At 59.3% G+C, this 55,712-nt stretch carries 52 protein-coding genes, 2 tRNA genes and 1 pseudogene; 15 read left to right on the forward strand and 40 right to left on the reverse strand.

The annotated features are described in order from the left end of the window. Window positions 1–246 precede the first annotated feature (246 nt). Together ACIOVD_RS24000 and ACIOVD_RS24005 are read right to left on the reverse strand one after the other, a co-directional pair. A complete protein-coding gene (locus ACIOVD_RS24000) occupies window positions 247–777 on the reverse strand; it encodes a glyoxalase superfamily protein (RefSeq protein WP_095169738.1) in 531 nt (176 codons plus the stop codon). A 248-nt stretch (window positions 778–1,025) separates the two neighbouring features. Continuing rightward, window positions 1,026–4,073 carry an aminotransferase class III-fold pyridoxal phosphate-dependent enzyme gene (locus ACIOVD_RS24005; RefSeq protein WP_401130596.1) on the reverse strand — a complete coding sequence of 1,016 codons (3,048 nt, stop codon included), beginning with the start codon at window positions 4,071–4,073 and terminating at the stop codon, window positions 1,026–1,028. A gap of 139 nt (window positions 4,074–4,212) precedes the next feature. On the opposite strand from ACIOVD_RS24005, the gene ACIOVD_RS24010 reads away from it, so the two are divergent. Continuing rightward, complete coding sequence (locus tag ACIOVD_RS24010; protein WP_095169736.1) at window positions 4,213–4,647, forward strand: Lrp/AsnC family transcriptional regulator; 435 nt, start codon at window positions 4,213–4,215, stop codon at window positions 4,645–4,647. 7 nt (window positions 4,648–4,654) lie between these two features. Here ACIOVD_RS24010 and ACIOVD_RS24015 read toward each other — a convergent pair whose 3' ends face one another. From ACIOVD_RS24015 to ACIOVD_RS24030, 4 genes are all read right to left on the reverse strand, one after another. Beyond that, window positions 4,655–5,155 (reverse strand): DUF2867 domain-containing protein, encoded by a 501-nt coding sequence (locus ACIOVD_RS24015; protein WP_401130598.1) that lies wholly within the window; start codon window positions 5,153–5,155, stop codon window positions 4,655–4,657. A 171-nt stretch (window positions 5,156–5,326) separates the two neighbouring features. After that, entirely contained in the window at window positions 5,327–5,758 is a 432-nt protein-coding gene (locus ACIOVD_RS24020; RefSeq protein WP_095169734.1) for a carboxymuconolactone decarboxylase family protein, read from the reverse strand. Between the two features lie 28 nt (window positions 5,759–5,786). After that, window positions 5,787–6,407, reverse strand: coding sequence for an FMN-dependent NADH-azoreductase (locus ACIOVD_RS24025; RefSeq protein WP_401130600.1), 621 nt, complete (start codon window positions 6,405–6,407; stop codon window positions 5,787–5,789). Beyond that, window positions 6,404–6,850, reverse strand: coding sequence for a GNAT family N-acetyltransferase (locus ACIOVD_RS24030; protein ID WP_401130602.1), 447 nt, complete (start codon window positions 6,848–6,850; stop codon window positions 6,404–6,406). The genes ACIOVD_RS24025 and ACIOVD_RS24030 overlap by 4 nt, the downstream gene beginning before the upstream one ends. An 87-nt stretch (window positions 6,851–6,937) precedes the next feature. Between ACIOVD_RS24030 and ACIOVD_RS24035 the strand changes: the two genes are divergently transcribed. Further along, the gene (locus ACIOVD_RS24035; protein ID WP_401130604.1) at window positions 6,938–8,338 is read left to right on the forward strand and encodes a PLP-dependent aminotransferase family protein; all 1,401 of its coding nucleotides are present in this window, start codon (window positions 6,938–6,940) and stop codon (window positions 8,336–8,338) included. Between the two features lie 58 nt (window positions 8,339–8,396). Here ACIOVD_RS24035 and ACIOVD_RS24040 read toward each other — a convergent pair whose 3' ends face one another. Continuing rightward, window positions 8,397–8,621 (reverse strand): hypothetical protein, encoded by a 225-nt coding sequence (locus tag ACIOVD_RS24040; protein ID WP_095169730.1) that lies wholly within the window; start codon window positions 8,619–8,621, stop codon window positions 8,397–8,399. 104 nt (window positions 8,622–8,725) lie between these two features. Then, window positions 8,726–9,442, reverse strand: coding sequence for a class I SAM-dependent methyltransferase (locus ACIOVD_RS24045; protein WP_401130606.1), 717 nt, complete (start codon window positions 9,440–9,442; stop codon window positions 8,726–8,728). Window positions 9,443–9,665: 223 nt separating this feature from the next. On the opposite strand from ACIOVD_RS24045, the gene ACIOVD_RS24050 reads away from it, so the two are divergent. After that, window positions 9,666–10,214 (forward strand): YdeI/OmpD-associated family protein, encoded by a 549-nt coding sequence (locus ACIOVD_RS24050; RefSeq protein WP_401130608.1) that lies wholly within the window; start codon window positions 9,666–9,668, stop codon window positions 10,212–10,214. Window positions 10,215–10,240: 26 nt separating this feature from the next. Here the strand turns inward: ACIOVD_RS24050 and ACIOVD_RS24055 are convergent, their stop codons facing one another. Then, window positions 10,241–11,455, reverse strand: a complete 1,215-nt coding sequence (locus ACIOVD_RS24055) for an aldose 1-epimerase family protein (RefSeq protein WP_401130610.1) — start codon at window positions 11,453–11,455, stop codon at window positions 10,241–10,243. Window positions 11,456–11,561: 106 nt separating this feature from the next. After that, entirely contained in the window at window positions 11,562–12,461 is a 900-nt protein-coding gene (locus tag ACIOVD_RS24060; RefSeq protein WP_401130612.1) for an alpha/beta fold hydrolase, read from the reverse strand. Window positions 12,462–12,753: 292 nt separating this feature from the next. On the opposite strand from ACIOVD_RS24060, the gene ACIOVD_RS24065 reads away from it, so the two are divergent. Beyond that, window positions 12,754–13,377, forward strand: coding sequence for a glutathione S-transferase family protein (locus ACIOVD_RS24065; protein ID WP_027618193.1), 624 nt, complete (start codon window positions 12,754–12,756; stop codon window positions 13,375–13,377). Window positions 13,378–13,772: 395 nt separating this feature from the next. Here ACIOVD_RS24065 and ACIOVD_RS24070 read toward each other — a convergent pair whose 3' ends face one another. Together ACIOVD_RS24070 and ACIOVD_RS24075 are read right to left on the reverse strand one after the other, a co-directional pair. After that, on the reverse strand, window positions 13,773–14,627 hold the full coding sequence (locus tag ACIOVD_RS24070) for an MBL fold metallo-hydrolase (RefSeq protein ID WP_401130614.1): 855 nt from the start codon (window positions 14,625–14,627) through the stop codon (window positions 13,773–13,775). After that, entirely contained in the window at window positions 14,624–15,133 is a 510-nt protein-coding gene (locus ACIOVD_RS24075; protein ID WP_401130666.1) for a sugar ABC transporter, read from the reverse strand. The genes ACIOVD_RS24070 and ACIOVD_RS24075 overlap by 4 nt, the downstream gene beginning before the upstream one ends. Before the next feature lie 126 nt (window positions 15,134–15,259). Between ACIOVD_RS24075 and ACIOVD_RS24080 the strand changes: the two genes are divergently transcribed. After that, entirely contained in the window at window positions 15,260–16,147 is an 888-nt protein-coding gene (locus ACIOVD_RS24080; protein ID WP_401130616.1) for a LysR substrate-binding domain-containing protein, read from the forward strand. Window positions 16,148–16,593: 446 nt separating this feature from the next. On the opposite strand, the gene ACIOVD_RS24085 is transcribed toward ACIOVD_RS24080, so the two are convergent. Together ACIOVD_RS24085 and ACIOVD_RS24090 are read right to left on the reverse strand one after the other, a co-directional pair. Continuing rightward, window positions 16,594–17,493: a DMT family transporter gene (locus tag ACIOVD_RS24085; protein ID WP_401130618.1), complete on the reverse strand. Its 900-nt coding sequence runs from the start codon at window positions 17,491–17,493 to the stop codon at window positions 16,594–16,596. Window positions 17,494–17,592: 99 nt separating this feature from the next. Further along, window positions 17,593–18,663, reverse strand: coding sequence for an SDR family oxidoreductase (locus tag ACIOVD_RS24090; protein WP_401130620.1), 1,071 nt, complete (start codon window positions 18,661–18,663; stop codon window positions 17,593–17,595). Window positions 18,664–18,737: 74 nt separating this feature from the next. Between ACIOVD_RS24090 and ACIOVD_RS24095 the strand changes: the two genes are divergently transcribed. Next, complete coding sequence (locus ACIOVD_RS24095) at window positions 18,738–19,142, forward strand: MerR family transcriptional regulator (protein WP_159995442.1); 405 nt, start codon at window positions 18,738–18,740, stop codon at window positions 19,140–19,142. A gap of 73 nt (window positions 19,143–19,215) precedes the next feature. On the opposite strand, the gene ACIOVD_RS24100 is transcribed toward ACIOVD_RS24095, so the two are convergent. The 11 genes from ACIOVD_RS24100 to ACIOVD_RS24150 form a co-directional block, all read right to left on the reverse strand. After that, window positions 19,216–19,947, reverse strand: a complete 732-nt coding sequence (locus tag ACIOVD_RS24100; RefSeq protein ID WP_401130623.1) for a type II CAAX prenyl endopeptidase Rce1 family protein — start codon at window positions 19,945–19,947, stop codon at window positions 19,216–19,218. A 130-nt stretch (window positions 19,948–20,077) separates the two neighbouring features. Further along, window positions 20,078–20,458 (reverse strand): hypothetical protein, encoded by a 381-nt coding sequence (locus ACIOVD_RS24105; protein ID WP_401130625.1) that lies wholly within the window; start codon window positions 20,456–20,458, stop codon window positions 20,078–20,080. Window positions 20,459–20,580: 122 nt separating this feature from the next. Next, the gene (locus ACIOVD_RS24110; protein WP_401130627.1) at window positions 20,581–21,999 is read right to left on the reverse strand and encodes an aldehyde dehydrogenase family protein; all 1,419 of its coding nucleotides are present in this window, start codon (window positions 21,997–21,999) and stop codon (window positions 20,581–20,583) included. A 14-nt stretch (window positions 22,000–22,013) separates the two neighbouring features. Beyond that, window positions 22,014–23,339, reverse strand: coding sequence for an aminotransferase class III-fold pyridoxal phosphate-dependent enzyme (locus tag ACIOVD_RS24115; protein WP_401130629.1), 1,326 nt, complete (start codon window positions 23,337–23,339; stop codon window positions 22,014–22,016). After that, window positions 23,336–24,853 carry a serine hydrolase domain-containing protein gene (locus tag ACIOVD_RS24120; protein ID WP_401130631.1) on the reverse strand — a complete coding sequence of 506 codons (1,518 nt, stop codon included), beginning with the start codon at window positions 24,851–24,853 and terminating at the stop codon, window positions 23,336–23,338. The genes ACIOVD_RS24115 and ACIOVD_RS24120 overlap by 4 nt, the downstream gene beginning before the upstream one ends. Window positions 24,854–24,920: 67 nt before the next feature. After that, a complete protein-coding gene (locus ACIOVD_RS24125) occupies window positions 24,921–26,201 on the reverse strand; it encodes an OprD family porin (RefSeq protein WP_401130633.1) in 1,281 nt (426 codons plus the stop codon). Window positions 26,202–26,331: 130 nt separating this feature from the next. Further along, window positions 26,332–27,963: an ABC transporter ATP-binding protein gene (locus tag ACIOVD_RS24130; RefSeq protein ID WP_159995432.1), complete on the reverse strand. Its 1,632-nt coding sequence runs from the start codon at window positions 27,961–27,963 to the stop codon at window positions 26,332–26,334. A 2-nt stretch (window positions 27,964–27,965) separates the two neighbouring features. Beyond that, window positions 27,966–28,835, reverse strand: coding sequence for an ABC transporter permease (locus tag ACIOVD_RS24135; protein WP_095169718.1), 870 nt, complete (start codon window positions 28,833–28,835; stop codon window positions 27,966–27,968). Then, window positions 28,832–29,773, reverse strand: a complete 942-nt coding sequence (locus ACIOVD_RS24140) for an ABC transporter permease (RefSeq protein WP_159995430.1) — start codon at window positions 29,771–29,773, stop codon at window positions 28,832–28,834. Before ACIOVD_RS24140 ends, ACIOVD_RS24135 begins: the two co-directional genes overlap by 4 nt. Before the next feature lie 11 nt (window positions 29,774–29,784). Further along, window positions 29,785–31,353, reverse strand: a complete 1,569-nt coding sequence (locus tag ACIOVD_RS24145; protein ID WP_401130636.1) for an ABC transporter substrate-binding protein — start codon at window positions 31,351–31,353, stop codon at window positions 29,785–29,787. Between the two features lie 126 nt (window positions 31,354–31,479). Next, window positions 31,480–32,358 carry an alpha/beta hydrolase gene (locus tag ACIOVD_RS24150; protein WP_401130638.1) on the reverse strand — a complete coding sequence of 293 codons (879 nt, stop codon included), beginning with the start codon at window positions 32,356–32,358 and terminating at the stop codon, window positions 31,480–31,482. Window positions 32,359–32,490: 132 nt separating this feature from the next. Between ACIOVD_RS24150 and ACIOVD_RS24155 the strand changes: the two genes are divergently transcribed. After that, on the forward strand, window positions 32,491–33,369 hold the full coding sequence (locus ACIOVD_RS24155) for a LysR family transcriptional regulator (protein ID WP_095169714.1): 879 nt from the start codon (window positions 32,491–32,493) through the stop codon (window positions 33,367–33,369). Window positions 33,370–33,689: 320 nt separating this feature from the next. On the opposite strand, the gene ACIOVD_RS24160 is transcribed toward ACIOVD_RS24155, so the two are convergent. Further along, complete coding sequence (locus tag ACIOVD_RS24160) at window positions 33,690–34,607, reverse strand: LysR family transcriptional regulator (RefSeq protein WP_401130640.1); 918 nt, start codon at window positions 34,605–34,607, stop codon at window positions 33,690–33,692. Window positions 34,608–34,744: 137 nt separating this feature from the next. Here ACIOVD_RS24160 and ACIOVD_RS24165 point away from each other — a divergent pair, with 137 nt between their 5' ends. Then, window positions 34,745–35,935 (forward strand): MFS transporter, encoded by a 1,191-nt coding sequence (locus ACIOVD_RS24165; protein WP_401130642.1) that lies wholly within the window; start codon window positions 34,745–34,747, stop codon window positions 35,933–35,935. A gap of 34 nt (window positions 35,936–35,969) precedes the next feature. Here the strand turns inward: ACIOVD_RS24165 and ACIOVD_RS24170 are convergent, their stop codons facing one another. Beyond that, window positions 35,970–38,096 (reverse strand): TonB-dependent siderophore receptor, encoded by a 2,127-nt coding sequence (locus ACIOVD_RS24170; RefSeq protein ID WP_401130644.1) that lies wholly within the window; start codon window positions 38,094–38,096, stop codon window positions 35,970–35,972. A 638-nt stretch (window positions 38,097–38,734) separates the two neighbouring features. Further along, window positions 38,735–38,819 (reverse strand) — tRNA-Leu (locus ACIOVD_RS24175). 79 nt (window positions 38,820–38,898) lie between these two features. On the opposite strand from ACIOVD_RS24175, the gene ACIOVD_RS24180 reads away from it, so the two are divergent. Next, entirely contained in the window at window positions 38,899–39,174 is a 276-nt protein-coding gene (locus ACIOVD_RS24180) for a hypothetical protein (protein ID WP_401130646.1), read from the forward strand. Between the two features lie 5 nt (window positions 39,175–39,179). On the opposite strand, the gene ACIOVD_RS24185 is transcribed toward ACIOVD_RS24180, so the two are convergent. The 5 genes and pseudogenes from ACIOVD_RS24185 to ACIOVD_RS24205 form a co-directional block, all read right to left on the reverse strand. Further along, entirely contained in the window at window positions 39,180–39,533 is a 354-nt protein-coding gene (locus ACIOVD_RS24185; protein ID WP_166589362.1) for a gamma-glutamylcyclotransferase family protein, read from the reverse strand. Window positions 39,534–39,580: 47 nt separating this feature from the next. Beyond that, window positions 39,581–40,538: pseudogene (gene tnpC / locus ACIOVD_RS24190) on the reverse strand (IS66 family transposase); the annotation flags it as partial. Further along, window positions 40,505–40,657 carry an IS66 family insertion sequence element accessory protein TnpB gene (tnpB, locus tag ACIOVD_RS24195; RefSeq protein ID WP_401130668.1) on the reverse strand — a complete coding sequence of 51 codons (153 nt, stop codon included), beginning with the start codon at window positions 40,655–40,657 and terminating at the stop codon, window positions 40,505–40,507. The pseudogene tnpC and the gene tnpB, both read right to left, overlap by 34 nt. A gap of 230 nt (window positions 40,658–40,887) precedes the next feature. Then, window positions 40,888–41,049: a transposase gene (locus ACIOVD_RS24200; RefSeq protein ID WP_401130648.1), complete on the reverse strand. Its 162-nt coding sequence runs from the start codon at window positions 41,047–41,049 to the stop codon at window positions 40,888–40,890. 90 nt (window positions 41,050–41,139) lie between these two features. Continuing rightward, the gene (locus ACIOVD_RS24205) at window positions 41,140–41,757 is read right to left on the reverse strand and encodes a TetR/AcrR family transcriptional regulator (RefSeq protein WP_401130650.1); all 618 of its coding nucleotides are present in this window, start codon (window positions 41,755–41,757) and stop codon (window positions 41,140–41,142) included. Between the two features lie 134 nt (window positions 41,758–41,891). On the opposite strand from ACIOVD_RS24205, the gene ACIOVD_RS24210 reads away from it, so the two are divergent. The 3 genes from ACIOVD_RS24210 (at window position 41,892) to ACIOVD_RS24220 (ending at window position 43,751) form a co-directional block, all read left to right on the forward strand. Continuing rightward, a complete protein-coding gene (locus ACIOVD_RS24210) occupies window positions 41,892–42,332 on the forward strand; it encodes a hotdog fold domain-containing protein (protein ID WP_401130652.1) in 441 nt (146 codons plus the stop codon). 172 nt (window positions 42,333–42,504) lie between these two features. Next, window positions 42,505–42,681: a DUF4224 domain-containing protein gene (locus ACIOVD_RS24215; RefSeq protein WP_401130670.1), complete on the forward strand. Its 177-nt coding sequence runs from the start codon at window positions 42,505–42,507 to the stop codon at window positions 42,679–42,681. A 2-nt stretch (window positions 42,682–42,683) separates the two neighbouring features. Further along, window positions 42,684–43,751 carry a tyrosine-type recombinase/integrase gene (locus ACIOVD_RS24220; protein WP_401130654.1) on the forward strand — a complete coding sequence of 356 codons (1,068 nt, stop codon included), beginning with the start codon at window positions 42,684–42,686 and terminating at the stop codon, window positions 43,749–43,751. A gap of 95 nt (window positions 43,752–43,846) precedes the next feature. On the opposite strand, the gene ACIOVD_RS24225 is transcribed toward ACIOVD_RS24220, so the two are convergent. The 7 genes from ACIOVD_RS24225 to ACIOVD_RS24255 form a co-directional block, all read right to left on the reverse strand. Then, window positions 43,847–45,538, reverse strand: coding sequence for a trypsin-like peptidase domain-containing protein (locus tag ACIOVD_RS24225; RefSeq protein WP_401130656.1), 1,692 nt, complete (start codon window positions 45,536–45,538; stop codon window positions 43,847–43,849). Window positions 45,539–45,920: 382 nt separating this feature from the next. Then, window positions 45,921–45,994: transfer RNA gene (locus ACIOVD_RS24230), tRNA-Cys, on the reverse strand. 225 nt (window positions 45,995–46,219) lie between these two features. Next, window positions 46,220–47,566 carry a glutamine synthetase family protein gene (locus tag ACIOVD_RS24235; protein ID WP_401130658.1) on the reverse strand — a complete coding sequence of 449 codons (1,347 nt, stop codon included), beginning with the start codon at window positions 47,564–47,566 and terminating at the stop codon, window positions 46,220–46,222. Window positions 47,567–47,589: 23 nt separating this feature from the next. Next, a complete protein-coding gene (locus ACIOVD_RS24240) occupies window positions 47,590–48,147 on the reverse strand; it encodes a helix-turn-helix domain-containing protein (RefSeq protein ID WP_095169638.1) in 558 nt (185 codons plus the stop codon). Window positions 48,148–48,172: 25 nt separating this feature from the next. Then, window positions 48,173–49,462, reverse strand: coding sequence for an NAD(P)/FAD-dependent oxidoreductase (locus ACIOVD_RS24245; RefSeq protein ID WP_401130661.1), 1,290 nt, complete (start codon window positions 49,460–49,462; stop codon window positions 48,173–48,175). An 82-nt stretch (window positions 49,463–49,544) separates the two neighbouring features. Then, a complete protein-coding gene (locus ACIOVD_RS24250) occupies window positions 49,545–51,383 on the reverse strand; it encodes an amidohydrolase (protein ID WP_401130672.1) in 1,839 nt (612 codons plus the stop codon). A gap of 90 nt (window positions 51,384–51,473) precedes the next feature. After that, on the reverse strand, window positions 51,474–52,517 hold the full coding sequence (locus ACIOVD_RS24255) for an AraC family transcriptional regulator (protein WP_401130663.1): 1,044 nt from the start codon (window positions 52,515–52,517) through the stop codon (window positions 51,474–51,476). 176 nt (window positions 52,518–52,693) lie between these two features. Between ACIOVD_RS24255 and ACIOVD_RS24260 the strand changes: the two genes are divergently transcribed. From ACIOVD_RS24260 to ACIOVD_RS24270, 3 genes are read left to right on the forward strand one after another with little or no spacing between them, the layout of a single operon-like run. Continuing rightward, entirely contained in the window at window positions 52,694–53,878 is a 1,185-nt protein-coding gene (locus ACIOVD_RS24260) for an acetyl-CoA C-acyltransferase family protein (RefSeq protein ID WP_159995322.1), read from the forward strand. Between the two features lie 14 nt (window positions 53,879–53,892). Further along, complete coding sequence (locus ACIOVD_RS24265; RefSeq protein ID WP_095169739.1) at window positions 53,893–54,744, forward strand: 3-hydroxybutyryl-CoA dehydrogenase; 852 nt, start codon at window positions 53,893–53,895, stop codon at window positions 54,742–54,744. Next, entirely contained in the window at window positions 54,731–55,339 is a 609-nt protein-coding gene (locus tag ACIOVD_RS24270; protein ID WP_095169634.1) for a TetR/AcrR family transcriptional regulator, read from the forward strand. Before ACIOVD_RS24265 ends, ACIOVD_RS24270 begins: the two co-directional genes overlap by 14 nt. Window positions 55,340–55,712 lie beyond the last annotated feature (373 nt).

The raw sequence follows: 55,712 nt of genomic DNA on the forward strand, positions 1-55,712 counted from the left end.
GTGCCAAGTGGTGGGGCAAGAGCCTTTTGCTTACTTTTGGGCTCCTCCAAAAGTGAGCCGCTGTAAAAGCGGAACCATAGGAGGCCGTTACCGCAGAAATGGATATGTACTCCGCCTAATCCAACACCCCAGAGGCCGCCACGGGAGCAAGCTCCCTCGCCACAGGCCGCTACAAAGTTGTGTAGAAACCTATGCTGGGCCCTGGCTAAAGCGCCGTGCCCATCACCCCATCACCCCATCACCCCATCAGCTTTGGCAGAAGCGAATCCGGTTGCCGAACGGGTCGTACACTTCCAGAACCTTGCCCCAGCCCTGCTCGACTATCTCCGGACGTCCGTAACCGTAGCGTTTGCCCTGCAACTCATCGCGGAGCATGTCGATGTTGTGCATCGGCACGAATATCGTCGCCCCGGGGCTCGCATCGCCATGGTGTTCGGACAGGTGCAGTTGCAGGCCGTTACGGCTGATGCCCAGGTACAGCGGCAGATCCGCTTCGAAGCGATGTTCGAATTCGACGCTGAACCCCAGGAAATCCAGATAAAACTCCCGCGCCTTGGCTTCGTCGAACATTCGCAGGATCGGAATGGCTTTGTCGAAGGTCACAGCGGGCTGGGGATTTTCTTCTGGCAGCAGTGCCGAGGCGGTGTTCCAGTCCTTGTAGCCCAACTGCTGGGCGACCAGTTCAAGCGCGGTGGAGTGGGACACTGGTTGATGGTGCTGCTCGAGCGAAGCACGCAGGTGCTTGGCCATTTGCTTGGCTTTGAGGATAGACAGCATTGTGACTCCCGGAGTCGAAGCATTCTGGTGCTCGCGTTGCCAAACCTCGACTATCAAGAGTGATACAGGAGAGTTTGAAAAAAACCTGCTTTCACCTTTCCCAACGGGAGCGAGCGGCGGGCAGCAGCGGCCAGCGCCGATAGTACACAACCGCTCGTGAAGCTGCCAATCGCTTGATCACCCCCAGGCTTTGCGCCAGCCGCAAACGGCGTACGACACCCTGGTTGTCGCACGCCGTTTGCGGGGATTTACTGGAGTGCTGCCCGGAAGCTGTCGTCCAGCACTTCCAGCAGGAAGTCCGCATTGGCCTGGCTGAAAATCATCGAGGGACGCATTTTCAGCACGTTGTCATACGGCCCTTCGGTACCGATCAGAATCCCGCGCTCGCGGGCACCATCGGCCACCCGCTTGGCCATGTGCGTGGCGGGCACCTTGGTCTTGCGGTCGGTGACCAGTTCAATCCCAAGGAACAGGCCCTGTCCGCGCACGTCGCCGATCACCTCGTAGCGCTGCTGCAGCTTGCGGAAACCGTCGAGCAGATAGTTACCCATGGTCAACGCATTGAGCTTGAGGTTATCGCGCTCAATCACCTCCAGTACCGAAAGCCCCACCGCACAAGACACCGGACTGCCGGCAAAGGTATTGAAGTACTCCATGCCGTTGTTGAAGCTGTCGGCGATCTCCCGGGTGGTCACCACCGCCGACATCGGATGGCCGTTGCCAATTGGTTTGCCCATGGTCACTGCGTCGGGCACCACGCCCTGGGTTTCAAACGCCCACCAGTGACTGCCGACCCGACCAAAGCCGACCTGGACCTCGTCAGCCAGGCACAGACCGCCCTCCGCGCGAACCATGGCATAGACTTCCTTGAGGTAGTTTTCGGGGAAGAACAATTGCCCGGCGACGCTGGGAATCGACTCTGCCAAGAAAAATGCCGGGGCCCTGCCCTGCTTGCGCATGCAGTCAATCTGCTCCGCCACGCTTTGCGCAAAACGCTTGCCCAACTCCTCGAACGGCCAATCGTCCGGCGCACGGTAGGCATCCGGCACGGTCGCTTCAAACACGTGTTCGGCCCGGCCCTTGCCGGCCTTGCGCTTGTACTTGTAGGGGCTGAGGTCAATCAGTTCCTGAGTGGTGCCGTGGTAAGCCCAATCCAGCACGATGGCATCGTTGCGCCCGGTGTGGTTGCGCGCCATGCGCAGCATGAGGCTGTTGGCTTCACTGCCGGAACAGCCAAAGGACGCCACCGCCAAGCCTTCCGGCAAGGTCGCGGTGAGCCGCTCGGCATACTCCACGATATTGTCGTGCAGGTAGCGGGTGTTGGTGTTCAGGCGTCCTGCCTGGCGCGCCAGTGCTTGCACCACATCCGGATGGGAGTGGCCAAGGTGGCAAACGTTATTGAAGCAGTCCAGATAGGCCCGGCCGAAGTTATCGATCAACCAGACCCCATCGCCGCGCACGAACTTGATCGGGTCCGAATAGGAAATCGACAGGTTGGGCAGCAACAGCTCCTTGCGCTTGGCGACAATCTCAGCCTTGGTGCGGCCATCCTGGCTGTAGGTTTCTGGCGGGATCCCGGCCAGCGTCGAGGTGTCGGGGAACACATCGGCCCAGACCTCACGATAGGCCCGTTCACCGACCCCGATGAACTCGCTCGCTTTCAGGCCGATGTCCGTGGACATCTGGAAATGCACGTGGGGAATCCACCCGCCGTTTTCCTGATCCGCCCCCATGTGCCCGACCAGCGCCCCCGCTTCCAACTGGTCACCGGGTTTCAGGCGATTTAGCGCTTCATGGGCCATGTGGCCCCACAGGGTCAGGAATGGCGGGCACCCTTCAGGGGAGTGCTTGAGCATGATCAGGCCGCCGTAGCCCAACGGCTCCCACTCGACCTCGACGCTCTGCACCACCCCGGCGACCGGCGTATAGAGCGGCGTGCCAGCGGGCATGATCAGGTCGACACCGACGTGCACGATGCGCCGTTGCCCCTGGATGAAGCGCGACTCGAACGCAGCGTCGGTGTAGATGGTTCTTTCCTCGCCCCACGGCCCGATGCCCAGCGGCACCTTGTGCTCGGCCGCAAAGTCTTCCCACCACTGGGTGGCCTCTGCCGGACGCTGCTCGGCGGAAGCGACAGTCATCACATGGGCGGCATCGCCGAACGGCGCAATGGCCTTGTTCATGCTCGCCGCCGAAGGCCGCACGATATCCGCGAAGGACTGGCTGTTCTGCGCCACCCAGCGGCGAATCGCCCCCGCACCTTCGACCGCGTCAAACCCACAGGCCTTGCGCAGGATTGCTGTCGCCAGGCGCGGGTTCATCGCGTCCATCCGCTCCAGCAGGCGCCAGGCCGGTGCTTCGCTGATGGCAAGGTAAGGGTTGTCTTGCGTCTGGTCGTGGCGCGAGGCCGACAAGGTCACGCTGGTTACCAGGCGCATGGCGATCAGGTTGAACAGGACGTCCAGTTCCTCCGGCTGCAGCGGGTACTTCTCATGGAACCCGGCAGCCAGGGCGGCGGCCGCGCCGATGGGGTCCTGCATGTCGAGAATCGAATAGGCGCAGGTGATGGCTACTTCGGCGATCAGAATCGTGTGCACCGCATCGCCAAAATCGATGATGCCCGAGACTTTTTGGTGATTGCCGGAATCGACGAGGATGTTCCAATCGTTGCCGTCATTGTGAATGACCTGGGCACGCAGGCGCGCAAGCCGGGGCTGGACCTGTTGTTCGAAGGTCTCGATGAAGCGCTGCAGAATCGCCCTTTTGGCCGGGTCCTTGACGAAGTGCAGGCGTGCCCGCGAACGGGCGGCGTGGCGCAGATCCCAGTCCAGATCGCGCACCGCGCCGGGGTGCATGAAGCCCTGCAGCGCCCGATCGATCTCACCGAAGGACTGGCCAAGGCTGCGCATCAATTCGAAGGTACGCTCGACCTCGGCCATCGGCGTGCCGTGCAGCCAGCTGACCAGGCGCACCGCATGGGTCTCGCCGGAGGCCGCCACTGCCGTGGCGAGGAAATCGCCGGCCAGGCTCTTCTTTAAAAACGGCACGGTCAGCTCGGGATTGTGCCTGGCGAGGTGGCTGAGAATGGCCGTCTGGAACTCGCTTTCAACCCGTGGCTCGGTGGAGTTGACGACTTTCAGGATCCACCCCGCATCGCTTTGGGTCTGCAACCGATAGTTGCGATCTCGTTCACCGTCCAGCGGCGTGGCGGTACCGATTACGTTGAAAAGCTGCGCGCCCAGCTTTTCGGCATCGCCTGTCGAGAACTGCGGAGCAGGATGCGAAAGATTAGTCATAGTAATTGTTTTCCAAGCCATTTTTTTCAGATAGCTTGGCACGCGAAACCAGGGAAGGCAGTAAGTATACGGTCGGCTTTGGCCTGCATATTGTCGGAATCGACCGGCACAAAATCGGCAGCAAAAATGGGGAGTTGATATGCGCGACCTGGACACCAAAGACCGCGAAATCCTGGAAATCCTGTCGAAAGAAGCACGCATCGCCCTGAAGGCCCTGGCCGCGAGGATTGGCCTCTCACGCAGTGCTACCAGCGAGCGCGTGATCAACCTGGAACGCAACGGCGTGATCCGCGGCTACCGCGCCGACATCGGCGAAATCGACGCCCACGTGATTCGCGCCATCTTGCTGGTCAGCCTGAAACGCACCCCCGCCATCGGCCTGCTCGACCTGCTGGCCCAGAACTCCCAGGTACGCCGCGTCTCCTCGGTCAGTGGCCAGCTCGACCTGGTGATCGAGGTTGAATCGCGCACCATCGATGACCTCAATCGAGTCAGGGACGCCGTCGCGATTCACGAATCCGTTGAAGACATCACCACCGCAGTGGTCCTGCGGCGCGACATTGATCGGCAGTGATCCGCTGCTAGTCCGTGAGCGCTGATGCGCGCTCTGCCAGCGTGCGCTGCAGTTGCCGCAGATTGCGCTTGATGATCACCTTGTGCGCTGGACCGACCGGCACCATGTAGGCGCGGCCGAAGGCGTTGTGGGTGATCACCGATGAGGTGATCGTCATCACTCGAGCGCTTATCGACAGGCAAATCATCACATCCAGGTGCCGGTCCCGCTCGGTCAGAACCAGCACGTCGGGGGCACAATGCTCCACCCGGAAAAAATCCAGGTAGTCGCCCACACTGACTGTCTCGCGCTGGGTACCGGAAAAACCGCCGATGCGCTTCACCCCGAACAGCGAGGAAATCCGGTCCCTCACCCGGAACGCCAGGCGCATGAACCACCCGGTTTGTGCGGTAATGATGTTCCATGCCTCAAGCACACTGATATCCGCAGCCAGCGCGGCCGAGCGACAGTCGTAGTAATCCAGTTCGGACAGCGGACGCAGGGTGTGAACAGCTAATGTGCTAACCAAGGATAATCCCTCAACCTGGGTGAAAACGGCGGGTTGACCCGCCGTAAGGATTGCTAGAACAGCTCATCCAGCTGTTCGAAAAACTCACGCTTGCGCGCAATGCTGCGGCGCTTCGCACGTTTGCGCGGATTATCAGGCTCGCCCAGGGTTTTGAGAATAGGATTTTTGCCCTTAGAGCTTCATCCCCACCGCCAGCCGGTTAAACGCATTCATCAAGGCCGCAGCCAACGTCAGGTCGCTAATCTCGACATCGCTGAAGTGCGCTTTCAATGGCTCGTACAATTCGTCTGGCGCGCCCTTCTCACTGACGTAGGTGAGTGTCTCGGCCCAGGCCAGTGCGGCGCGTTCGCGGGCGTTGAACAGCTCGCTGATGCGCCAGCCCGCCAGGCAATCCAGCTTCTCTTGCGCCACCTCACTGTCGCGCAAGGTCTGCGCATGTTTGCCCAGGCAGAACGCGCAGCCGTTGATCTGCGAGATGCGCAAGTACACCAGCTCCAGCAGCGGCAAGCCGAGGGAGCTGGTAGCCAGCGCCGTGTTGGTGGCGAGCAGGCCCTGATAGGCGGCAGGCGACAGGGAAGGAAACGGCAGTCTGAGTTGGCTCATGGTGAAACTCCTCGGTAGAAAAAATCGCTCAGGCACAAACGAGATGATTGAACAGTGGCTCCAGTGCCAGGCGGGCGCGGCTATCGTCGAGCGTTGCGCGGACGGCCTCCTCACCCAACACCAAGCCCTGAAGATAAGAAAAGTGCAGGTCGAACAGCCCGAGAGTGTTCAGCACATGGCGCAGGTACGAGGTCAGGAAATCCGCTTGCCGGGCCCGCTCGCCCTGGTGAAAACCACCGGAACCGACAATCACGTACACCGGGCGATCGCGCAGCAGACCGGTCTTGCCCTCCGGGCCCGAGCTGAATGTGCGGTGAATGCGCAGGACGTAGTCGATCCACAGCTTGAGCGCGGCCGGCAGGGTAAAGTTGTGCATCGGCGTGGCTATCAGCAGCATATCGCTGCGCTCCAATTCGCTGATCAACGCCTCGGATACGGCGAACGTTGGCGAGTCGAACGGCGTGGCCGTGGTTAGCGCACGGGCATAGTCCATATCCAGCGGGGGCAACGGCTGCGCGCCGAGGTCGCGCTCGACCAGTTCGAGCTGCGGATAGCGGTTGCGCAGGGAGGCCACCAGTTCCAGTGCCAACTGGTTGGCGTGGGACACCTGCCCCTGCGGGCTGGCATTGAGCAACAACAGATTGTTCATGCCGGACTTCCTGCCCGCAGGCTCTGGGTGAAATGCATGCCACGGGCCAACAGCCCCTGGCGAAAATAGAAGCGTTGGGCCAACGGCATATGCAGGCCGGTATCCAGCACCAGGTGATCACAATCGCGCTGCACGGCCCGCTCGCGAACCGCGTTCAACAGTTGCGCGCCTACGCCGCTGCGCTGCAACTGGGGACTGACCACCAGATCATCAACGTAGATGAAACGCCCGTAGAGCAGGTTTTCCAACTCGCGGTAACCGGCCAGGCCGACCAGGCGTTCGCCCTCCTGCGCGGCCAGCAAACGGTAGCCCTGCTCCGCCTGCCGAACCAGTTGCGCCACATAGCGGTCCTGGTCATTGAGGTGCGGGCGCAACACGCCCATCAGCGCAAAGCTGGCCGCCAAAGCCTGCGGGTCGTCGAGGTGTTGAAAGGTGTAAGGCATGTGCGTTGTCCGCCGTGAAGAGATGGCTCACTTTAGGGCGGTAATGGCTTAAGCTACAGGGCCGAAAAATGCATAAATGACTAGGCCATGATTCCGCCCTTCCAACTGGATCGCTGCCAACCAGCCCCCATCTATCGCCAGCTGTATCAGCGATTTCGTGAATCGATCGCCGACGGTCGCCTGCGCCCGGGAGACCGGGTGCCTGCCGTTCGCGCACTGGCGGCGGAGCTGAACCTGGCGCGCGGCACCGTCGAAGCGGCGTACCAGTTACTGATTGGCGAGGGTTACCTGAGAGCTCGCGGGGCCGCAGGGACGGTGGTCACCCCTCACCTGGCAGCCGTTTCCTCGCCCATCCATCAGCCCCCGCTGACTTCAACCGCATACCAGGCCACCCACAGCGGGACGCAGCCGCTCGCCCTGCAGATGGGCCTGCCCGCGCTGGATGCCTTTCCGCGCAAGCTCTGGACTCGGCTGGCGGGCCGCCAGTTGCGCCAGGCCGGCCTCGAGGGGCTGGTCTACCCGGACCCACGCGGCCATGCGCCGTTGCGCGCGGCCATCGCCACCTACCTGGGCATCTCCCGCGGCATCACCTGCCGCCCAGAGCAGATATTCGTCTGCGCCGGCTATCGCGCGTGCCTGGACCTGATCAGCCACACCCTCATGCAGCCTGGCGATAGCTGCTGGCTGGAAGAACCCGGCTACTTCATGGCCCGCAACGCCCTGCTGGAAGCCGGCGCACAGTTGGTGCCGGTGCCCGTGGATGACCAGGGACTTGACGTCGCACAGGGCATCCGCCGCGCCCCGGATGCCCGCTTCGCCGTGGTCACGCCGACCCACCAGAGCCCGCTGGGAGTGTCGCTGTCACTGCCACGGCGCCTGGCCCTGCTGGACTGGGCCAACCGCCGGGGCAGCTGGATCATCGAGGACGATTACGACAGCGAATACCGCTACCAGGGCAAACCCCTGCCCGCCCTCAAGAGCCTCGACCAACAGGGTCGCGTGCTCTACACCGGGACCTTCAGCAAAGTGCTGTTTCCAGGCCTGCGCCTGGCCTACCTGGTGGTACCGGCCGACCAGAGCGAAGCGTTCGCCCGCCAGGCAGACCGACTGCATAACCACTGCCCGCACCTCCTGCAGGCAACCGTCACGGCATTCCTCAACGAGGGGCACTTCGCCCGGCACCTGAAAAAAATGCGCAGCCTCTACGCCCACCGCCGCCAATGGCTGGTGGAGGCGCTGCAACAACAAATGGGAGACCGCCTGCTGATCAACCCCCAGGCCGGCGGCATGCACCTGGTGGTGGGCCTTCGCGAAGGTGATGACAACCAGTTGGCACAGCGTGCCCGGTCCGTTGGCATCGCCGTCGAGCCGCTATCGCAGTGGTACCTGGAAGTCGAGCCGAGGCATGGCCTGGTACTCGGCTTCACCAACATCACCAGTGCCGAACAGGCAACAGCGGTGGCGCGGCGCCTGGCGCAAATTATCTAGAAGGATGGAGTCAAAAGCAGCGGCGTCGCCGACGTTGAGCGCGCGCAGTGCCAGCCATTCATGACTCGCTCTCGGCGCTCTTGGCAGAATGAAATCCCGCGAAAATCATGCCGAACAACCAGCCACCGATCATGGCTAGATAGATGGACCTGTACCCTGGGACGGTATAGGCCAGCAAATAATTGAGTGCCGTCACCGCAATCGCGGCAAAGAGAAACTGCTTGCGCGTAAACCTGCTTAGAAAACGCTCTGCGGCGGCGTTCAGGGCCTTGAGGTACTTCATTGGCTTCATCCTTGAAAAACCCGGCAATCCTAACCCAAGCCCTACTGACACACCAAGGCGCAAGCTCCGTCGATTGGCAAGAAACGACAACCTATCGCTGCCGTTCAAATGGTTTTACGCGTTAGCCAGGCCCCCCAGAACAGGCTACTGAAGAAGCGCGTAGCGTCTGCGAATCCGGCGTCAAACATCAATTGTTGAACCGCCGCCTCGGAATGGGGTGGGTCGGCACCCTGAAGGATTCTCCCCAGCTTGGCCTTCACTTCATCCGCGCTGGCGCCATGTTGTCGCCACCGTTGCCCCCAGGCCGCAAGCAATAACGGTTGGCTGGCATAAGCATATTGATTGCCGGCGACAATCAACGGCGCACCCGGCTTTAGATGAGCCCGAATGGAGCGTAAAATCTGTCGCTTCGCAGCATCCCCCTCGAGATGATGGAGCACCCCGATCAAGGTCGCTGCGTCGTATGACTCATCCGCAACCAGGTCTTCAACATGGCCGAGATGCAGGCTGGTTCGCTCAAGCAGATTGTTTGCCTGCAACTGCTGCGCCGCAGCCTCGAGCATCGGCTCAGATGGATCAACGGCAGTGAAGCGCCAGGTCGGCTCCAGCGCTGCCATCGCAATAATCTCCTGAGCCGTACCACCCGCGCCAACCACCAGCACTTTCGCCGAGCGCGCATCGCCCAGGCTTGCCGCCAGCATGCACGCAGCAAGATCCTGGCAGGCGTCATACCCGGCTAATGCGATACGGCTCTGGCGTGCGTACTCATTAGCCCGTGAAGTATCGAATTTTTCAGCTGAGTTCAGAGGGGATGATTTCAAGGCGGTTCTCCGTGTCCTTGAATCAAGCTACGCCAGATAATTTGATAAGAAAAATTCATTAATTTTATAAGAGGCATTCCTCAAAGGAATGTTCGGGGCGGGTTCTTGTGAGGCGTTAGTTGCACGATGCGAAGGACAACCAGCGGCCACCAGCAGCCGCTGGACAGCCTCGTGGCGAGTCGGTAGCGTCGACCTTCCAGGCGTATCAATTGGAGGCGTGGCAATGACAACAGTCGATGTGAAATCCCGATTCGAAGCAACGCTTCTTCGTCCGGCGAAGCCTGGCAATGATACGTCGTGGGCGTTCTTGGTACTGCCAAGAGACGCGAGTGAACAGTTGCCGAGGCGAGGAAGGACGACAGTTGAAGGCACAATCAATGGGCACCCTTTCCAGGCAACCCTTGAGCCGGATGGTCAACTGAGCCATTGGCTGCAGGTCAGTAGAGCGTTACTCAAAGCCGCAGGCGCGGCCGTTGGGGATGTCGTTGCACTCGAACTCACTCCTGTGAAGGAGGAACCCGAACCTGAGATCCCGCCAGATCTTCAGGAGGCACTGGCAGCCGCTCCAGAGGCTCATAAAGTCTGGAGGGATACGACGACCATCGCCCGAGTCGACTGGATACACTGGATCACTTCAGCCAAGCAACTCAAGACGCGCGCAAAACGAATCAGTGATGCCTGCGACATGCTCGCGTCCGGCAAGAAGCACGTTTGCTGTTTCGACCAGTCCGGCTATTACAGTAAGGCCTTCCGCGCGCCCGAGGCCGTCTAAAGGGGACGGATTTATTATCCCTGGCGTCAGCCCTTGGTCAGATCAACCAACGGCGTCTGCCGCACCTCAGTCTCCCGCCCACCCTGGATCTCGCTCACTTGCTTCAAGGTCTTGTCCACTGCTGCCTTATCCGCCAACAAGCTGTAGCTGATGCGGAACAGCTTGTGCTCCTTCGGCGCAATTGTCGGGACCAGGTTCAGTGGCCGCTGATAACGACGGTTGTAGGAAAAACTTGTCCCCGGCTCCAGCCCCGTGACATAGCCCTGGCCCTGGGTATCGGTGTTTTTCCACAGGGAAAACACCGGCAGTGTCTGAGTATTGAAGCCGACCGCAACGCCCAGGCTACCGGCCTTGTTATGCAACACAGTCAACGTATCGCCCTTGGCATCGGCATACGGCACCACGTTGTAAACCGTTTCGTCGTAGTCCTTGGTTGGTGCGCGGTAGGTTTGCCAATCGGGCAGATCGCCCTTGGCCTTGTCGTTGAACGGCGACACCTGTTTTACCGGCGCGGCGAAACGAGCGCCCTGCTCCAGGAACGGCGTACTGAAGTTACTGTGATACAGCGCTTGGTATTCCTTCGGATAGTCGCCGTTGTTGGTCAGGGTGTCGTTGAGGGCGAACACCACGCTGGCGGGTTCGGTGACCAGTTCGGTCGCGACCGAGAAGTCGACCTTCTTGAACGCCTGCTCTTTCAGTTCACCGCGCAGGGTGATGGCGTACGGTGGTTTCTCATCGATGTGCAGGGTGACTTTGTTCGCAGGAATGTTCGCGGCCCGACCGTGCAGGGTCAGCAGCTCGCCGTTGTCGACGCCGGGGTGGCCGACCCATTCATATCCGCAGCGGGTAACCAGCTCATTGAAACCTTCCAGCCAGCCCAGGCCACCGCGGCCATTGAGTTCGATGAAGGACGGATTGACCACTTCCTTGACCGGCGAATCCCAGCCCATGCGCACATCACCGACCGAGGCCTGCAACACGTTCATGCCGCGAGTCGGCACTACCGAGAGTTTCATCGTGCCGTTATCGATGTCGACGATGCTGACACCCTCCTGCCGACCGCCGTGCAAGGTGCGCAGGATAACGCTGAAGGGTTTGTCGGTTTTTATGCCGAGCTGCTGGCTGGTGATCTGCCAGTTCTGGGCGGCTTTGTCGGTGTCGAGCAGAACGTAATCCCAGGCCATGGCGTGGGAGGCAGCGGACAGTGCGCTGAGGGCAACAACGAGTTTGAGCGGGGTCATGGCGGCAGCCTTTCTTGGAGTTGTGCCTTTTTATAAACTTGATGAATCGTTTCAGCAAGCTTAAAAAGGGACAGATTTATTATCCCTGACAACCCACTGCCGCCGCTTACTGGTCCAGGAACTTGATGACAGCACTGGCGAACAGTTCTGGCTGGTCCAGCATGACGAAGTGAAAGCTGCCATCAATGCGCCTGAAACTGATGTTTGGGGTCGACACATAGGCGTTACGGAACATTGCATCAACCTGGGTCGCATCTATGCCGTAAAGCAAATCGTAGGCATAGACGACCTCGACCGGCACCCTGATGCGTCCAAGCTCAGGCCGCAGGTCGGTGACCATCAGCTCATGCATGGCATCGGCCACGGTCTTGCGGTCCGAGCTTGTTCCCGCCGCGGCCAAGCCAGGCCTGACCGCTTCAGTTTTGGCGAGACGGGCGATGGATGCATGCTGCATGACTTCCGCCTGTTCAGCCGTTGCCGCTAACATTGCATCGCGCATCGCAGCAGCCTGCGGGGTCGCCACTTCACTGGTCGCCGAAGGGTCAAACAGCAACGCATAAAAGGGCAGCGCATCGACAATCATCAGGCGTCCAACTTGGTCGGGATGACGAGCACCTAGCATCAGTGCCACCTCACCGCCCAACGAATGGCCAATGATGGCCGGGGCCTCGATGCGCTGGCTGCGGATATATTCAGCGATCGCCTCGGCCGTGGGCGCTACTACTTTCCCGCCTGGATCGGATACGGCAGGCGAGCCGGCAAAGCCAGCTACCTGTACCAGATGAAGACGGTGGCTCTGCTGTAGTCTGGAGGCCAAATCAGCCCACACTTCGTAAGACGACGCCAATCCCGGAATCAATATGATGTCTGGTCCCGAGCCTTGGACCAGCACCGAAATACCACCCTGTTTGATCGCTCCTGGCGGCAGGGGCGCAGCCTGGGCTGGCGATGCAGACACCAGCGCCAACGTTGTGCCGATCCCGGCAAGGATCATTCTCAAACGCATGGCGTTGCCCTTTTAGCGCAATGCGAAAAATAAGCGATATCACAGTCGCCAATCACACCGACGAGTAGGCAGCTTGAGGGGTACATAGCCATTCCTTTGACCGACAAAATATCGCCACTATACGGTGCACGAAGGCGCCGGGAAACTATCCTCTCATGCAATCCTTAGCGTCCGTTTTGGGTCGACAGCTGCCGGTCGCGATCGGCAGAAATCGGCTAAAAACGGTCGCTGGACACCCGACTCTACTAGGCGATATTGTCGACACGACCAGCCATCACTGTAAGGACAAGGAATGTTGCGCGTACTGGGTAAGGCATCATCGATCAATGTACGAAAAGTACTCTGGGCCTGCGCTGAGATTGGAATCCCCTTTGAGCGGGAGGATTGGGGTTCTGGATTCAGGTCGACGCAAACGCCCGAATTCATGGCGTTGAATCCCAATGCCATGGTGCCGGTCATCCAGGATGACGATTTCATCCTCTGGGAGTCAAACTCGATTATTCGCTACCTGGCGTCTCGCTACGACGACACCGGTTTGTACCCGATCGAAGCAAGGGCCAAAGCGCGTGTGGATCAATGGATCGATTGGCAAGCGTCGGATCTCAACAAATCGTGGAGTTATGCCTTTATGTCGCTGGTCAGGCATTCGCATGGGCATCAAGACAGCCATGCATTAGCAACCTCATGCGATGACTGGTCGAGGCACATGGAGATTCTCGATAGACAGCTCGACTCAACCGGGGCCTACGTCATTGGTGACAAGTTTTCTCTTGCAGACATACCGATTGGACTCTCGGTTAATCGATGGTTTGAAACACCCTTCGCTCATCCGAACTTTCCTGCAGTGAGCGACTATTACGAACGTCTGAGTCGGCGACAAAGCTACCGGCTGTACGGAAGGAATGGAACGCCATAACGCTGTAGCAGAGTTGTTTGATCGCAGTTCAGGCAGATCGGTTACTACTCATTCCAGATGTCCGCATTGGGTCGATTGCTGCAGTTCACGACCGGCCGCTTTCGGCCGATTGTATTGAAAAAGTCGACCCGGCCTGGCTACCCATGCATCAAGCGGTGAGAGCGGCTTTTTTGCACGCCGACACTTCAAATCTGAGTCCTCAACCCTCTGCTCTAAACACAAATTTCAATCTCAGACGCGCACTTTTCTGCCGTGGAAACCGAAGCCGACTTTTTTAACACAATCGTCCAAAAGCGGACGTCAAAAGCAATTAAACAAATATGCCCCTTTAGTGCTCCAAGTAAGTTTCGGAGTGAAAAAAGTTGCCGAAAGGCGGCTTGCTATCCTTAATTGGCTCACGTTTCGTAAGCAATGACGTAGCTGTTACCGGAGCGCTTGATATGAGCAAAGCCAAGCGAGCCCAAGTGCATGCCAGCAACCATCAAGTTGTCTGAACTAGCTACATCCAGCAATCTCGTTCGCGTGGCCGCCGATAGCAGCGGGTCCTGGTCGAATGCAATCGTGACATCGGGGCGTGCAATCTGAATCTGAGGAAAGTGAACGATATCGCCCCACACCAGCAGGCTGCCCAACCCGGACTCGAAGCAGTATCCGCAGTGCCCGACGGTATGCCCAGGCAACGGCATCGCGCTGATGCCTGACAATACGTCATTGGTGGTGAACGGGCGGAGATTTTTCCGGTACCGCTCGAACACCCTTCGTGCAAACAGAAAGTTTCCGCGTGCGCGTTCACTGGCCTGGCCAAGATGGCCATCGTCCTCCCAGAACATTAGCTCTCGCTCGTGCACAACCAACTCAGCATTGACGAATGCCATTTCTCCCACTGCGTTTAACAAGCCACCGATATGGTCGGGGTGCGCGTGGGTCAGCAGAATCGTGTCTATTTCACCGGGTTTCACGCCAGCCAATGCAAGATTGGCCGGTAACTCGCCGCCCCATTGTTTGAAGCCACCAGCCCCGGCGTCGATCAGAATCGTGCGGCCACGCCCACGTACCAGATAACAATTGATATGGATTGAGGCTGGATTGCTGATCCCGGCAGCTGACTGAAGTCGGGCCGCCTCCGTTGGCGTGATGTTGGCTAGAAAATCCAGGCTAGCACCCAAGTAGCCGTCGCTGATGGCTGTGATTGAATAATCGCCAATTTGCTGGCTGGGGAGTCTCCCACGATGTATGTCCACGTTACTCATGACTGTAACTGCACAGTCATTGCACGATACACATTCAGTCCCGGCAGATCGATGGCCCTGGCCTGAGCGCAATCCAGTTTGGCCAGCCAGCGGTGCGCAGGGGTACTGTCCAAAGCAACGGCGTGTAGCGCTATAGGTGTAAGGCCTAACTCAATCAGTACTTGAGGGCCTTGTTCACTGACCAACAGGAATTCGTCCGCGCCCACGGCAACTGCTCGGTCCGGGCCGGCGTAGAGGTTGCGTCTCCAATCAGTGATGTGCGACTGCCAACGGGAAAAGTTGCCGCCCCCTTTTTGGCGGTACTGATCGCTCTGCAATACGGCAAGCGTGTCGACTGAATGTAGGGCCAAGTAGGCCGGGTAATCGCCGCTCAAGGCTTTGAATCGCTGCGAGGAGCTAAATCCACTCACCGAGATCAACGCGGGCAGTTTTTCCAAGCTGTAAAACGCATTCCACTCGGCTTCGCTGGCGGGATCAGCGTAGTTGCATTCGACTGTGTAAATCATCATGGCACTTCATTTGTTGATGTTTCATCATGCTAGCGGCACGCCAAGCAGCCATAAAACGACTTTTCGGCACCAATCAGTGACTAAAAATCAAGGTCGGTGCTGTGACTTGAACCAGGAAAGCCCATGCGTCGAAAGCTCCCTAGTAACGCTGCCCTGATAGCCTTTGAAACAGCAGCCCGCCATGGCAGTTTTGCCCGTGCCGCAAACGAATTGGCCTTAACCGAAGGTGCCATCAGTCGGCAGATAGGCCGCCTGGAGGCCTTTCTTGGCGTCACCCTATTCGAGCGCGTTGGCAACCGTGTGCGGCTCTTACCTAATGGTGAGCGCTACGCTGCCCAAGTGCGCGAACTACTCGACCGACTCGACAGGGACAGCCAGTATTTGATGGGGCAGCCCAGCGACGGCGCAAGTCTTGATATCGCCGTCAGCCCAACCTTTGCCCTGCGCTGGCTAATTCCTAGGCTGTCTGGCTTTGGCGAGCAACACCCGAATATCTGCGTGCACCTCTCGGAGCGTATGGAGCCATTCGTGCTTGCCGGTAGTGGCTTTGATGCCGCCATCCATTTTGAGCACCCGGCCTGGACAGGTATGCACACGCACTGTCTGTTGAACGAAGTGTTAATTCCGGTTTGCCACCCTTCCCTCCTGAATCCCGGCAAGCAGGTAACTGCTCTGGATTCACTGCCGCGATTACACCGACGACAGAACCCGGATGCGTGGCAGCGCTATGCCCAGGAAACCGGAATTGTCCTGAGCAACGCAGCGATGGGCGCGCGCTACGATTTGCACGCGATGTTGATCGAGGCTGCACTGGCGGGGCTCGGCGTGGCACTCGTCCCGCGCCTGTACGTGGAAGCAGAGTTGGCGCAAGGTCGGCTGGTTGCGCCATGGCCCCAGGAGAAGAATATCGCCAAGACGTTTTGCCTCGTGTTACCCGAACCCCTTGAGCTAAGCCGCGCTCCCATCCAGGCATTTGCGCATTGGCTGTTGGAGGAAGCGCACGCGAAGTAGGGGCATGCAGTGGTGCCCGTACCGGATCGGTTTCGTAGGCCACACGAATGCTAATCCCCAGGGTAAACGTGTCGGTGCGCGACCGGTTATTCAGTAGGTAAGTGATGAAAATGTTGCGGCTGCTTTTGGCCGATTTTCGCCTTCCACCGTCAGCTTTGGGTCGATTCTGTTGAAAAGTCGGTCATGGTTTCCACGGTAGAAAAGTACGCGTTTGAGATTGAAATCTTTACTTCGAGCAGAGGGTTCGGGGCTCAGATTTCGCGTAGCTATGCGCAATAAAGACGTTTTCAGCGGTCAGTATTGGGGCAATCTGGGCGAAACGACTTTTTCAACAGAATCGGTCGTTTTCAGCCGGTGACGACAGACAGAAATCGGCTAGAAGCGGCAAATCGCTCAAAACTCTCAAAAACCACAGATTGCTGAAATCATCAGGATCCGAAACTAGCTCACTCGGTCGAAGAGACGGACGCTTTGCTGCCCAAGCGGATTAGTTCATTGGAGAAACACAGGCCGACGATAATCAGTGCTGCTCCCGCATACAGGCTTTCGCGCGGCACTTCATTGAGCGCCACAAACGCCAGCAGCGCGGCGAACAATGGCTCGGTCAGCTCCAGCGCTTGCACTTGGGATGGCTTGAGATACTCGATGGCCTTGGTGGTGCAGAAGAAGCCCAGGATTGTCGGCAGCGTGGCCAGCGCCAGCAGCGCAGCGATCGCCAGCGGCGACAGCTCGCCCATCGCAAAACCATCGGCCGCAGCCGGCATCAGCAGGTACAGGCTGCCAAAGAACAACAATTGCCGGGTGAAGTGCAGCCCTCCCGAAACACCCATACGCTTCATGGCAACTGAAAAGGCCCCATAGCCGCAGCCGGCCATGCAGGCGAGCGCAGCGCCTTGCAGGTTAAAACCCTGCTGCAGGTCGCCGCCGAAGATCACCGAGATCCCAGCGATAGCCAGTGCGGCGCCAACGGTTGCGTTGGCGGTGATGGCATCCTTGAGGAAAATGCGCCCCAGAATGATCGAGGATATTGAGGCGCTGGCCATCAACACCACCACCACACCTGCCGCAGCGTAATGTCGATAAGCGGACGTTTCGAAATGGAACAGCACGAAGATGCCAAGGAATGCGCAGATAGCCGCTTGAGTCCATTTGGTCGACACCGCCGGGCGCTTGAGGAGAAACAGTAAGATCGAGAGAAGCACGCAACCAAGTACGGTCTTGATGGCAGCGACACTGCTAGCGGTGAAACCATTACTCATGAGCACTTTACTGAGCACACCGATCGTTGCGTTCAGTGCCGCAGCGCAGAGTGCAAACATGACGCCTTTGCTGAAAGTAGATTGCATTGTTGACGATCCCTGTCGCTGAATTGTCGTTCGATAGAGTGCCGTCCTACATCGACGGCGAAAAGTTTGAGGATGCCCGCAAGGGAGAAGTCAGAGGGCCTAGCCCTTGGCTATGCAATATGAGTTGACGAACCTTGCAGTGTGCTGCAAAGACTGTCGTATATCCGGCTTGGCTATTCCATGCCTGTTGGCAAACTGCTCGACCGCCGCGGTATCAAAACGAGTGGTCTGGATGAAGTCCAAGGCTTCGGGTTTTGAATTCAAAAACCGCGCAACGGGAGGAATACTCAGTAGCAACTTCAGCAATCGGAGTGAAATGTAATGCTTGGGAGACTTTAAGCCCAAAGGTTGTGCCGCCTGTACCAGCAGTTCTCGCAAGTTGGGCGTTTGGTCATCGAGCGCCAGCAGTTCCTGACCCACCATGGCAGGATCAAAAGCACACACCGCCACCAGTTCAACCAGGTAATCCACGGTAACCAGTGGCAGCCAGTGCTCGGCGGTACCAGGCACTGCAGTCAGCTTTCCCTGCACAAGGTTGCGTATCAGCTCCACCAGCGGCTGACCGTCAAGGATATGCCCCGTACGGCTGTGGCCACAAACCGTCGCGGGATGGACAACGGTAATCTCCCCGCCCTTGGCGGACATGACCTCCAGGGTCGCAAAATGCGCCTCCAGCTTGCTCCCCTCGTAACCACCGACACGTCGGTAGACAGCAGGCCAATTCGTCAGCTGCGGATAACGAGGATCAATTCCGATGCGCTGCAGATGTTCATGATTTTTCAGCATGTAGCCGCCGATCATCACTAACCGGCTCTTTTGCTCAGCCGCCAACAGCGCCACGCGCTTTGCCCCTTCCACATTCACCGCACGAGAATGCTCCACTGAAAGCCCCCATGCGAAGTGGGCGCCCAGATGGAATATGACGCTGGCGCGCCTTAGCACTTCTCGGTCAGCAAGACTCAGCCCGAGATTGTCCCGTTCCAGATCGCCAGCAACGGCAAATACCCGGGCTGCGCAGCCTCTCAAATTGTCGACTTGCTCGCGCAGTGCAACCAGTCGATCCGGGCGACGCATCAACACCCGAACGGTGTGACCTTTTGCACTCAGGTACGCCACCAAATGTTGACCGATAAAGCCGGTACCCCCCGTGACAAAGCACTCCACGCTCATTTCCCTGTTCCTTGTTTAAGGTGAGAAATCAAGCGTAAACTATCGACCCAACTCTACAGTCAAGCGGTGTTTTCATGAAAATCGGCGAACTCGAAGCCCGCAGCGGCGCCAGCCGCCATACGCTGCGTTACTACGAACAAATCGGCCTGATCTCACCGCTGCGGCAAACTAACAACTATCGCGTTTACACCACGCAAACGCTGCAGGATCTGGACTTTATCCAGCGCGCGCAAAGCATGGGGTTTTCCCTGGGGGAAATAGGCGAGATTCTGGATGCGCAGCGCAACAAGCTGATCGATTGTGCTGACGGCGCTAAGTTAATTGAAAAAAAGATGGCAGAAATCAAACAGAAAATCGCCAGCTTCCAAAGCATCTATCAGTATCTGGATCAAGAGCGTGCAAACCTCGAAGCCAGTGCTGCCAAGCAGCTTGAACTTCAGCAACTGAGTAACCCTTCCAACCGAACTGTCAGCATCTGAGAAACCGAAGCTGCATCGGCAGTCGCGTGAGCACGCCCTTCAAATATGCATACGGATCATGGCCGTTAGGCCACTACATGGGCACGGCAATCAGCACTATCGCCGTCCCATGTGCGGCGACGGCAGCACTTACGCCATAGCGCATGCGCACCAAAGCGCAGACCAGCCCCTCGACCAGCGTGAACAGTAAAATCGGCCAGCCAATCCGGGTAACGCTCAGTGCCAGGAACGAATGGCAGGCGGCGAAGGCGATAGCACTGATCAGGGCTGCTCGTAGTGCACAAGTGTGCTGTTCGAGGTGTCCTTGCAGGAACCCGCGAAACAGCACCTCTTCCAGCGCGTTGCCGCCGTAGGCCAGCACGACCATGCCCAGCAACCAAGGCCAGTACCCTGCTAACTCGCCTACATCGGTGCCTTGATAGAGCCGCAATGGAACACCGATCGCACAGCCGGCAGCGATGCCCAGGGCAAGTCCGGCGCCGAGATTGCCCTTGCGCCAGACCACGAGTTTCCATAGCTCGGGGGCGATCCGTGCCAGAGCGGCGATGATCGCCAGCGACAGAACGCCTAGCGTGGCCAGGACCAATGGATTTGAAATAAAGCCGATCTGCACGCCGCCACTCAGGGACCATAAGCGCAGCGGGGTCATCACATCGCGCATCAGTACGAAGGTCAGCAGCAGGATCACAATGCGTAGACCTGGCTGCGTCTTTGGTGTCAGCCAGAACCACAGGGCACAGAGGCAAAGACCTGGAAGCAGGTAAATGCCGTAGTCGATGAGTAGCGAAAGTCCTTCGGCGATCATTTGGCCGTCCATGGGATGCGAAGCAAATGCTGAGGGTAGGCGCTGCGCAGCAAGCTGAGACTGTGTTTATCCCTGCCTGGTTATTAACGGAGTGAACCGTCGCAGCGTTTGTCGACGAGGTACCAGCTGGCTATTGCTCCTTCGCCTGCCGGAACTCCTCCCGGGTAGGCATCGTCCAGTCCTCGGCTGTTCTTTCATGCACCGAGTCATCGCGCAGCGCGCCATCGTAGGTGAACGTCAGCAAGTAAAATCCAAATGCGGTTGCGGCTAACGCGGCTCGACCCATGGGGTTCGCATCTTTGGATAATCCACCTGGGCCAAGCGCGACCCAACCGCCGCGACAGTACGCAAAGACTGCCTGGATAAGCCATCCGTGCACCAGCAGCGCGCCAAAGAAATTCGGTCCATCCCCGGCAAAACGCACAAAGGCGTTTACCAGGGCGGCCGCGATCATCAACGCCAGTAACCAGTACCGATAGCGCCTCAAGAATGCCAAGACGGTGCTTTCCATTCCCATACAACTCTATCCCTACTAACGATGGCCTGGACTTGCCATTTAACCATAAGGGTTCCAGGCAAGAAGGTTAATCAGGACCTTGATAGTCACCCCCCTTTGGCACACGCCTCAGGCCGCTAGTAGCCGAACATCGACTTGCTCTCCAGGTACTCGTCAAACCCCTGCTCACCCCACTCACGTCCATTGCCCGACTGTTTGTATCCGCCAAACGGCGCGGCCTGGTCAGCACGCGCGCCGTTGATGTGGACCATCCCCGTACGCAGTTGGCGGGCCACCGCGCGACTGCGATCCAGGCTCGCCGAGGTGACGTACCCCGACAAACCGTAAAGGCTGTCGTTGGCAATGGCTATGGCCTCGGCTTCGCTGTCGTACGGCATGATCGCCAAGACCGGACCGAAGATTTCTTCACGCGCCACCCGCATATCCGCGGTGACGTCGGCAAATATCGTCGGTTGCACGTAGTAGCCGCGCTGAACCCCTTGTGGCCGGCCCAGCCCTCCGGCGACCAACCGCGACCCCTCGGTCATCGCCTGCGCGATCATCGCCTGTACACGCTCGAACTGCACGGCGTTCGCCACCGGGCCGAGGGCTGACGCCGGGTTACTGTCGTCGAAGCACACCTGCGCCAGCACGTCCCTGGCGAGATCAATCACCGCCTGTTGCTGGACACGGGGCACCAGCAGCCGCGTCGGCGCATTGCACGACTGGCCACTGTTGCGGATACACCCCAAGACCCCGTGACGCACCGCGTCGGACAGGACGGCATCGTCCAGCAGGATGTTCGCCGATTTGCCGCCCAGCTCCTGGGACACCCGCTTGACCGTATCGGCCGCCGCCTTCGCCACGGCAATGCCAGCGCCGGTCGAGCCGGTAAAGGACACCATGTCCACGTCGGCATGGCGTGCCAGCGCGGTACCCACGCCAGGGCCGTCGCCGTTGACCAGGTTGAACACGCCTTGGGGCACCCCGGCCTCATGCAGGATTTGCGCGAGGATCAGCGCCGACAGCGGCGCGCGCTCACTCGGCTTGAGGACCACGGTGCAACCCACCGCGAGGGCTGGCGCGAGCTTGCAGGTGAGTTGATTGAGCGGCCAGTTCCAGGGCGTGATCAAGGCGCATACGCCAATCGGCTCACGCACCACCAGCGTATTGCCCAGGCGCCGTTCGAAGCGGTACTCGCGCAACACCTGCAGCGCCTGCGTCAGATGGCCCAGCCCCGCCGGCACATGGGCACTGCGGGCCAGGGACGGCGGCGCGCCCATCTCCAGGTGAACCGCTTCGATCAACGCTTCGCTGTGGCGTTGGTAGGCTTCGATAATGCGTTGCAGCAGGTCGATACGCGCTTGCAGCGAACTCGCGGCAAACGCCGGGAACGCCTGGCGGGCCGCACTGACTGCACGGTCCACATCCTGCGCGTCACCGAGGATGATGCGCGCCACCGCCTGCTCGGTGGACGGGTTCACCACTGTTTCGACGGTTTCACCATGGGGTTTGACCCAGGCGCCGTCGATGTAGAACTCAAACAAATCGGACATGCCATCGACTCCCATCAGGCGACCTGTTGCAACGCATCCGCCAAGGTGTCGAACACCTGGGCGATCTCCTGCGGGCTGATCACCAGCGGCGGCGAAATCACGATGGTATCGCCCGAGCCGCGCACCAGTACGCCGTGCTCGAAGCACCACTGCGCCACTTCGCTGCCCCGTGCGCCGGCGGCACCGGGGCGCGGTTCGAGTTCGACGGCGCAGAGCAAACCGACGGTGCGGACGTCGAGCACCGGGCCAACACCGCGCAGCGTCAGCGCGGCTGACTGCCAGAGCCCGCTGACCGCGTTGACGTGTTGATTGATGCCCAATTCACGATGCAACTCGATGGTCGCCAACCCGGCCGCACACGCCAGTGGATGCGCCGAATAGGTGTAGCCGTGCATCAGCTCGATGACATTGGTTGGCCCGGCCATGAACGCTTCATACACCGCGCCGCTGACCAGCACACCGCCCATGGGTACGGCGCCGTTGGTCAGGCCTTTCGCCGTGGTGATCAGGTCCGGTGTCACGCCGAAGGCTTGAGCGGCGAAGCTGGCCCCGACACGGCCAAAGCCGGTAATCACTTCGTCGAAAATCAACAGCACGCCGTGCCGGGTGCAAATCTCGCGCAGGCGTTGCAAGTAACCCTGGGGCGGCGGGTAGACACCGCCGGAGCCAGTCACCGGCTCAACGATCACCGCGGCCACGGTGCTCGGGTCCTGGATCTCCAGCAGCTGTGACAGTGCATCGGCATAACTGGCGCCCTGCTGTGGCAGTCCCGCGCTGAAACGCATCTGCGCGTCATAAGGCAGCGGCAGGTGTGACACCTCCCCCAGCAGCGGGCCAAACTCACGTTTCTGCCGGCCGATACCCGACACCGACAGCCCGCCAAAGCCCATGCCGTGGTAACCCTTGGCCCGCCCGATAAACTTGGTCCGGCGGCTGTCGCCCCGGGCCTGGTGATAGGCCCGAGCAATTTTCAGCGAAGTGTCGACCGCCTCGGAACCTGAGTTGGTGAAGAACACCTGCTCGATGCCGGCCGGGCTGATTTCGATCAAACGCTCGGCCATCTCCAGGGCGTGGGGATGGCTCATCTTGAATGAGGAGACAAAGTCCAGGCGCCCCGCCGCTTCGCGAATCGCCTCGACGATTTTTGCCTGGCCATGTCCGGCGTTGACGCACCACAACCCCGCCATCGCATCGAGTACCCGTCGGCCATCGGTGGTGGTGTAGTACATGCCGTCGGCGCTGGCGAACATCATCGGTTGCTGCTGGAACTGGCGCATCGGGGTAAACGGTGCCCAGAACGCGCTGGACCGGGAACCTGATGGGTTGGACAGATCGTTCATAGCGACTCCTGCAAAGTACTGGTTGGATGGCCGGTCAGCGTCGGGCGCTGCAACGGGCCAGCGTTAACGTTGACGCGGCGGTCCACAGACAAGCTGCCGCGCTCGATGCGGCAAGTGACGTGGTCACAAAAGGCGGTTTCGACAAATTGCCAGGTCATGCTCAACGCGCCGTCCTCGGTCCAGCGCGCCTGCGCCACCACCGGGGTGATTTGCGGCTGGTATTGGTGATGTAGATAGTGTCCGGTCATGCTGGTCTGGCTTTCGATACCGTCGGCAAGCCCTGCGCGAATGCAGTGGGTGCCACGCGGGTCGGTGAGGTAAAAGTCGCAATGGTCGGGGCCAAACTCCAGGCATATCGTGCTGACCTGATCTTCATTGGCCTCCATCACAAACGTGCCGCTGAACTGCGCCTGACGCGGCGAGGCCGACGCACCAGTCATAACCGGCCGCCGCTGATTGGCCAACTGCGCGGCAAGATCGGCATCTGCCGCGCAGTCGCCGGGCACGCCCAACGCCGGCACCAGGTGCTCCCACAGCAGGCTATGCAGGCGCCTTTCACCCAATGGCAGCCCGGCGGTAAACGCAATCACCGCGTTGTGTTGCGGCAGCACAATGCACTGCTGGCCAAACACCCCGGAGGCGTAATAGCCGCCGTGCAGGGTCATCCACCACTGGTAGCCATAGCCCTCGCGGCGCGTCACAGCTGCGTTGCTCGACTCGTCGCGACCCAGGTAGCGCTTGCCATCGAAGGCACCCATCCATACATCGTCGACGTGCCCGCGCGTGGCCTGCGCCACCCACTCTCTGGACAGTAATTGTTGCCCCTCCCAGTTACCTTGCTGTAAGTGCAGCACGCCGAACTTGAGCAAGTCCTCGGTGCTGCAACTCAAGCCATTGCCGCCCGTGTTGAAGCCACCCGGTGCCAGGTCCCACTCGATGCGGCCCATGCCCATGGGTTGGAACAGACGGGTGTTGCACAACTCGAACGCCGTTTGGCCGCTGACCACGCTGACAATGGCCGAGAGCATGAAGCTCGACGCGCTGCTGTAGATGAAGTGCTGCCCTGGCAGATCTGCAACCGGCTCATTGAGGAACAACTTAACCCAACTTTCACTGCGACCCCGCCAGGCCCCGCCAGAAATACCCTGGCGATGCCCGGTGCGCATGGTCAGCAAATCGCCCACGGTCATGGCGGCCAGGTTGGTGCTGACGGGTTTCGGGCAGTCGGCGGCGAAAAAATCCACCACCTTGGCGTCCAGTGACAGCACGCCGTCATCAACCAATAGCCCAATGGCCATGGACACCCAGCTCTTGGTTGCCGAATGCTGCACATGGAGTCGGTCGGCACGGTAAGGCGCCCAAAATGCTTCAGCCACCACCGCACCGTCGCGGTACAGCATGAAACTGTGCAACTGAAGGCCCGCAGCGTTCACCGCATCGATGAACTCACTCACGCCACGCGCCGATACGCGTTGTTGGCTGGGCAATGCCCGCCGCAACGGCAAACTCGTCATCTGATCTATCCCCTCATTTCCATTGCCTGGGCGTGCAACAGGCTGACCCTGCTGCACGCCGTCACTGCTACCAGAGCGCTACGGTGTAGCCGACAATCACTCGGTTTTCATTGGTGTCACGGGCGAAGTTGCTGGTGGCGCTCGCGTTCTGCCAACGCAGCGAAACGTCCTTGAAAGTGCCGCTCTGCACCACATAGCCGAGACTCAGATCGCGTTCCCACTCGCGCCCTTCGCCGTCGAAGCCAATGACCTTGGCGTTGTCGCCCTTGGCATAACGCGTCGAGAACAGCAGGCCGGGAATGCCCAGCGTGGCGAAGTCATAGTCATAACGGGCGTGCCAGACGCGCTCGCCGGTCTGGGAGAAGTTCGCCAGTTGGTACTCGGTGAACAGGTACGTGTTGGTGCCGTCGACATAGGTGAACGGCGTCGAACCGTACTGCTCCTGGTAACCGCCACTCAGGTTGTGGCCATGCAGGCCATAGCCCACACGCGTACTCAACGCACGGTTATCGACTTTGCCGGCCAGCCCTGCGGCATCTTCGCTCGCGTCGAAGTAGCGGATGTCCGTCTTGAACGTGCCGGGGCCCCACTTGAAGCTGTTTTTCAAGCCCAGGTAATGCTGACGGTACAAGCTCTCCAGTTGCGCGAACTGGTAAGTGGCGATGGTGCTCGGCGTCAGCTTGTACTCACCGCCGGCGTAGCGGAACTCATCGCTTTTGGCGCTGCTTTTGTACGCGCCGTACTGGCTGGTGAGGCCCATGTCTTCGTAGTTGGTCGAATCGCGCTGCTTGACCTGATCCAGTTGACCCACGGTCAAGGTCAACTGGTCGATGTCCCTGGAGGTCAGCGCGGTGCCGCTGAAACTCTGCGGGAACAGACGACTGAGGTTCGGTTGCAGGGTGGGCAGGTCAGGCACCATATAGCCCACACGCAGCTCGCTTTGCGCCAGGCGCGCCTTGCCGGTGACGCCGAGCTTGGAGTAGTTGTCGTGGGCACGGCGGGCATAGCTGGGGGCACCCGGTTCGGCGACGCTTGAGCGGGACAACAGCCCGGTGCCCGAGTTGTCCGGGCTCGAATCGAGCTTCATCCCGAACATGCCAACCGCGTCGAGGCCAAAACCGACGGTGCCTTCGGTAAAACCCGATTGGACGTTGAGGGTGAAGCCCTGTGCCCACTCGGCGCGCTTGCTCTGGCCGCTGGACTCGCGATAGTCGCGGTTGAAGTAATAGTTCTTCAGTTCAAGCGCAGCCTTACTGTCGGCGACGAAGTCAGCCTGGGCAAACAAGGGCATGAAACCGGCGCCCATGACACTGGCACTGGCGAGGACTGTGTTGAAGCGGATATTCATGTGTAGGTTCCTGGCAGACAGGGTGAGTGGAGTTGTTTTTGTTTTCTTCGGCCATGGCTTCGCCTGCTTCGCCAATCAGCGATTGACGAAGGGTGGGTTTGCAAAGCACAGGCCTGGGGTGTTGCAGTACCTAAATCACGCTGGCACGGAGGCGGTAACTGCCATCCGCACGTTTCTCCAAGGGGCTGGCCGCCGCGAGTAGCCGGCGGGTGTAAGGGTGTTGTGGAGTGTCGAAAATCCTCTCACGCGGGCCCATTTCCACCACCTCACCCTGGTTCATCACTGCCACGCGATGGGCAATGCGCTCCACCGCCGACAGGTCGTGGGAGATGAACAGGCAGGCGAACCCGTATTGGCGCTGCAGGCGTTCGAACAACTCCAGAATCTGCTTTTGAATGGTCATGTCCAACGCCGAAATCGGCTCGTCGGCAATCACCAGTTTCGGCCGCCGGACCAGCGCTCGACCAATTGCCACGCGCTGGCGCTGGCCACCCGAGAGTTGATGGGCAAAGCGCTCACGGAACTGCTCGGGCAAGCCCACATCGAGCAGTGTGTCGGTGACCCGCTGGCGTTTTTGCGCAGCCGTCAGGCCCGGTTCATGGCGCAGTGGCTCGGCGATGATCTGGCCCACGGTCATGCGCGGATCGAGGGATGAATACGGGTCCTGGAAAATCATCTGGCATTGCAGGCGGTGCGCACGGTTGGCGGCCTTGAGGATATCCACGCCCTGGAACAGGATCGACCCGGCGCATGGCGTGACTAACCCGACCACAGCACGGCCGAGGGTGGTCTTGCCCGAACCACTGCCACCGACCAAGGCCAGGGTCTCGCCCGGTGCGATGCTCAGGTTCACCGAATGCACCACCCGCTTGGGCACGCTGCGCCCCCAAAAGCTGCGCGGCCCCGGATGTTCGATGCACACATCCTGGACCTGCAACAGCGCACTTTCGGCCGCTGGCAATGGCACCAGCGCGCCGCGCCGTGGCAGTGCTTCAAGCAACTGGCGGGTGTAGTCGGCCTTCGGCGCGAACAGGATGTCTTCGATTCGGCCCTGCTCCACCGCCTTGCCCGCACGCATCACCACCACCTTGTGGGCATAACGCGCCACCAGGGACAGGTCATGGCTGATGAACAGAATGGCAGTGCCCTGCTCGCGGGTCAGCTCCAGCATCAACTCGATCACGTCCAGTTGTGCCAGGCAATCGAGTGCCGTGGTCGGCTCGTCAGCAATCAACAGTGCCGGGCGCAGCAGCATCACCGAGGCGAGCATAATGCGTTGGCGCATGCCACCGGAGAACTGGTGCGGATAGGATGCCAGGCATTTCTCGGCGTCCTTGATACCGATGCGCTGCAGCATATCGCTGCAACGCTGACGGATCGTCGCCGCGTCCAACTCGGTGTGCAACTTGAGCGCCTCGCTCATCTGCCGGCCAATGGTCAGCGCGGGGTTGAGCGAGACCATCGGTTCCTGGAACACCATGCCGATCCGCGCGCCGCGCACCCCACGCATCGCCTTGGCATTGCCGGGCTCCAACGGCTCACCCTGGAAGATGATTTGCCCGCCACACACGTTCATCGGCGCTGGCAGCAAGCCAATGGCCGCGCGTGCAGCCATGGTCTTGCCACTGCCGGACTCACCCACCAGTGCAACGATTTCCCCGGGAGCCATGGTGAAGCTGAAGTCGTCGACAGCCAGCGGACCGTCTGTACCGACACGAATCTGTAGATTTTCAACGGCCAGTAGTGGCACTGAAACGCTCATGCTCATTTCCTCATGCGCGGGTCGAGACGATCGCGCAAGGCATCGCCGAACAGATTGATAGCCAGCAACGTCAGGCTGATAAAGATGCCCGGGAAGATCCCCAGCCACGGTGCCGTCGAGATATAGGTGCGGCTTGCCGAGAGCATGCTGCCCCAGGTGGCAGCCGGCGGTGGCACGCCCAGGCCAAGAAAGCTCAGCGCGCTCTCCGAGAGCAAGGCCCAGCCGAACATGCTGGTGGCCAACACACACAACGGCGCCAGGCAGTTGGGGGTGATGTGGCGGAACATGGTGTACAGCTCTGAGTTGCCAATCACCCGTGAGGCCTCGATGAACTCCAGCTCACGCAACGACAACACGCTGCCACGCACCACCCGGACCACTGAGGGGGTGTAGGCGATGCCCAGGGCGAGCACGATTCCGTACTGGCTGGCCCCCACGATCGCCATGATGCCCAGGGCCATGAGGATCCCGGGAAACGCCAGCAGCGCATCGTTGAGCATCATCAGCACGCGGTCGGTCCAGCCGCGCAGATAACCGGCGAGCATGCCGATCACTGTGCCGCAGATAACCGCCACGCTCACCGAGAGCAGGCTGATCCACAGGCTGGTGCGTGCACCAATGATCAAGCGGCTGAACACGTCACGGCCGAACTCGTCGGTGCCCAGCCAGTGCGCAGCGCTCGGCGCGTGCAGGCGCGACAACAAGTCCAGCTTGAGCGGGTCATAAGGTGTCCACACCACGCCGAGCAACGCCAGCAATACCAGTGCCGCGAGTAAACTGCCGCCGATCAAGGCATTCAACGGCGGGTAACGCCAGCTGCGTCGAGGCTGGGTATCCAGCCCGCTCGGCAAGGCAGGAGTCTTGAGGTTCATAGCTTCACCCTTGGATCGAACAGCGGATACACCAGATCCACCAACAGGTTGACCAACACGTAGATGCAGGTGATCAGCAGCAGGCAACCCTGCAGCACCGGATAGTCGCGGGAGAAGATCGCATCGACCATCAACCGGCCGATGCCGGGCAAGGTGAACACGGTTTCCAGGACTGCAATGCCGCCGAGCAGATTGCCCAGGATCAGGCCGATCAGGGTCCAGGTCGGCGCAAACGCATTGCGCAGGGCGTGATTCCACAGCACCGCGCCCTCTGACAATCCCTTGGCCCGTGCATGGGCGATGTACTCCAGGCGCAACACCTCAATGGTGCTGGCCCGTGCCATCCGCGCAATGGCGCCGAATTCCACCAGGGTCAGGGTAATGATCGGCAGCACCACATAGGTCACCGCCTTCATGGGATCGCTGGCGAAGCCAACGTAGCCGATCACCGGCAACCAACCCAACTGGATGCCGAACACATACAGCAGCAACAAGCCCAGCCAGAAGCTTGGCACCGACAACAGCAAGGTCGCCGTTGCCACCAGGCCCAGGTCCATCGCGCTGTTTTGCTTCCAGGCCGCGAGCAAGCCCACCGGTACCGCGAGCAGGGTCGCCAGCAACACCGCGACGAGCACCACCGTGGCGCTGACGCTGAAACGCTCGACCAGCAACTCCAACACGGGCTGGCGACTGCTGATGGACACCCCAAGGTCGCCACTGAGCACCGACTTGATCCAGATCAGGTACTGGGTCGGCACCGAGTGGTCCAGCCCCAGGCTGCTACGCATGTCGGCGAGGCTTTGCGGGTCGGCCATGTCGCCCAGCATCAGCAAGGCGGGGTCGCCGGGAATCAGGCGGATCAAGGCAAATACAATCACCGAGATCAGCAGCAGGGTCGGCACCGCCATGCCGAGCCTGTGCAAGATGAATCGAAACATAGTGGTACGCCTTACTTGGAAGTGTCGGCCAGCTTCACGCCCCACAGGCGCGGCTTGGCAACGGGCCAGGAGCGGTACCCTTCAACGCGCTTGCCCATCGCGCCGATGGCGGTACCGTTGTAGATGGCCACCATTGGCACATCCTTGAGCATCAAGGTATGCAGCTTGTCGAACAGCGGCTGGCGCTTGGCAGGGTCAACCTCGCGCTGGACCTCACGCAATATCGCCAGGGCCTCGGGGTTGTCCCAGACTTTGCGCGGCTCCTTGTGCTTGTCGCCGATCACCGACTCGTAGCTTTGCGCCGCGTCGAAACGCCCCGAATAAGAGAACGACATCATCTGGTAGCTGCCGGTCTGGTAGCGCTCCAACTGCGTGCCCCACTCCAGGGTCTCCATCTCGATATTGAGCCCCGCCGCCTGGGTCATGGCCTGGCTGAGCAAGCCCATGTCGAACATCTGCGGGTAGCGCTTGTTGACCAGCATGCGGATCTTTTCACCGGCGTAACCCGCCTCTTTCAACAGGCGCCGGGCCTCGTCGAGGTTGTAGCTGTAACCCTGGTGCGCAGTGGCGTCGTAGTACGGGCTGGCGGTCGGAATCACCGAGTTGTTGACCACCGACAAACCATCGGACAACGCCGCCACCATCTGCGCGTAATCCAGGGACAGCGCCACCGCACGACGAATGCGCACGTCCTTGAGCAGTGGGTCACGGGTCTGGAACAACAGGCCGCTGATGGTCATGATCGGGCTGACCTGGATCTGCAGGTTCTTGACCTTCTTGAGCTCCGCGGCATCCATCGCCGTCACGTCCGGCAGCAGGTCCACGCCACCCGACAGCAGCGCAGCCTTGGCCGACGCCGAATCGGGGATCACCTCGAAACGCACCTTGTCGACAAACGCCTGCTTGTTGCCGGTGTACCCGTCCGCCTCGGCCTCGGCCCGCGGGGAGTAATCCTTGAAGCGATCCAGCTCGACGTACTGGCCCTTTTGCCATTTGCCCAAGGTGAATGGACCGGTACCAATCGGGGCGCGCCAACTGCCATCGGCCGCCAGGGAGTCGGGATGCAGAATGCCGCTGCCGGTGCAATCCGGGCGGGCCATCGCCGCCAGGAACAAGCCATTGGCCTGGTCCAGCTGGAACACCACGGTCTGCGCGTCGGGGGTGGAGACATCGACGATCTTGGCCGCACCACGGCCATCGAACTCCGCCAGGCAGCGCCACTGGGTCTTGGGGTCAAGGTAGCGCTGCCAGGTCCATTGCACGTCCTTGGCCGTCAACAGCTGGCCATTTTGAAAGTGCACCCCTTCGCGCAGGGTGAAGGTGTAGCGCAGGCCGTCCGGCGAGACGTCCACCGCGCGGGCAAGCATCGGCGCGATGCTGGTGTCTTCGCGATACGCCACCAGCCCTTCGACGATATGCATCATGACCGCATCGGTATTGTCGTCGCGGTTGACGCCTGGGTCGGTGCTGCGGATATCGCCATTGATACCCACATTGATCACCTTGTCTTGCGCAACGGCAAGGGACACTGTGCATGTCGACATCGCGACGACGAGCGCGGTCTTTACGTAATTATTCACGGGAGAACGACTCCTTGAAGAAGTATTCCGGTCAGTGGCGAAGGCCAAGGCAGGACCGGCATCAGAATGAGTGAATCCTTAGTTATTGTTATACGGCCTGTTCTGAGTGCATCTGGCAGTGCTGTATCAGCCAAGGCTGCGCTTGTGCCGCAGCACCTTGGCGAAAAAGTCCTGGGCCGCCGGCATCGCCTTGATGCCCTGGTGAGCCACGTTGGGTAACAGGTCGAAGTGCACCTGTACGCCGGCGGCTTGGAAACTTGCCTGCAAGCTGGCCAGGCGTTCCGGGCGTGTACGTCCGGCGGCGTTGGCACCGGCCATGTAGTGTTTTCCGCCTTCGCGGTGGGTGATCTCCCAGGTCTCGAGGTCCGAGTCACCCACCACCATGTGCACCGGCAGTTGCTGCAAGGCTTGCAGGTTCAGCGGTTTGCCGAATCGCGCCGCGAAGTCCCGCACCCCTACCCACCAATCCTGGTCGGCATCCAGCAAGGTCACCGATCCCGGCGCACCGATGGACGCTGCCCAGAGTTTCTCTGGGTGCAAGTAGCAGAATCGATGAGTGAATTGTCCGCCACCGGAATAACCAAACAGCGCGAAGGTATCGAAGCGCCGACCATAACGTTTACCGACGCCGGCGATCATGTCGAGCAGGACCTGGTCGTAGCGGATATCGCCCTCGACCAACTGCTTGTAGCCGTCCCCATTGTTGTCACCCAGGACGCCGACCGGGAACAGTGGGGACAGAATCACGCAATCGTTCCAACGGCCAAATTCCGCGAAGCCATTGCGATAGATCTCCATCGCCCGGGTCGAGCCGTGCAGCGAGACCACCAGATCCACTGGCCGGCTGCTGTCTTCAATCGCCTCAGGCACGTAGAGGGTGTAGGCAAAACGGCTGTCTTCGGTGTGTGAATACACTGTGGTAGCACCGAGGTGATACACGCTCTTGGCAGCACGCAGGGCCAGTTGTTCGGGGTTGTTATCTAACGTGGTGTCTAAATTGCTCATGTGGAAAGTTCGCCGAGTCAGTTCGGGAATGAGTATTGGGCGGAGGCTATAAAAAGAAAAACTAATTAAACTTTAGTTTGAGTAAACAAAACCTTTACGATGCAGCGATACCCCCTGACTACGGCCCTTTCCATGAGCAGTATTCGTTTTTTCAAGACCTTTATCGCCGTCGCCGAATACGGCAGCTTTGCCGCCGCCGCCGACCGCGTGGCCCTGACCAATGCCGCGGTCGGCCAGCAAATGCGCGCACTCGAAGAAGAGATGCGCCGACCGCTGTTCGACCGCAGTCATCGGCAGATCAAACTGAGCCGCGACGGGGTGTTGTTGCTGCCCAAAGCCAAGCGCCTGCTGGCGGACTACGAGCAAATGATCGCCGAAGCGCCCGAAGGCGTGGCGATGGAGGGTGAAGTGTCCATCGGCGGCATTACCTCCGGCATGGGCCTGCTCGCCAATTGCCTGGTGCAACTGAAAAAACTGCACCCGAGGATATCGGTCAACTTGATGACTGCCCGCTCCGACGAAGTGGTCAACCTGGTGCATGCCGCCAAGCTCGACGCCGCGCTGTTGATCGAGACCGCACGGCAAAACTTCGATGGATTGAGCTGGACCCTGCTCTACAACGAACCGATCGTCATGCTCGCCAATGCCACGCAAACCGCCGGCATTGACGATGCCGTGGAACTGCTGAGAACCCAGCCGTTTATTCGCTACGACAGGTCCACGGCAGTCGGGCGCAAGGTGCAGGCAATCATCAAGAGTGAGTCCGTCGAGCCGTTGGAAATTCTCGAACTGAACTCCATCATCGGCATCGCCGACCTGGTTCGCCAACAAGTCGGTGTGGCAATCGTGCCCTTGCTGAAGAACTTCGACTGGCACAAGGACCCCAGCCTGCGAGTGCTGCCGCTGCCCGGCGACTTGGCGGTACGCCGGGTGGGGATATTGGAGCAAGGCACCAAAAGCGCGATTACCGGGGAGATTCGCAAGCTGCTGATGACGGCGGTGGCGAAGTGAACGTACCGTTACGCGATGTGCGTAGTACTTGTAGCAGCTGCCGAGCTCGCGAGGCTGCGTTCGAGGACGGAGTCCTCGCCGGGTTGGTGTAGGGCCTTGGCGGCTGCTTCGCAGCCGAACGCAGCCTCGCGAGCTCGGCAGCTGCTACAGGTTCCTGTGATCGCGTAACGGCACAATATTGCGCCAAAGGCCGCCGACGCCATGTGCCACCCGCCTTAAAAGCACTCATCGAATTCATCAGGGCGGGTGACTTGCAGATCTGATGCAGAACCCTCCCGACCGGCAACTGTGTTTCGAGTGGCGTGCGAGGTACCTTGAGATTATGTATTGGGTTGTGTCGGTTTCTTGCTGATATCAGGAAATAGAGTGACGGCCACGTAGTCGACGAAGACTCTCAGCTTGGGTGAAAGATGCCGGCTTGAAGGCCATAGCACTCGTAAGATGGTGTGGTCTCGATTGAAGCCATCCAGTACGGATACCAGGCTGCCAATTTCCAGTTGCTGGCGGATGGCAATGTCAGGCATGCAGGCGATGCCAAGACCTGACTCTGCGAAGCAAACCAGCGGTTCAAGTGTATTGGCCGTCATTGAACTGGCCAGATCAAAAGTGAGTGCCTGGCCTCCCCGGCTGAGTGGCCACTGGTCGACCTTGCCACTACTGGGGAAGCGGTACAGTAGACAGCGGTGCTGCATTAGATCCTCGGGGGTCTTCGGCACACCACATTGTTCGAAGTACTTCGGCGCACCCACCATGATACGGCGATAGCTTCCGAGCTTACGTGCCATCAACCGGGAATCACTCGGTTCTCCCGTGCGGATCACCGCATCAAATCCTTCCTCGATTACATCCATCAGACGATCAGTGCAGTCGATATCCAGTTCTATGTCGGGGTACTGGCGTTTGAATTCAGCGAATTGCGGCATGAACAGTAGACCGACGGAAGGCAGGCTAACGCGAAGCTTGCCGCGAGGTGTCTGGCTGGATTGCGCAAGCTCGTTTTCCGCCGCCTCTACCTCACCCAGGATGCGCCTGCAGCGTTCCAGGAATAGAGCACCTTCTGCAGTCAAGGAGACAGTTCGAGTCGACCGATGGAACAGTCGCGTAGCTAACCGCTCCTCCAGACGAGCGATAGCCTTGCTGACTGCTGATGCTGAGATGCCTAGTTGTTGCCCGGCAGTTGTGAAGCTGCGCGACTCACCGACACGAACGAAAACTTCGAGGGAACCAAGGCTTTCCATGGGCATCCTTATTCATGACTAAATCGTCATATATGTATTGAATTATTGCCTATTTTTCTTTTCTCCGCCAATGAGCACACTGCCGAGTAGCGCCCCACAAGGGGCTGAGACAACTCTCGATTTGAGGAATTTGATTGATGCGTACGACGACTACATCTGCTTCAGCCACGAGTACGGAGGCTTTGCCTATCGCGGCACTGCTTGCCTTGGCGATGGCAGCCTTTATCACGCTGTTGACCGAAATCATGCCGGCCGGACTGCTTTCCTCCATCGCAGGGGGCTTGAACGTATCCGAAAGCTTGGCCGGTCAGTTCATTACTGCCTACGCGGTAGGGGCACTGGTCGCTGCCATTCCAGTGACAACTCTTACGCAAGGCATGCGGCGGCGTCCTTTGCTGCTGGTCGCGATCCTTGGGTTTTCGGTTGTCAATCTCGTCACCGCGCTTTCCGATAGCTATAGCATCTCATTGGTAGCGCGCTTCTTTGCTGGCGTCTTCGGCGGCATTGTTTGGTCGTTGCTAGCTGGCTATGCGGTTCGTATCTCACCGTCTCACCTCAGCGGCCGGGCGATTGCGATATCCGGCGCCGGCGCAACCATCGCGTTGGTGTTGGGCGTACCGCTGGGGGCGTTGCTTGGCCGAGCCATTGGCTGGCAAGGTGCTTTTGGCCTGATGACTGTCCTGGCACTGTCGCTCATCGTATGGATAATCGCCGTGGTTCCGGACTTTCCCGGTCAGACCAGGGAGCAGCGCCAGCCACTTACTGGAGTCTTTCTAAAGACTGGCATTCGTGCCGTGCTGTTTGTGGTCTTTACCTTCGTTGTCGCCCACAACATTCTCTATATCTACATTGAGCCCCTCCTCGAACCCTCGGGCTTGTCTGCGGATGTCGATATTGTTCTGTTCGTCTTCGGAATAGGCTCAATCATTGGCCTGTGGTTCGTCGGCTCAATGGTTGATCGCCGACTGCAACTCCTTGCTGTTGCAAGCATCGTGGCCTTCGCCTGTGCTTCCCTGCTACTTGGTCTTTGGGGCGACCTTCCAGGGATGGTTTATTCTTGCGTCGTGATCTGGGGATTGGCCGTTGGTGGGTTTGCTACGATCACCCAAACGGCCTTGTCTCGTTTTGCCGGCGAGTCGGTCGATGTCGCGCAATCCATGTACACCACCGGTTGGAACACCGCCGTTGCCGCCGGCGGTATCGTCGGAGGTATTCTGCTTGATGGAACAGGCTTGGCGTCCTTTGCATGGGGTGTTATTGGGCTTCTCCTTCTCTCGTTGCTAGGCACGATTCTCGCCATGAACCGGGCGTTACTGCGAAAAGCCTAAAACGCCAACGCTCAAGACCGCCCATTCAATCGAATCACAACGTGTAGGAAATACCGACCTGCACTGTTCTCGGCGCCCCTGGATAAGCGTAAACGTTGCCGAACGCCCCCTCCTCATAATCTTCATCCGCCAGGTTTTTCACATCCAGATTGAGCCTGACCCTGTCGTTCACCTTGTAGTAGCTCAGCAGGTCGACCACCGTGTAGCTACCCATCGAAAACGCTGTGTTGGCGGTCTGCCCTGCGCGCTCATCGACGTACTTGAGCCCGGTGCCAAGCCCCAGACCCTTGAGCGCGCCATCCTGGAACTCGTAGACATTGAGCAGGCTGAAGCTGCTCTGCGGGATGTTCATCAGCCGGGTGCCGGATTCGATGACGTTGTCCTTGGTCACTTGCGCATCGACATAGGCGTAGCCGCCGATCACCCGCCATTGCGGGGTCAGGTTGCCGGCGATGTTCAGGTCCAAACCACGGCTGCGCACCTCGCCTGCCGCCACGCTGAACGTCGAGTCCACAGGATCGGTGGTGAGTACGTTGCGCTTTTCGATCTGGTAGATCGCCGCGTCGACACTCAATTGACTGTCCAGCGCTTCCCACTTGATACCCAGCTCATAGGACTTGCCCTTTTCCGGTTCGAAACCACCGCCCTGGCGACTGGCACCGGTATTGGGCTTGAACGAGCGCGCCGTGTCGGCATAAATCGCCACGGTATCGGTTAGGTCATAGGTCACACCAACGCGCGGGGTCACGGCATTGTCGCTGGCCTCCCAGCTTCTGCCGGCCGGCACGAAGGTTTGGTAGGTATGCTCGAAGCGTTCGAAACGGGCTCCGGCCAGGACGCGCAAGCGCTCGGTCACGGCCACCTGATCCTGGATGAACGCGGCGTAGGTCTTGAGGTTTTCCTTGTCGTTGGTCGGGGTGCGGGTCAAGGCTGGACGCGGCTGGCCATACACCGGATTGAAGATATCGATCGGATAGGCACTGGCGTCTCCGCTGGAGCGCTGGATGATCGACTGGTAGTCGTAATCCTCGTACTCGACGCCGGTCAGCAGGGTGTGATCGAAACCGCCTGCGGTGAAATGTCCGGTGAGGTTGAGTTGGGTGTCCTTGTCCGTCCACTCCAGCTTGCGGTAATTGAAGTTACGGCCCAGGGTGCGCCCGTCCGAAGCCACACCGTTGGCTTCGACCGCATTCCCCGCCAGGGTCCCGTCGAGCCATTGGAATCCACCGCCCAACGTCCAGTTATCGCTCAGCAGATGCTCGAACCGCAGCTGCGCCATGTTGTTGTCGTTGTGCAGTTTGCCAACGTCTTTTTCGCCGAAGAAGGTGTCGCGCGAGGCCGTGCCGATCTGGTTTGGATAGCGCGTCAGGCCACGGTCGAGCGGGTGATTGTTGCGCATGAAATCGCCTTCGAAAATTACCTTGGTCTCGTCGGTGGCCTGCCAGGACAGCACCGGGGTCACGCCGTAGCGTTCGGTTTCGACATGATCGCGGAAGGTATCACCGCCCTCACCCACCACGTTCAGGCGATAGGCCAGGCGGCCCTCTTCGTCCAACGGGCCGGAGGCGTCCAGCGTGCCGCGCTGCATGCCCTGGTCGTCGAGTTGGCTCCCCAGGGTCACAGTGGGCACGGCCAGGGGCTGCTTGGAGATGACGTTGAAGGTGCCACCTGGATCGCCTCGGCCATAGAGCATGGTCGCCGGCCCTCGCAGCACTTCCAGTCGCTCGATGATGTTGGCATCGGGCATGTTCGGATAACCACGGTTGATCGGGAACCCGTTGCGATAGAACTCCCCGGTGGTAAAGCCGCGCACGGTAAAGGTAGTCAGCCCCTGTCCGCCGAAATTGTTGGCCCGCCCCACACCACCGGCGTAATCGAGAGCGTCCTGCAACCTTGTCGCACTGATGTCCTCGACGACATCCCTGGTGACCACGCTGATGGACTGTGGCGTTTCGTGGATCGAAGTGTCGGTGCGCGTAGCGCTGGCCGACCGCGTCGCGCGATAACCATCAACTGGCCCAAGGGCGGTTTCAAAATCTGCTGTGCCAACGATGTCAGTCGCTTGCAACTCCAGACTGGCTTTTTCAGTTGTGACTTCTTCTGCCCAGGAGGACACGGAGAATGCCTGAAGCACGCAGATGGACACCAGAGTACGACGCATCTAGTAAACCTTGAGAAAATAGCCAAATGGGAGGGCATACATGCCAATAAATCGCGGCGTATGGTATACCTCACAGCAATATATTGATACGTATTCGCATTTGTATTTTCTGGATGCTACCTACGGGTGCACACATCGCTGATCAAGGAATTCCAGGACACCTCGCTTGCAGACCCCATGACGTAAAAAAGGGCCCTCGAGGAGCCCTTTGGCAGTCGTTTCAGATTTACGTGGTCAGCCAGGACTGGACGGTCGCAGAAGGCATTAAAAAGTCTTTATGAGCTTTTCTCTCAACCAGAAACGAACAAGGGCCTGCGTGAAAAAGTCATCCTGCCCCTCGCCAGCATACAAAAGCAGTTGAGCGCCGAGGCCGGCTTTTGCCCGTGCTTACAGGCTTATAAACTTTTAAAATCAATAGCTTATGAACATTATTGGCTCGCAATGAACGCGAGTGAGAGCTGAGCGCGGCGTGCCAGGAATGGCGAAAGCTACCAGCAAAGCTCCCAAGTCGGCTCCCAAACAGCTCTCAAGCTAGCGACCAAATTTAGGGTGCCGGATGCCAAATCGCAGACAGCAAAAAACACCAGGGTCTCGTTAGACGCTAGTGACAAATAGTGGTGTTTTTTGATGAAGCGAGATGGTGCCCCGAGCCGGAATCGAACCGGCACGCCCTGCGGCGGCAGATTTTAAGTCTGATGTGTCTACCAATTTCACCATCGGGGCATGGGAAATGCAAAAGCAGGCGCTGATTTAACCCCAAAACAAAACCAGAATCAATCACTTAGGAAATGAGACACCCCTCTTGGCCATGAAAATCAGTTTTACCAAGTCCGCATTGGACGACCTGACGTGCCCGGGCGGCAAAGCCGACATCTTGGTGTACGACACGGAACTCAAAGGTTTCGCGATTCGGGTCACCAAAGCCGGCGGTAAAACCTTTTTAGTGGTACGCAAATTCAGGGTAAGCGTTCCGAGAGAACACATTGCAAATCCCAGCATTCCGGTGGTAGGTGCCGACTGCTTAGCCGTCGAGTTCACCGGGAATGCTGGACTCACTATGCGCCAAAGTATTTTTTGAATTTGTTAGGCTTTTACATACACCCATGCCGTCAACCCGGAGACAAGCCCCACTGCAACACGCTTGTAGTCGGAAACCTCGTAGGCATCCGCTGCACGTAGCTCTTGTGGGGTGATCTGGAAGACCATGCCTGAAACAGTCTCCTCAGGGTTTGCACTAGGGATGACAATCGGATGGTGTGTTTTCCCGCTAGTGGCAAGCACCTCTGGATCAGTAATTTCAACGTAGGACTCTTTGTAGCCGGCCATGTGATCCGGCTGCCCAACTAGCTCTCGGCCAAAGTTGGCTACCTGAACGGCCTTGTCCTGCAAGGTGCCATAAGAAAACAGCAAAATTTTAAAATCCTGATGCAAGGTCATATTCCTTCCTTTAAGTTATCCATCACAAAGGCAAAACATTAGCTTGGTTAGGAAGCTAAATCCGGCGTCCAGCAGTGCGGCAGAAGCAGGCTTATATCAGTCGCACGATGTGTTGGCAAACGAGTCAGAACGTCCTTCAAATACGCATACGGATCATGCCCATTCATGCGAGCTGACTGGATCAAACTCATGATCGCCGCCGCCCGCTTGCCGCTGCGCAGCGACCCGGCAAACAACCAGTTTGAACGCCCAAGTGCCCAAGGTCGGATCTGGTTTTTCACCTGATTGTTATCGATGGGGCTGTAATCTAGGGCTTTTGCCGTGGCCGACCCGTTGGGCACCAAGTCGCGCTGGGCCAACCTCCAGTCATGCAGCGTATTGATTATCGGTGCAGCCTTTTCCTGACGTATTCGCCAACGATCCTCACAGCTCATGTCTCTTGCCTGCCGCCCAACTTCGTACACGCCTCCAATCGAGTGCAGCGCCTGTTCCGCCAACTGACTTTTGTTGGCTACATGCAGATCGAAAAACTTGCGGCGGGCATGGGCCATGCAGCCGATTTCTGTGATGCCTTTTTCAAAACTAGCTTTGTAGCCGGCGAAGTCATCGCAAACAAGCTAGCCGTTCCAGACGCCCAAGAAGTTACGCGCATGTTCGCCCGCCCGGCTCGGACTGAAGCCGTACACCACCGGCTTGAGCGCCGAAAACGGCGTCGTGCTATAGGCCCAGACGTACGCTCGATGGGTTTTCTTCTCGCCGGGCGCGAGCATCTGCACCGGGGTTTCATCAGCGTGGATTACGCCCTCGGCCAGCACCGCTTCGCGCAACGCATCGACCAAAGGCTGAAGCTGCACGCCGGTTTGTCCAACCCACTGCGCTAGCGTCGAGCGAGCGAGCGATCATCAGGCCGGCGCGGCCAAAAATCTTCTCCTGCCTGTAGAACGGCAAGTGGTCGGCGAATTTCGCCACCATCACGTGAGCCAAAAGCCCACGCCGTCGTGCACCAAGACTTTCATCCGGTTGGCGCGGCGATTGGCAAAGAGATAAGCGCAGTGCGGCTTCGCCGCACCGAATACGGCAACCACTCTGGCCAACGCGGTGTCGGTACCGGCGCGCATATCCATGGGCTCGGTGGCGAGCCAAATGGAGTCTATGCGGATCAACGGGCAAGCTCACGAATAAAACGGGCGCAACCGTCAGGATCTGAAGTTGGCCATTTAACGGTGATTTTTTGCTGGCCGAAAGGGATATCGATACTGATGTTGGCCTGCGGATCTGACTGGGTTGTGGATGCTAGTTTCATTGGAACGAAAGCAGGCAGCGCCGGCGGCGGGCAGAAACGATACGTAGGAATTCATTTTCGAACCAGGTTGGCGTTGATGCCGTGGCGCAGGGCTACGCTGGCCATTGATACGCCTGGTTGCAGGCATTCCTGGACGACTTGGGCTTTCAAGGGCTTGGGGTAAGAGTTTCTTTGGCGCACGGTGATCCTGATGATAAGGGCGATGGTGTCCACGTATTTTTAGGTGGACACCATCGCCCTTATGGCTGGGATCGGGTAGGTGAGTTCGCCGGGCGCTTACGGAGTAAGGCTGTAACCCGTGCATCAACCTTGCGTGATTGAGTCCCATGCGGCCTTCGCGAGAAAATCGCGGTACACCTTCGGACTTTTTTTGACCCTCCCAGAAAGCCAGGCACGCGAATAGCTTTCCGTCGTTCCAATGATGAGAGAGGGAATGAGTTCTGTCGGAAGGTGGCTGAACTGCTCCTTACGGCCCTCGATACTCATCCAGTCCAGCAGTCGTTTGTTGCGTTGTTTATTGCGTTCAAGCAACTCGTCTTTGAAAGGCCCGTTTGAGACTGCGTAGCGACTTTGAAAAAGAAAACGGGCCCAATCCGGTTGCTCATCCACCCACTCAACGTAGCTATAAATGAGTGCAGCTACGCCCGCTTGAGCCGTCTGCGCTTCTTGCAAGTAGCTATCTCGCAGGGCTGCCTGATCCTCTAGAGCAGCGAAAAAAAGAGCCGCTACCAACCCCTCCTTATTGCCGAAGTGATGGTAGATAGCCCCTACGCTTGTTTCGCATTGAGAGCGAATGGTCTCAATGTTAGTGGCTTCGATACCTGACTCATTAAAGCAGGCAAGCGCCTGGCGCAGGATGGTGCGCTTGAGCTCACTGCGCCTACCGGGATAAATACGCTCGCTTAGATCAATTGATTGCATGAGATGTACGCCAAATGAGCTCAGTTTATAGGTTGAACGCCCAGCAGAGAAAGCGCAGCTTGACAGCTCTCAGAAATACAGAATATTGTTCCGTTACAGAATATTATTCTGTTAACTGACCTAGAGGGTATTTCATGAGCCAAGCTCTAAGCATGTTCAATAGCGTAGGCCCTGCCGCGTTCAGCAATATGGCGTGCCAAATGGCACCTTTCTTCAGCACGATCTCCCCGGAGATTTCTGAGCTAAGCCCGGGCCACGCAGTGGTAAACGTGCCGTTTCGCAAGGAAATCACCAACCATCTAGCATCTGTGCACGCGATTGCCCTATGCAATGCCGCCGAGTTAGCGGGCGGAATGATGACTGACGCTTCGATTCCTTCAGGCGCCAAATGGATTCCGAAAGGCATGACCGTTGAATATCTCGCGAAAGCAAAATCGAGTATTCGCGCGGTTGCCGATGGTAGTGGTATTGATTGGGAAACCGGCGGCGACAAGTTCGTCCCGGTTGATATCTTCGACGAGGGTGGAGTGAAGGTTTTCACCGCCAAAATCACGATGAATGTAAAAATCGCCTAAGCCTTTCCGATTGGCTCGGCGTTTGCCGAGCCACATCACCGGGTATGCGGAATTGGTAATTGTTCACATCGGATCGGCAGTTCAATACTTAAACGCGCTGGGCCCGCGTTCACGGGCTATCTGCATCAGTCATAAAGGCGGAGATGAACTGGCCGCGATCACCGGATACTAGATTCCGTCTTGCCAACGTCAATGGTTGCAACGCAATGCATGGGAGCACGTACTCACCGCGGCCCAACGCCCCGTCGTAGGCCGCGTGTATGCCCGCCTGAAACTTGCCGGGTTGAAGCCTTCAGCAACCAATGCCGTCGCTGAAACCTGGTCCCTTGATCTCTCCCGCGTAGGCTAAAAATGCGCCAAAAGAAAACAGCAAACCGAGATCTTCCACCACGAATGATTCGGCGCATCCGGAAAAGAAAGAATGGGAGCATCTGGGTGGGTTACTACTACAACGGCAGGGATGTCGACGGTAGCCGAGTGGAGATCCCTCTCGGCGGCGACCTCGATGAGGCTAAAGTTGAATGGGCCCGCCTGGATCGCAAAGCTACACCTAAGGCTGCTCACCTGATGGGCAGGCTATTCGACGACTACGAAGAGAAGGTCATCCCAGGACTTAAGCCCGGCACTCAAAAAGACTATCTCAAAGGTTTGAAACAGCTACGTAACGCCTTCGAATCAGCCCCCGTCGAAGCCCTTACCCCGCAGGTAATCGCCCAGTATCGCGACGCGCGGACAGCAAAGGTGCGCGCTAACCGCGAGATCGCCCTCCTCTCGACTATATTCACATTTGCCCGTGAATGGGGACTCACTGAAATGGCAAACCCTTGCGCTCGACTACGAAGGAACAAAGAGACACCACGCGACTTCTATGCGGGCCAAGTTGTTTGGGATGCGGTGTACGCAGAGGCTCCGCTCGAATTAAAGGACGCAATGGACCTGGCCTACCTGACAGGCCAGCGCCCTGCTGATGTGCTTAAAGCGTCGACAGCCGACCTCAGCAATGGATTTCTAATGGTAGGACAGGGCAAGACCGAGAAACGTCTGCGCATCCGTCTACACGATGGGACAAACGCATCAAATCTCAGCACATTCCTCGATGCCCTGCTTGAGCGAAAAACCATGGCTGGCATCAGAAACTCATGCCTGATCACCAACAAAGCGGGACTACGAATGAGTTATGCCATGCTGAGAAACCGGTGGGATGAGGCCCGCGAAAAAGCAGCTGTGAAGGCAATAGCCGAAGGTGATACAACCCTCGGCGCCGAGATCCGACAATTCCAATTCCGTGACATCCGGCCAAAAGCGGCCAGCGATATTGACGACATTGGGCAGGCAAGCCGACTGCTCGGTCACTCAACGCAGGAGATGACGAAAAAAGTTTATCGTCGTGTTGGTGAAATCGTACAACCCACAAAATAGCAATGGAGCGCGAAAAGCTACTGCCGATGCCCGATTCCACGATCAGAATCTGAAGTGGTGACGGGCAACACTCGGACAAAAAGAACCTAATGAGACTAAATTGCTCCGCTTTTTTCCAGAAACTTTTTTAGCTCTGAGACTCTAATGAAGGAGTTTTTTCCCTCCGGACTACCAGCAGCACCTTGAGCTGCAATTCCAACAACGTGGTAACTCGAATTAATTACAGGCCCACCACTATTCCCAGAATACAAAGTCTTATCAACTTCACTATGCATTACACCACTTAATGGATATTTGTTGGTAAGCCTGCACTTCAAGACTCCAACGTCGCTGCTGCCCTCCTTAAAATTTGGAAAACCTAAAACCGCTACACGATCACCAATATTGGGTTCTTTGATATCTTCCAATGCAAAAACTTCCAGACCAGCTGGAGGATCTACAATTTTCAACACTGCAAGATCCAGGTCTTTATCACGAATGATGACTTTCGCCTCATACAGATTTTCGTCTCCCATCCTCTTGATCAAGCACTCAGCGACTTCGATTCTTACACCATCACCAAACTGCTCAGCAAGTACGTGCTCACATGTCACCAATAAACGACCACCGATCAGGAACGCGCTACCTTGGCTACTGACGAGCCTGCCGTTAATTTGCTCATTAATTTCAATAACCCAACATTTGTCCTTTATAAATGTTCCGACTTTGAAATTATCTAAGTCTTCACGAGTAGCTACCGGGGTGTTGGGAACCTTAGAGCTGATCGGCAGCATATTGTATCTGTGGGCAAGCCTCCTATAGACTTCTGACTCCTCGCTAACAACTTGCTTTATGTAAAGCAGTCGCCCTTGTAGGTGGGTCTCAATGTTCGCAGTAGAGTTGGGGCTTTTTTCTTTAAAAATCGAGTTCGAAACCTCAAATCCAAACTTCTCAATCGAGTGCATTAAGGCGGCAGTTTTTCTAATATATGGCCGGGGTACATTTGGCTTTTGATTGGTTACAAGCCCCGTCACAACTTGCCGCTCATGAGTCCCCTGCAACCTGACCTTATCTTCGTTGATTTTGAAGCCGTGAGTTTCAATTACAGCCGCGAGTTCTTGCCCGACCTTGCTTCCGTAATGATTTGGTCTGCCATCAATCTCACGCCACTCCACAAGTTCTCTAGAAACATACTCTATCGGACTATAGAATGAAAACGTCATATCATCAGCGTAACGTGTGTAGACTGCCCGATGACGCTTTGCCAACGAATAAAGGTCTTTATCTAAGCTAGCACATAGCATGTTTGATATGACGGGAGAGCTTGGTGACCCCTGGGGCAATATACCGTTTACAGTGGTAAGGTGAGCAATTACTGATGCGGTCTCTGGAGAAAGCGAATAAGGTTTCGCCATTAACATCCCACGGACACGCCGAAAAGTAATTGTTCCGAAAAAATTTTCTAGGTCGATATTGAAGACATATTTTTTTCGGCAATGAGGGCGAGCGTTGGCGACAATAGATTGTCCAGCCAGAAATGCCTTGACTGGTGCCCTTGGTTTGTAGAGTTTTGAAAGCAAGCTCGCTATCCGCCCTTGGATAGTTTTAAGCTTGTCGCTTGGTGCCAATATTTTGCGTTTTCCGCCACTTTTCTTAGGAATTTCAAACGCAAGATAATGCCGTGCCATATCTCCACGGTAATAATAATATTTTATTTTTCCGTAGTCCGTCCCGAAAAGTGCTGCTAGGTCTTCAGGAGTGGTACTCGGATTGAGGTCGAAAAGGTTTAAGAAAAAGCCTCCATTCATATTTCACCATATTCCTTTAACGATAATTCCCCTAAGTCGCTAAGGGCCGTTGCTTGTAGCATTTTTGAGCCGGGTCGCTGTTTGAACAACCCTATTTAATACCCGAATGGAGGCCAGGACAGCGTACGTCACCTCATCTGAGACTGCAAGCGGTCCACCAACACATTGACGTCTTCGACTTCGCAGTGTTGCTGGCAGCTGTTGGCCGACTTCTATACCTGCCGCCAACGTCAGCTCATCAATCGTAGCGAGCCAGACCCTAAGCAGTTAGATACCCGATAGTATGCAGTTGCGGAACACCACTAGAAAATTGCGGAACACTTCACTTTTCCGAGGGCAATAAAAAACCCCGTAGATCATTGATCTACGGGGTTTTTGATAGTGGAGGCCGAGGTCGGAATCGAACCGGCGTAGGTGGATTTGCAATCCACTGCATAACCATTTTGCTACTCGGCCTCAAACGTCGGATGCCTGAAAAACAACACCAAACGCAAACAAACTGGAGAAGGAAACTAGATTTTCATCTACTCCCAACCCTTTGAAATCTAAAGGGTTTTTCTCGTTCCCTAAGCAGGAATGGACGCAATTCTGGACTGCTTCCGATGTCCTGTCAAGGACGCAAAGTAAAAAATCTCAAGGTTTTCAATTCCCTGGCCCGGGGCGAGCCGGGCCAGGGGGTGATTATAGGTACCAGCGGTATTCCCGTGCGCTTATTTCCTGTTGGAAGGCCAAGTGGTCCTGGCGCTTGTTTTCGCAGTAGACGTCGACGAACTCAGCGCCCAGCCCTTCGCGCAGTTGTGGCTGGTGTTGCATGTGGCGTACGGCCTCGAGCATGTCAAGGGGGAAGTCGATGCCGCTGTTGCGATCTTCGTTGAGCGGCGGGATGGGTTCGCGGCCAGCGGCCAGGCCCTGCTCCAGGCCGACCAGGATCGCCGCCAGTACCAGGTACGGGTTGGCGTCGGCACCGGCCAGGCGGTGTTCGATGCGCAGGTTCTTGGCGTCGGACTCAGGGATGCGGACGCAGGCGTCGCGGTCCTCGAAGCCCCAACTGGCGCGGGTGGCGGCGTTGACGGTGCCGCCCAGGCGGCGGTAGGCGTTCTGGTTGGGGGCGAAGATCGGCATGCAATGCGGCAGCAGTTCCAGGCAGCCGGCGACGGCATGGCGCAGGGCCTGTTGCTGGTTGGCCGCCAGCAGGTTCTGGCCGGCGCCGTCGTACAAGCTGACGTGCACATGCATGCCGCTGCCGGGATGTTGCAGGTACGGCTTGGCCATGAAGCTGGCGCGATAGCCGTGCTTGAGGGCCACGCCACGGGTGCTGCGGCAGAACAGTGCGGCCCAGTCGGCGGCTTGCAGGCCGTCGTCGAGGTGGCCGAAGTTGATTTCGAACTGGCCTGGGCCCAGCTCGGCAGTGATCACCGTGGTGTCGATGCCCTGGATGCGGGCGGCCTCGACCATTTCATCGAGCACCGGAGAAAACCGCGACAGGCGCTCGATGTGCATGTTCGGTTGATCGTCGGTGTCATCGGTCAGGCCATCGCGGGGGAACTGCGGCAGACCGTCACGCAGTTGCTTGTCGAACAGGTAGAACTCCAGCTCGAAGGCCACCACCGGGTGAATGCCTTTGCCGCGCAGGCGCTGCAGCACCTGGGCGAGGACTTCCCGGGGTTCGAATTCGATGGGCTTGGCGGTGCCGTCGGAGGTGATCAGCATCTGCCCCAGGGGCTGGGACTCCCAGGTCACGGGTTTGAGTGTGCCCGGTACCAGGCGCCGCACGGCATCCGGGTCGCCGTCGTGGAAGCAGTAGTCACCGATCTTGAACAGACCACCCTGCACACCCAGCAGCACGCAGTTCTGCGGCAACTTGAGGGCCGTGCCGGCGGCGACTTTTTCCAGCATGTCGATCGGATAGCGCTTACCGTAGAAGTGCCCCGGAATGTCCAGGGAGATGAGGTCGACATAACGCACCTCAGGGTAGCGTTGGCGAAAAGCCCGTACTTCGGCCAACAGATCAGAGCAGGCAGCGTCCATCTTCAAGGTTCCCGTTGTAGTGATCAGGTGTAAACCCACAGCACGCGCGTGAGTTGGTCAGTGAGGTTGCCGTAGCGGCAGCGGGTGTGGCTGTCGAGCTGGAAACTGTCGCCGGCCAGCAAGGTGACGGGCTCGTCGTCCTCGTCCAGCCACAGGGTCAACTCGCCTTCGAGCACGTAACCGCCCTGCTCCGAGCTGTCGCTCAGGTGCCGCTCACCGCTGTTGGCCCCGGCCTCCAGGCGGCTTTCGAGCATCGAGAAGGTGGCGCGCATTTTCGGCGAGACCAGGATGTCGGTGATGCCGTTGGCGTAGTACAGGGTGCGGCGCTCATCCGGCCGGGTAACCCACGGCAGGACCTTGGGCTTGGGCAGGCTGTAGAAATAGGTGGTCGGCACCCCCAGGGTCTCGCTGATCGCCGTCAGGTCAGCCACGGTTGGGCGAGACAGGCCACGCTCGACTTGCGAAAGGAAACCCACTGAGCGCTCGATCTTGTCCGCCAGCTCCTTGAGGGTGAATTTCTTGTGCTTGCGCAGGTCGTGGATCAGGATCGCCAGCGCGGCAATTTCTTCTTGCTTGTTCATGCCTGGAATTCCGGAAGAGGATTGATCAAATGCTGTCGCGCAGTCGGTACCAGGCCTTGCCGATGGCTTCCAGCGGCGCGGCCAGGTATTTGCCGCCGGGAAAACTGTCGTTTTGCAGGCCCTGGTACAGGGCCAATTCGTCGGCCTGGCCGAGGATGGCTGCCGATACCGCGCGCGCGGCGGCCAGGGTTGGCAACACGCCGTGTCCCGAATAGCCCTGCAGCCAGTAGAGATCGCCGCGCCGGCCGATGTCCGGGGTGCGCTTGAGGGTCAGGTCGATGTGCCCGCCCCACGCGTACTCCAGTTCGACGCCCTGCAACTGCGGGAACACCCGCTCGAGAAACGGCCGGGTTGCCGCGCCGATGTCCCTGGGCATGCCGCCCAGGTAGGTGCAGCCGCCACCGAACAGCAGGCGGTGGTCCGGGGTACGACGAAAGTAATCGAGGACAAACTGATTGTCGGTGACGCACACATTGCCCGGCAGCAACGCCCTGGCCAGTGCCGGCGCCAGCGGCGCGGTGGCGACCTGGTAGGTGCCCACCGGCAACACGCAACTGGCCAACTGCGGATCGAGTCGATCGAGGTAGGCATTGCAGGCCAGCACCAGCACATCGGCGCGCAAGCTGCCCTGCTCGGTCTCGACCACGTAACGATCGCCCACCTGGCGGTAGCTCAGGGCCTTGCTTTGCTCGTAGATACGCCCGCCTGCGCTTTCGATGGCGGCGGCCAGGCCCAGGGCCAGTTTCAACGGGTTCAGGTGCCCGCCTTCGGGATCGAACAACCCGGCCTGGTAACGCTCACTGGCGACCCACTGCGGCAACTGTTCGCGGGGGATGAATTGCAGGCCATCGTGACCCCACTTGTGGCTGGCCTCGTGCTGCCACTCGGTCAACAGGCTGACCCGCCGGTGCATGACCGAGGTCCACAAATGCCCGGGGCGATAGTCACAGTCGAAACCGTGGCGGGCCGGCAGTTCACGCAACTCCCGGGCGGCCCAGCGCATGCTGTCCCACAGGCGGCGCGCGCGCTCATGGCCGAGCGCCGCTTCCAGGGGCGGCATGTCGCAGGACCAGCCGAGAATCGCCTGGCCGCCATTGCGTCCGGACGCGGCCCAGGCCACCCGGCTGGCTTCCAGCACCGTCACGCGCTTGCCGGCCAGGGCCAGGCGCAACGCGGTGTGCAGGCCGCTGAAACCGGCACCGATGATCACCACCTCGGTGTCCTGCTCGCCCGCAAACACCGGTCGTTCCAGCAATCGATCGGCGCAACTGTGGGCGTAGTAGCTGGCGACATGTTGTGTGGATTGCTGAAACATCTGTCTACCCATGAAATTATGTTTTTATAATTTCATGAAAAACTACAGCATAATTTTCATTAGCGCAATCGCCGGCCAGCCCTCAAAAGGCGAAACACGAACAGCCGAAGGCGCCCCAGAATCCCTGGAAATCACTCACCGGGACGTTCGACAGCCGCGCGCGCTGGTGACCATGGGCATGCACGCCACAAGGTCCGCTGCACTGGTGCACCTGGGCCTGCAGCGGCGCAGCCGGGCGCCAATGCCCCGGGACCTTGACCACCGGCGACCAGTCCGGGGTCACCGGCAAGGTGGGTGGCGCGAGCCGCTGAAAATCCCCCGCCGCGTGCACCACCTTGCCGCCGACCACCGTCAGCAGCGACTCGATCCACTTGATCGCCTCGTCCTCGACCGTGAAATAGTCCGCCGTCAGCGCCACCAGGTCCGCCAGTTGCCCGGCCTTGATCTGGCCTTTCTTGCCCTGTTCCGAGGAGAACCAGGCACTGCCGTGGGTGTACAGTTCCAGCGCGGTGTCCCGGGGCAGCCCTTGCGGGTACAGCGCCAGCCCGCCCACCGTGCGCCCGCTGACCATCCAGTACAGCGAGGTCCAGGGGTTGTAGCTCGACACCCGCGTCGCATCGGTGCCCGCCCCCACCGGCACGCCCTCGGCGAGCATGCGCTGGATCGGCGGGGTCAGCTCGGCTGCCTTGGCGCCGTAGCGTTCGACGAAGTACTCGCCCTGGAACGCCATGCGATCCTGGATCGCGATGCCGCCGCCGAGCGCCCGCACCCGCTCGATGTTTTTCGGGCTGATGGTTTCGGCGTGATCGAAGAACCACGGCAAGCCATTGAACGGTATATCCCGATTGACCTTCTCGAACACGTCGAGCATGCGCGATATCGATTCGTCGTAGGTGGCGTGCAGGCGAAACGGCCAACGTTGCTCCACCAGGTGCCGCACCACCGGCTCCAGCTCCTGCTCCATGGTCAAGGGCAGGTCCGGGCGCGGTTCGAGGAAGTCCTCGAAATCCGCCGCCGAGAACACCAGCATTTCCCCGGCGCCGTTGTGGCGCAGGTAATCATCGCCCTGGTGCAGGCTGACGCTGGCGGTCCAGTGTTTGAAGTCGTTGAGCTCCTCCTTGGGTTTCTGGGTGAACAGGTTGTAGGCGATGCGGATGGTCAGTTGATCCTTGGCCGCCAGCTCGTTGATCACCGCGTAGTCGTCCGGGTAGTTCTGGAAACCACCGCCGGCATCGATCGCGCTGGTGACCCCGAGGCGGTTGAGCTCGCGCATGAACTGGCGAGTCGAGTTGAGCTGGTATTCCAGCGGCAGTTTCGGCCCCTTGGCCAGGGTCGAATAGAGGATCATCGCGTTGGGCCGGGCCACCAGCATGCCGCTCGGCTCGCCATTGGCGTCACGCACGATCTCGCCGCCGGGCGGGTTCGGCGTATTGCGGTCGTAGCCCACCACCCGCAAGGCCGCGCGGTTGAGCAAGGCGCGGTCGTAGAGGTGCAAGACAAACACCGGCGTATCGGGGGCGGCCCTGTTCAATTCGTCGAGGGTCGGCAGGCGTTTTTCGGCGAACTGGAATTCGTTCCAGCCACCCACCACCCGTACCCACTGCGGGGCGGGTGTGCGTTCGGCCTGGTCCTTGAGCAGGCGCAAGGCGTCCACCAGCGACGGCACCCCTTCCCAACGCAATTCCAGGTTGTAGTTCAGGCCGCCACGGATCAAGTGCAAGTGCGAGTCGTTGAGCCCGGGGATCACCGTGCGCCCCAGCAGGTCGACCACCTGGGTGCCCGCGCCGCGCAAGGCCATGGCCTGGGCGTCGTTGCCGACCACCACGAACCGCCCGTCCTTGATCGCCACCGCGCTGGCCCGGGGCTTGGCCCGATCCACTGTGTGCAGGCGACCGTTGTGCAGAATCAGATCGGCAATCACGTTATTCATCACAGGCACTCCCCAATCATGGCGACTTTCAACAGTAGTTGAACAACGCCCAGGGCATGCTGGATTACTCAGCCGAGACGATCACCGGTCATGCTCGTCCATCGCCGGCAACGCCTGCGCACCCTGGAACCGTGCCCGATAACGCCCCGGGCTTTCCCCCGTCCACTTCTTGAAGGCGCGGTGAAACGCGCTGGGCTCCTGGAAGCCGATCTGCTCGGCAATCGTGGTGATGCTGGCCTGGGTGCGGCGCAATTGTTCGATCGCCACCGCGCGGCGCACCTCGTCCTTGATCTCCTGGAATGCACAGCCTTCGCGCTCGAGCTTGCGCCGCACGGTGCTGGGGCTCAGGTGTTGCTCGCGGGCAAAGGCTTCCAGGGTCGGCCATTGGCTGTAATCGCTGTTGCGCAGCCGCTGATGGACCTGCGCCGCCAGGCCGTGCTGGTTGCGGAAGCGAATCACCAGCCATTGCGGGGCACTGCGCAAAAACGCCTTGAGCGACGCCAGGTCCTGGGTCACCGGCAGTTGCAGGAAGCGGCTGTCGAACTCGATTTGCGTGCGTGCCGCGCCAAAGGTCAGGTTGGCGCCCCAGAGCAAGGCATCGTCGTCCAGAGACAGACGCGGGTGCTGGAAGTCGGCGCGGTCGATGGCTATCCGTCGTCCGCCCAGCCAGCACAGCAGGCTGATCATCAGCACCAGGAAGGTCTCTTCACCAAAACGCGCCAGCTCAACGCTTTGCGCCTGGGTCTGCAGGCTGATCAGCGCGCGCTTGCCACGCACCGTCAGGGTGCCGCGAAAGTCCCGCAGGAACAGGGCAAAGTTGGCCAGGCACTGGCGCATGGCTTTTTCCAGGGTCGGCTCCTGGATCAGCGCCCGGCAGATCAGGGCGAAGCTGCCGGGTGGCATGCCGTGGGAATCGAGGCCGAAGAACTCGTCCTGCAACTCACCAATCTGCGCCAGCCACAACGCGGCAAACGCCGAGGCCGGGACCCGCGCCGCCGGCTGCTCCAGCAGTTGCGGATCGATCCCCACTTGGCGCAGCACCGCGTGCAGGCGCTGTGGGTCCGCGCGCAAGGCCTGGATCATCGGGTACACGAAGTACACCGCTACCGAATCCGTCTCCCGCATGTATTTCCATGGCTCCCGATCATCTGAACATGGCAAAAAACGCCACCACCCTTGCGCAGTTTTGGCATAGGCGCCGCGGCGCGGCTGACTCTAGACTCAGCGCCATAAACCAGCCTCCTCCAGCGCCGCCCATATTACGTGAGCCGCGCGCTGCCCACGATACCCAGGGAACATTCATGAAGCCTTCCGATATTTTTGTCCTCAGCGCCGTCCGTTCCGCCATCGGTGGTTTTGGTGGTTCCCTCAAGGACGTTTCGCCGATCGACCTGGGCACCGCCGTGTGCCGCGCCGCCATCGAGCGCTCGGGCCTGGCCCCCGAGCACATCGGCCACACCGTGATGGGCCACGTGATCCCGACCGAAGCCCGCGACGCTTACATCTCCCGGGTGATTTCGATGAACGCCGGCCTGTCCAAGGAAACCCCGGCCTTCAACGTCAACCGCCTGTGCGGTTCCGGCCTGCAAGCAATCGTCAGTGCCGCCCAGAGCCTGATGCTCGGTGACGCCGGCGCGGCAATGGCCGGTGGCGTGGAATCCATGAGCCGTGGCGCCTACCTGCTGCCGCAGGCACGTTGGGGCGCGCGCATGGGCGATATCCAGGGCATCGACTACATGCTCGGCGCCTTGCATGACCCATTCGCCGGGATCCACATGGGCATCACCGCGGAGAACATCGCCGAGCATTTCGGCATCAGCCGCCAGGCCCAGGACCAACTGGCCCTGCTCAGCCAGCAGCGCGCTGCCCACGCCATCGCCGAAGGGCGTTTCGAGGGGCAGATCGTGCCGATCGAGATCGCTACCCGCAAAGGCACCGTGACCTTTGCCACCGATGAACACGTGCGAGGCGACGTCAGCAGCGAACAGCTGGAGCGCATGAAGCCGGCATTCAAGAAAGACGGCAGCGTCACCGCCGGCAACGCCTCGGGCCTCAACGACGGTGCCGGCGCACTGATCATGGCCACCGGCAAAGTCGTGCAGGAACAAGGTCTCAAGCCGATGGCGCGGCTGGTGGGTTACGCCCATGCCGGTGTCGAGCCGTCGATGATGGGCCTGGGTCCGATTCCCGCGACCCGCCTGGTGCTGGAGCGCGCCGGCCTGACCGTGGCTGACCTGGACGTGATCGAGTCCAACGAAGCGTTCGCCGCCCAGGCCTGTGCCGTGGCGCAGGAACTGGGCTTCGATCCAGCGAAGGTCAACCCTAACGGTTCGGGGATTTCCCTCGGTCACCCGGTAGGCGCTACCGGCGCGATCATCGCCACCAAGGCCATTCACGAACTGCACCGCGTGCAGGGCCGTTACGCCCTGGCAACCATGTGCATCGGCGGCGGCCAAGGCATCGCCGTGCTGTTCGAACGCGTATGAGCAAGGACATCGACATGAATCTGCAGCACATCGGCGTGATTGGCGCCGGCACCATGGGCAACGGCATCGCGCAGGTCTGCGCGGTGGCAGGCTTGCAGGTGACCCTGATCGACATCGCCGAGAGCGCCTTGCAAAAGGCCCTGGCCACCGTCGGCAAGAACCTCGATCGCCAGGTAGCCAAGGGCAGCCTGAGCCAGGAACAGAAACTCGCGGCCCTGGGGCAGATCCGCACCAGCACCGACTACGCCAGCCTGCACGGCGTGCAGATGGTGATCGAGGCCGCGACCGAGAACCTCGAGCTGAAACTGCGCCTGTTGCAACAAGCTGCGGCCCAGGTCAGCGCCGAGTGCGTGATTGCCTCCAACACCTCGTCGTTGTCGATCACCCAGTTGGCGGCCAGCGTCAGCCACCCCGAGCGGTTCATCGGCCTGCACTTCTTCAATCCGGTGCCGGTGATGGCGCTGATCGAAGTGATTCGTGGCCTGCAGACCAGCGACGCGACCCACGCCCTGGCCCTGGACATGGCCCAGCGTCTGGGCAAGACCGCGATCACCGCGGGCAACCGTCCGGGGTTTGTGGTCAACCGGATCCTGGTACCGATGATCAACGAAGCAGTGCTGGTGCTGCAGGAAGGCCTGGCCAGTGCCGAAGACATCGACGCCGGCATGCGCCTGGGCTGCAACCAGCCGATCGGCCCGTTGGCCCTGGCCGACCTGATTGGCCTGGATACCTTGCTGGCGATCATGCAAGCCTTCTACGACGGCTTCAACGACAGCAAGTACCGCCCGGCCCCGCTGCTCAAGGAAATGGTCGCGGCCGGCTACCTGGGTCGCAAGACCGGACGCGGCTTCCATGTCTACGACTGAGCGCTGCTCGCGCTTTGCCCAAAGCCGAGACAAGGCCCTGGAGCTGTTCGCCAGCAAGGGCTTTGGCCAGGTCGGCATGCGTGAACTGGCGGCGTACCTGGGGCTTACCCCAGGTTCGCTGTATCACCACTACCCGAGCAAACAGCACCTGCTGCTGGATTTGATCGAAGAATTCTACGAAGAACTGCTGGCCACCCTCACCCGCATCGAACGGCGCTCGCGCACCTCCCAGGACCGCCTGTTGCCGCTGATCCAGGCACACCTGAAACTGCATCAGGACATGCCCTGGCACTTTCGCCTGGTGGAGCGCGACAGCAGTTGCCTGAACGACGACCAGCAAGTGCGCGTCCGTCAGTTACAGCAACGCTACGAGCAACAACTGATGCGCATGCTCTGCCCCGCGATCCGACTCGGCGACCAAGCCCTGCTGGCCGCCGGACACACCATCGCCTCCCTGCTCAACAGCGCCCCCGGCTGGCTGGGCCAACACCCCCTGCCCCCCCGCGAGCGCGACCGCCTGCTGCACAGCCTGTTGGTCGGCGCCATCGAACGCATCCTGGCCGACAACACCCCACTACAAGCCAACGTCGCCTGAGGGCTCCACAGGTTTGGCGGGTGTATGGATAATCTGCGAACGACCTGGATTAATGTGAGAGCGGGCGCCCGCTTGCGGCTTGCCCGCGATGGCCATAGGTATCTACACAACCTTGTAGCGGCCTGTGGCGAGGGAGCTTGCTTGGCGGCCTCTGGGGGGTTGGATTAGGCGGGGTACATATCCATTTCTGCGGTAACGGCCACCTATGGTTCCGCTTTTACAGCGGCTCACTTTTGGAGGAGCCCAAAAGTAAGCAAAAGGCTCTTGCCCCACCACTTGGCACCTCGCTTGGGCTCGGTGTGCCCTCACTCCGGCTTGAATCCGTGGGCCGCCGCCACGCGCCATCCATGGCGCGGGGCGGCTAACCCGGCGT

This window comes from Pseudomonas sp. NPDC087626 (assembly GCF_044743405.1).
Lineage (GTDB): Bacteria > Pseudomonadota > Gammaproteobacteria > Pseudomonadales > Pseudomonadaceae > Aquipseudomonas.

Coding starts and splice junctions, on each gene's coding strand:
- ACIOVD_RS24000 (WP_095169738.1), bottom strand. CDS start 777: ATGCTGTCTATCCTCAAAGCCAAGCAAATGGCCAAGCACCTGCGTGCT.
- ACIOVD_RS24005 (WP_401130596.1), bottom strand. CDS start 4,073: ATGACTAATCTTTCGCATCCTGCTCCGCAGTTCTCGACAGGCGATGCC.
- ACIOVD_RS24010 (WP_095169736.1), top strand. CDS start 4,213: ATGCGCGACCTGGACACCAAAGACCGCGAAATCCTGGAAATCCTGTCG.
- ACIOVD_RS24020 (WP_095169734.1), bottom strand. CDS start 5,758: ATGAGCCAACTCAGACTGCCGTTTCCTTCCCTGTCGCCTGCCGCCTAT.
- ACIOVD_RS24025 (WP_401130600.1), bottom strand. CDS start 6,407: ATGAACAATCTGTTGTTGCTCAATGCCAGCCCGCAGGGGCAGGTGTCC.
- ACIOVD_RS24030 (WP_401130602.1), bottom strand. CDS start 6,850: ATGCCTTACACCTTTCAACACCTCGACGACCCGCAGGCTTTGGCGGCC.
- ACIOVD_RS24035 (WP_401130604.1), top strand. CDS start 6,938: ATGATTCCGCCCTTCCAACTGGATCGCTGCCAACCAGCCCCCATCTAT.
- ACIOVD_RS24040 (WP_095169730.1), bottom strand. CDS start 8,621: ATGAAGTACCTCAAGGCCCTGAACGCCGCCGCAGAGCGTTTTCTAAGC.
- ACIOVD_RS24050 (WP_401130608.1), top strand. CDS start 9,666: ATGACAACAGTCGATGTGAAATCCCGATTCGAAGCAACGCTTCTTCGT.
- ACIOVD_RS24055 (WP_401130610.1), bottom strand. CDS start 11,455: ATGACCCCGCTCAAACTCGTTGTTGCCCTCAGCGCACTGTCCGCTGCC.
- ACIOVD_RS24060 (WP_401130612.1), bottom strand. CDS start 12,461: ATGCGTTTGAGAATGATCCTTGCCGGGATCGGCACAACGTTGGCGCTG.
- ACIOVD_RS24065 (WP_027618193.1), top strand. CDS start 12,754: ATGTTGCGCGTACTGGGTAAGGCATCATCGATCAATGTACGAAAAGTA.
- ACIOVD_RS24070 (WP_401130614.1), bottom strand. CDS start 14,627: ATGAGTAACGTGGACATACATCGTGGGAGACTCCCCAGCCAGCAAATT.
- ACIOVD_RS24075 (WP_401130666.1), bottom strand. CDS start 15,133: ATGATTTACACAGTCGAATGCAACTACGCTGATCCCGCCAGCGAAGCC.
- ACIOVD_RS24080 (WP_401130616.1), top strand. CDS start 15,260: ATGCGTCGAAAGCTCCCTAGTAACGCTGCCCTGATAGCCTTTGAAACA.
- ACIOVD_RS24085 (WP_401130618.1), bottom strand. CDS start 17,493: ATGCAATCTACTTTCAGCAAAGGCGTCATGTTTGCACTCTGCGCTGCG.
- ACIOVD_RS24090 (WP_401130620.1), bottom strand. CDS start 18,663: ATGAGCGTGGAGTGCTTTGTCACGGGGGGTACCGGCTTTATCGGTCAA.
- ACIOVD_RS24095 (WP_159995442.1), top strand. CDS start 18,738: ATGAAAATCGGCGAACTCGAAGCCCGCAGCGGCGCCAGCCGCCATACG.
- ACIOVD_RS24100 (WP_401130623.1), bottom strand. CDS start 19,947: ATGATCGCCGAAGGACTTTCGCTACTCATCGACTACGGCATTTACCTG.
- ACIOVD_RS24105 (WP_401130625.1), bottom strand. CDS start 20,458: ATGGAAAGCACCGTCTTGGCATTCTTGAGGCGCTATCGGTACTGGTTA.
- ACIOVD_RS24110 (WP_401130627.1), bottom strand. CDS start 21,999: ATGTCCGATTTGTTTGAGTTCTACATCGACGGCGCCTGGGTCAAACCC.
- ACIOVD_RS24115 (WP_401130629.1), bottom strand. CDS start 23,339: ATGAACGATCTGTCCAACCCATCAGGTTCCCGGTCCAGCGCGTTCTGG.
- ACIOVD_RS24120 (WP_401130631.1), bottom strand. CDS start 24,853: ATGACGAGTTTGCCGTTGCGGCGGGCATTGCCCAGCCAACAACGCGTA.
- ACIOVD_RS24125 (WP_401130633.1), bottom strand. CDS start 26,201: ATGAATATCCGCTTCAACACAGTCCTCGCCAGTGCCAGTGTCATGGGC.
- ACIOVD_RS24130 (WP_159995432.1), bottom strand. CDS start 27,963: ATGAGCGTTTCAGTGCCACTACTGGCCGTTGAAAATCTACAGATTCGT.
- ACIOVD_RS24135 (WP_095169718.1), bottom strand. CDS start 28,835: ATGAACCTCAAGACTCCTGCCTTGCCGAGCGGGCTGGATACCCAGCCT.
- ACIOVD_RS24140 (WP_159995430.1), bottom strand. CDS start 29,773: ATGTTTCGATTCATCTTGCACAGGCTCGGCATGGCGGTGCCGACCCTG.
- ACIOVD_RS24150 (WP_401130638.1), bottom strand. CDS start 32,358: ATGAGCAATTTAGACACCACGTTAGATAACAACCCCGAACAACTGGCC.
- ACIOVD_RS24155 (WP_095169714.1), top strand. CDS start 32,491: ATGAGCAGTATTCGTTTTTTCAAGACCTTTATCGCCGTCGCCGAATAC.
- ACIOVD_RS24160 (WP_401130640.1), bottom strand. CDS start 34,607: ATGGAAAGCCTTGGTTCCCTCGAAGTTTTCGTTCGTGTCGGTGAGTCG.
- ACIOVD_RS24165 (WP_401130642.1), top strand. CDS start 34,745: ATGCGTACGACGACTACATCTGCTTCAGCCACGAGTACGGAGGCTTTG.
- ACIOVD_RS24170 (WP_401130644.1), bottom strand. CDS start 38,096: ATGCGTCGTACTCTGGTGTCCATCTGCGTGCTTCAGGCATTCTCCGTG.
- ACIOVD_RS24185 (WP_166589362.1), bottom strand. CDS start 39,533: ATGACCTTGCATCAGGATTTTAAAATTTTGCTGTTTTCTTATGGCACC.
- tnpB (WP_401130668.1), bottom strand. CDS start 40,657: ATGGATATGCGCGCCGGTACCGACACCGCGTTGGCCAGAGTGGTTGCC.
- ACIOVD_RS24205 (WP_401130650.1), bottom strand. CDS start 41,757: ATGCAATCAATTGATCTAAGCGAGCGTATTTATCCCGGTAGGCGCAGT.
- ACIOVD_RS24210 (WP_401130652.1), top strand. CDS start 41,892: ATGAGCCAAGCTCTAAGCATGTTCAATAGCGTAGGCCCTGCCGCGTTC.
- ACIOVD_RS24220 (WP_401130654.1), top strand. CDS start 42,684: ATGCGCCAAAAGAAAACAGCAAACCGAGATCTTCCACCACGAATGATT.
- ACIOVD_RS24225 (WP_401130656.1), bottom strand. CDS start 45,538: ATGAATGGAGGCTTTTTCTTAAACCTTTTCGACCTCAATCCGAGTACC.
- ACIOVD_RS24235 (WP_401130658.1), bottom strand. CDS start 47,566: ATGGACGCTGCCTGCTCTGATCTGTTGGCCGAAGTACGGGCTTTTCGC.
- ACIOVD_RS24240 (WP_095169638.1), bottom strand. CDS start 48,147: ATGAACAAGCAAGAAGAAATTGCCGCGCTGGCGATCCTGATCCACGAC.
- ACIOVD_RS24245 (WP_401130661.1), bottom strand. CDS start 49,462: ATGTTTCAGCAATCCACACAACATGTCGCCAGCTACTACGCCCACAGT.
- ACIOVD_RS24255 (WP_401130663.1), bottom strand. CDS start 52,517: ATGCGGGAGACGGATTCGGTAGCGGTGTACTTCGTGTACCCGATGATC.
- ACIOVD_RS24260 (WP_159995322.1), top strand. CDS start 52,694: ATGAAGCCTTCCGATATTTTTGTCCTCAGCGCCGTCCGTTCCGCCATC.
- ACIOVD_RS24265 (WP_095169739.1), top strand. CDS start 53,893: ATGAATCTGCAGCACATCGGCGTGATTGGCGCCGGCACCATGGGCAAC.
- ACIOVD_RS24270 (WP_095169634.1), top strand. CDS start 54,731: ATGTCTACGACTGAGCGCTGCTCGCGCTTTGCCCAAAGCCGAGACAAG.